Below are 51606 nucleotides of genomic sequence, written 5' to 3'. Positions count from 1 at the left end.
TTCACGTCTCCGGAAACGTGATTGAATGCTGGTGCACTCGGCCCTGTGTGCTGTATCACAGCATGCGTGGCCAGAACTCGAAGAGAAGGTCACCCCATGCGAAAGACCACCACGGCCGTTCGGAGCGCCATAGCGCTCCTCGGCATCTCTGCCCTAGCCCTCACGGGCTGCACCGGCCCGTCCGGGGGCGGTTCAGCGCAGAGCGCATCCTCCGGCGGCGGCCCGGTCACGGTCGGGACGACGGACAAGGTCACGTTCCTCGATCCCGCCGGCTCGTACGACAACGGCTCCTTCATGGTCATGAACCAGATCTATCCGTTCGTGATGAACTCCAAGCCCGGGAGCGCCGATCCTCAGCCGGATATCGCGACGTCGGCGTCGTTCTCGTCCCCCACCGACTACACGGTCAAGCTCAAGAGCGGCCTGAAGTGGGCCAACGGCGACGCCCTCGACTCGACCGACGTGAAGTTCTCCTTCGATCGCCAGCTCAAGATCAACGACCCCAACGGGCCGGCCTCGCTCCTCGACAACCTCGCGAGTGTCGACGCTCCGGATCCGACCACGGTGGTCTTCCACCTTAAGAAGGGCAACGACCAGACGTTCCCCCAGGTGCTCTCGAGCCCGGCCGGCCCGATCGTGGACCACAACGTGTTCCCCGCGGACAAGGTCATGAATGACGATGACATCGTCTCGAAGAAGGCCTTTGCCGGCCCGTACTCGATCACGACGTACCAGAAGAACCAGCTCGTCTCCTTCAAGGCCAACCCGGACTACCAGGGCCTCCTCGGCAAGCCGGCGACGGACACGGTCAACCTGAAGTACTACGCGAACTCGAACAACCTCAAGCTCGACGTCCAGCAGGGCAACATCGACGTGGCCTGGCGCTCGCTCACGGCAACCGACGTGGACAGCCTCGCCAAGGACTCGAAGGTCAAGGTCCTCAAGGGCCCGGGCGGCGAAATCCGCTACATCGTGTTCAACTTCGACACCATGCCGTACGGTGCCAAGACGCCGAACGCCGATCCCGCCAAGGCGCTCGCCGTCCGCCAGGCCATGGCCGATCTCGTTGACCGCGACGCCATCGCACAGCAGGTCTACAAGGGCACCTACACAGCGCTCTACTCCTACGTGGCGAGCGGCTTCCCCGGCGCGTCCACGCCGCTGAAGTCGATGTACGGCGACGGCAACGGCAAGCCGAGCGCTGACAAGGCGAAGCAGGTCCTCTCGGCCGCCGGCATCCAGACGCCGCTGGCCATCAACCTGCAGTACAACCCGGACCACTACGGCCCGTCGTCCGGCGACGAGTACGCCATGGTCAAGCAGCAGCTCGAGGCGTCGGGCCTGTTCAAGGTGAACCTGCAGTCCACCGAGTGGGTGACCTACTCGAAGGACCGCACGAAAGACGTCTACCCGATGTACCAGCTCGGGTGGTTCCCGGACTTCTCCGACCCGGACAACTACCTCACGCCGTTCTTCACCGCGAACACGTTCCTCAAGAACCACTACGACAACCCGACCGTGGCGGACCTCATCGCGAAGGAGGCAACCAACCCGGACAAGTCGTCGCGTGAGCAGCAGCTCGGCCAGATCCAGGACGCCGTAGCGAAGGACCTTCCCACGCTGCCGCTGCTTCAGGGCGCGCAGATTGCGGTGGCGGGGACGAGCGTCAAGGGAGTCGAGACCACCCTCGATCCCTCGTTCAAGTTCCGCCTCGGCGTGATCAGCAAGTAGCCGGCCAGTCCGGAAAGCCCCACCCTCTGTAGCAGCGGCGGGATGCCACAGCGTCCCGCCGTTGCTGTGCGGGGGCATCACCCCGCTCATGAACCATCCCGCTAAAGGAACCCCCTTCCGATGACTGCATTGACAGAGACGCCCGAGGCCGCCAGTACCCCCGCGGTCCCGGCCGCCAAGCGGGCGGGCGGCGGACTCGCCACCTACCTCGTCATCCGCTTCCTGCTGATCTTCCCGACAATCCTCATCCTTGTGACGCTCGTCTTCTTCCTGATGAGGATCACGGGCGACCCCATCACGGCTGCCCTCGGCGGCCGCCTCCCACCCGACCAGCTCGCCCAGCGCATCCACGACGCCGGCTACGACCGGCCGCTCATCGTCCAGTACTTCGAATACCTCGGGCAGATCTTCACCGGGAACTTCGGCCGGACCATCTCGGACAACAGGGCTGTCACGGAGATGCTCGCAACCTTCGGCACGGCCACCCTCGAACTCGCGATCAACGCCGTCGTCGTGGCCCTCATCGTGGGCATCCCGCTCGGGATGATCGCCGCCCACCGCCGCGACAAGACGCCGGACGCGATCCTGCGGATCTTCGCGATCCTGAGCTACGCGACACCGGTGTTCTTCGCCGGGCTCCTGCTCAAGCTCATCTTCTCGGTCTGGCTCGGGGTGCTGCCCGTCGCGGGCCGCGCATCGACCTCGACCGAGATCGCGCTCAGCGGACTCGCGGCGCCCACCGGCATCTATTGGCTCGACGCGCTCCGCAGCGGCAACCTCCCGGCCTTCTGGGACGTCGAATCGCACGCCGTCCTTCCTGCCATCGCCCTCGGACTCCTGACCGCAGGCGTGTTCCTCAGGCTTGTGCGTACCAACCTCGTAGGGACGCTCGGGCGTGACTACGTCGAAGCCGGCCGCTCTCGCGGCGTCAGCGAGTTCCGGCTCGTCACGCGCCACGCCTACAAGCCGGCCCTGATTCCGATCATCACCGTCATGGGCCTGCAGATCGCGCTCCTCCTCGGCGGCGCGGTCCTGACCGAGACGACTTTCGAGTGGAAGGGCCTCGGGTTCCAGCTCGCCCAGTACCTCACGGCACGCGACTTCGTGGCCGTGCAGGGCATCGTGGTGCTCCTTGCCGTGATCGTCGCCGTGACCAACTTCATCGTGGACGTCATCGCCGCGCTGATCGACCCGAGGGTGAGGTACTGATGACCACCCAGACACTGCCAGAGATCGAGCGCCGCGAGCCGTTGTGGACGCGGCTCCCCGTCGTCTCCCATATCCGCGCGAGCGTCGGCGTCCAGCGCGGCATGCTCATCGTTGGCCTCGTGCTGACGCTCGTGTTCCTCCTGCTCGCCCTGCTCGCGCCGCTCATCGCGCCCTTTGGCTTCTCCCAGATCTCGGACGCGAACGGCGACTTCCCCACTCAGGACCCGCCGAGCGCCCGGCACATCTGGGGCACTACCGTGGGAGGCTTCGACGTCTTCTCGCGGGTCGTATGGGGCGCTCAGACCGCGGTCCTCGTGATCGTCGTCGCGGTGGCCCTGTCGATCTTCGCCGGCGTGGCCCTCGGCCTCGCCTCCGGCTACATCGGCGGGTGGCTCGACCGCATCCTCGTGGTTGTCGCGGACGCGATCTACGCCTTCCCGTCGCTGCTCGTGGCGATTGTCATGTCGATCGTCATCAGCCATGGCCAGTCGAGTCTGTGGGGTGGCGTCCTCGCGGCTGCGATCTCAATCACCGTCGTGTTCATCCCGCAGTATTTCCGCGTGGTGCGCGCCGAGGCCATCCGCCTGAAGGCCGAGCCCTTCGTCGAGTCGGCCAAGGTCATCGGTGCTTCGAGCTGGCGGATCATGGCCCGTCACATCTTCCGCAACGCGACCCGAAGCATCCCGCTCATCTTCACGCTCAACGCGTCGGAGGCCATCCTCACCCTTGCCGGCCTCGGCTTCCTCGGCTTCGGCATCGAGCCGACGAGCGCGTCGGAGTGGGGCTTTGACCTCAACAAGGCGCTCAGCGACGTGACAGCCGGCATCTGGTGGACCGGAATCTTCCCGGGTCTCGCGATCGTGCTGACGGTCCTCGGGCTCACGCTCGTGGGCGAGAGCATGAACGACCTCGCGGACGCCCGCCTCCGCACCCGCCGTCACGGCGGGAAGAACCGCGGCAAGAACCGCCAGCAGCGCCTGGAAGGAGGCAACGCATGAGCGAGGAGCTAGACGTGCGGCCGGCAAGCCCGGCTGAAACGGTGCTCGACATCGACGACCTCGAGGTCTCGTTCGCCACCGACGCCGGGGAGGTCCACGCCGTCCGCGGCGTGAGCCTCGATGTCAAGGCGGGGGAGGTCGTCGCCGTCGTCGGCGAATCCGGCTCCGGCAAGACGGTGACGGCCAAGACCATCCTTGGCCTTCTGCCGGAGACGGCCACGAGCTCGGGCGCCGTGGTGATCAAGGGGCAGAACGTCATCTCGCTGAGCCCGGCGAAGCTCCGCGAGCTGCGCGGCCGCGATGTGGCGATGGTCTTCCAGGAGCCCTCGACGGCCCTCAACCCCGTGTTCACCGTGGGCTGGCAGATCTGCGAAGGCATCCGGGCGCACCGGGCCCGCACGGGGAACCATCGGATCAGCCGCAAGGAGGCCCGCGAGCGCGCCATCGAATCGCTCCGCAAGGTCGGCATCCCCGACCCGGAGAAGCGTGTGGACTACTACCCGCACCAGTTCTCGGGCGGGCAGAAGCAGCGCGTGGTGATCGCCGCCGCGCTCGCGCTCGATCCCGAGCTCATCGTTGCGGACGAGCCGACCACCGCGCTCGACGTCACGGTCCAGGCCGAGATCCTCGAACTCCTCCGCGATCTCCGGGACCTCTACGGGACGTCGATCGTCCTCATCACCCACAACATGGGCGTCGTTGCGGACCTCGCGGACCGCGTCGTCGTCATGTACCAGGGCGAGGTGGTCGAAGAGGCGCCCGTGCGCCGGCTCTTCGCGGAGCCGCGCGAAGACTACACACGCCGCCTTCTGGCGGCGGTTCCGCACCTCGGTCGCGACTCGGCGTCCGAGGGCGCTACGCAGCGGTTGCATCAGGGCGGGGAGGTCCTCGTCGAGGCGGAGAACCTCGAGATCGTGTACCCGGGACGCCTCGGCTCGCCGGCTTTCCGCGCGGTGGAGGGTGTCTCGTTCACGGTGTCCGCGGGCGAGGTGTTCGGCCTCGTGGGGGAGTCCGGCTCGGGCAAGACCACGATCGGCCGGGCGATCGCCGGGCTCAATCGCGCGACTGGGGGAAGCCTCAAGGTCCTCGGGCACGAGATGGTCGGCTTCCGCGAACGCGCGTTCCGTCCTCTCCGCAAGGAGATTGGGTTCGTGTTCCAGGACCCTGCGGCCTCGTTCAATCCGCAGCTGACCGTCGGGGAGTGCGTCGCGGAGCCCCTCATCGTGCACCTCGACCTCCAGACGGCTCAGGTCCGCCGCCGGGTCGGCGAGCTGCTCGAGTCCGTGCAGCTGCCGGCCTCGTACGCGTCGCGGTATCCGCACGAGCTCTCCGGTGGCCAGCGTCAGAGGGCCTCGCTCGCCCGGGCACTCGCGCTCGAGCCGCGTCTCCTGATCGCGGACGAACCCACCTCCGCCCTCGACGTCTCGGTCCAGGCGAAAGTGCTCGAGCTGTTCCGGGAGATCCAGGCGGAACTCGGCTTCGCTGCCCTGTTCATCAGCCATGACCTCGCCGTGGTAGACCAGCTGAGCCACTGGGTCGGCGTGCTCTACAAGGGCCGGCTCGTGGAGCAGGGGGTCGGAAGCCGCGTGATGGGCGATCCCCAGGACGAGTACACCAGGCGGCTCATCGCCTCGCTGCCCGTGCCGGACCCGGTCGAGCAGGCCGAACGCCGCAAGGCGCACCGGGCGCTGCTGGGCGGCTGATCCGCGTCTGCGCGTCAGGACGACGACGGCGGCACGCACCCTGCCGCCGGCGTCGTTCGTTCTCAGCTGGCTTGCTGCTCGGGTCCCACGATCCGGAAGTTGAACTGCGCTGTGCCGAGCGTGCCCATGAGCCGGAGCGACAGCGGCATGTACATCGCGAGGGCCGTTGCCGCGTCGGGACCGAGGAGGTCGCGGACTCTCTCGGAACGCCAGCCCTGCCGCCCGTCGCGTCCCCCCACTCGATCGCCTCCGGCGTGGCCGCGTCCCGCGAGCCGATGATCACTTCGTGCCCGAGCCCCCGGAATCGGGCTTCCAGAGTCCGGCCGACGGGCCCGCTTCCAATGCTGCCGACCTTCATGAGACCGACCCACAGCGCGGCCTCGGCCGGGTCAACGGGCCGCGGCGCCTAGACTGAAACCCATGACCGAGCAGCACCGTGATGACGCCCGCCCTGATGCCGAGGCGGCCCACGCCGAACAGGACTATGACCCGACAGCGAGCTCGCTCAAGGGCGAGGTGGACCCGGCGGTCATGGCGGAGCTGCTCTCCATCCGGTCGAGCATCGACAACTTCGACGCCACCCTCGTCTATCTCCTCGCCGAGCGCTTCAAGGTGACCCAGCGCGTGGGCTGGCTCAAGGCAAAGCATCATCTCCCGCCGGCCGATCCGGACCGCGAGGCAGCCCAGATTGCCCGCCTCCGTCGCCTCGCGGAGGAGGCCCAGCTCGATCCCGCGTTCGCCGAGAAGTTCCTCAACTTCATCATCAGCGAGGTCATCCGGCATCATCAGGCGATCTCCGAGGATCACCACGCGCGCCAGAACGGCGACGCGGGTCAGGGGTAAGGCGATGCCCTCCCAGGTCACCGCAACTGCCCTCGGGGAGTGGCCCGGAACCGACGCGGTCGAGGCGGAGAAGGCCATTCGGGGCGAGCTCGGCAGCCCGCATCTGCCGTTCCTCGCGGAGCTTCCGGACCGGGGCATCGGCTCGGATGCGGTAGGCCGCACCGCCGCGCTGCTCGTCGACCTTCATGCCGACGTCCAGCCCCACGGCTGGCGCATCGTGGACCGTCCGGGACGCGACGCCGCCCGTGCCGCCTCCGCCCTCTCGGCGGACCTCAACGTGCTCGCGGACGTCGTTGGCTCCGAGGAGAGGAGCGCCGAGGAGCTCCAGGTCCGCCTCCTCGGACCTCTGAGCCTCATGGCGGGCCTCTACCTGCACAACGGCGAGCGGGCGCTCGCCGACCCCGGCGCGCGCCGGGACATCGCCCAGTCCTTTGCGGCGGGGATGGGCGAAGTCCTCGCGCGGGTGCAGGTCGCGGCACCCGGCGCCCGACTTGCCGTGCAGCTGGCAGAGCCGGAGGCCGCTCGGGTGCTCGCCGGTCTCCTGCCGACGGCGAGCGGCTATCGGACGATCCGGTCCCTCCCCGCGGCCGAGGCCAGAACCGCCTGGGAAAGCGTCATCGACGCGCTGCGGGCGGCGGGGGCCGAGCAGGTCTTCGTTCATCTCGACGCCTGGGAGGCGCCGATCGACGGGGTGCTCGAGGCGGGGGCCGACGGCGTCGCCCTCCCAGCGCCGTCGCTCACGGTCCCGCAGTGGGAACGGCTTGCGGAGGCCGTGGAGTCCGGGAAGCACCTGTGGCTCGGGGTGCTGCCGCTCGCGCCGCCCCCGTCGATGCGCACCCGAGATATCGCGGAATCGCTCCTTCGGCCGTGGCGCCAGCTCGGGCTGCCGGAGCGTGAGCTCGGCGCGGTGCGCGTCACCCCCGCTGAGAGCCTCGCCTCCCTCACGCCAGAGCGGGCGACGGCGGCCCTCGCCCGGACGGTCAAGCTCGCCGATGCGGTGAATCAGCTCGCCTTCGGCTGACCGTCCAGCCCGGTCATTCCCCCCGCTGCCGAAGGTGGGCGCGTGTGAGGGCGTCCATCTCCTCGTCGCTGAGCTCGTCGAATCCGCGCGCCTCGTGCCGATCGCTCCTGCTGAAGCGCACGAACATCAGGATGATGAGCGGCAGGTCCACGATCTCCGCAATGAACCACAGGATGTCGCCGGCGAGCTGCTGGTCGCGGAGTGGCGACGGGAACCAGTCCCGCACGCCAGGGGGCCAGGCGGTGACCCCGTCGAGCACGGCCGCGTTGAGCCGCAGGGCGATCCCGGGAACGGCGTCGGCGAGCAGCTCGATGAACACGTACACGAACTCGAGCAGGATGAAGCTCGAGGTCCGCTGGAATCCCTCTGCCTCAACGACCGGAAGGGCCAGGAGAAGCCCCACGAGGGGGACCGCGATGCTCAGGACGCCGCTCACCACGGGGTTCGCGCGGTACACGGCGAGCAGGGGCGTGAGGAACGTTCCGAAGAACACGAGCCCGAGGATGGGGGCCACGAAGGCGTTCCCGAGGATCCGGACGGCCCGGCTCTCCATGACACGGTCCAGCCGCTGGCGGTGGTCGTCCCCGAGGGCTGCCCGGGCGAGGCCGAGCGGACGCCCGAGCCCCGCGAGGAGCGGGACCACGAAGAACAGGAGCGCCGTCTTGAGGGTGAAGGCCCATCTCAGCTGGTCTCCGTAGGCACCCGTGAAGCCGCAGGTGAGCACCACGTAGGGCGCGAGGCCGAGGAGGTAGAAGCAGAGGGCCCGCCAGACTGGCCAGCGCGTGCCGCGGCGGCGTGAGGCGACGAGGCCGACGGCGTACAGCACGGCCGCGGCCAGGGTCAGGGCGAGGGCTGCGGGGTCGGGGCCAAAGGTGCCCAGAAGGATGGAAAGGGGCGGCACCCGGCGCAGTCTAGGCCCATCGGCTGGGAGCAGCCCGAAAGCATGCGGCGACTAGAATGGAACAACGCACGGGCGGGCGTGCCGTGAACGCCTCGCGGCCCAACGTGCGGGAGAGTGGAAGGCATGAAGGCACGCATTCTGGTAGTGGACGACGACGAGGCTCTCGCCGAGATGATCGGCATTGTGCTGCGCAATGACGGATTCGAGCCGGTGTTCTGCGCCGACGGGGCGCAGGCCCTGGACATCTATCGTTCCCAGAAGCCCGATCTCGTCCTGCTTGACCTCATGCTGCCCGGTCTCGACGGCATCGAGGTGTGCCGACGGATCCGTTCCGAATCGGACGTCCCGATCGTGATGCTCACGGCCAAGTCGGACACCTCTGATGTGGTGAGGGGCCTCGAATCGGGGGCTGACGATTACGTTCCGAAGCCCTTCAAGCCCGCCGAGCTCGTCGCCCGCGTGCGTGCCCGGCTCCGCCCCGGCGAAACCAAGGCACCCGAGACGCTGCGCATCGGAGACGTGACGATCGATGTCGCAGGCCACACGGTCAAGCGCGGGGAGGCGCCGATCGCCCTGACGCCCCTCGAATTCGACCTCCTGGTGGCCCTCGCCCGCAAGCCGTGGCAGGTCTTCACCCGCGAGCTCCTCCTCGAACAGGTCTGGGGATACCGGCACGCCGCCGATACCCGGCTCGTGAACGTCCACGTCCAGCGGCTCAGGTCCAAGATCGAACGGGATCCCGAGGCTCCCGAGATCGTCCTGACGGTCCGCGGGGTGGGCTACAAGGCCGGGAGCTAGCCAGACCGAGGACGTGATGGATCAGCAAGAGGGCAGTACGGCGCAGCGGGTGCGGGTCGTCGCCCAGGAAACTGCCCGCCGTGGGCGGCGACTCGTCAGGCGCGCCGGCATCTTTGCGGCGAAGCTTCGCCGCGCCTCCCGTGGGGGCCTGAGGGCCGGCCTGCGAGTGCCGCGCAGGGCTCAACGTGCCTTCTCGCGGCGCTGGCGGCGCTCCCTCCAGTTCCGCACGGTCCTCGTCACGCTAGTCCTTGCATGCGTCTCGATTCTCGGCGTGGGCGTGTACCTGTCGAACCAGATGGCCAACAGCCTGTTCCAGGAGCGGCTGACCCAGGCGGAGGTCCAGACCCGCCAGAGCGTGAATCAGGTCCAGGAGACCTTCGACGGCGCCCAGGTCACCGACCAGCAGGGGGTCCTCAAGCTCGTCAACGACACCCTCGCCACGCTCGAGGCGCGGGACTCGGGTACCCCGCGCCAGTACGTGTTCCTCGCGGTCCCCAACCAGGACCAGCCTCGCAACCGGTGGGTCGACAGCCGGGCGTCCTACCTGCGCACGGAGAACGACATCCCGCAGACGCTCCGCGAGGCCGTCGAAGGATCGCAGCAGTCACAGCAGTTCTGGCAGTCCATTCCGCTGACCGTGGACAACACGACCCATCCGGCCATCGCCGTCGGCAACAAAGTCACGTTCGGCGGCACGGTCTATGAGCTGTACCTCCTCTACGACATCCAGTCCGCGCAGGAGACGCTGGACGAGATGCAGAGTGTCCTCTGGTTCGGCGGCGTCTTCCTCATCCTCCTCATCGGCGCCATCGTGTGGATCGTCACGCGCAGCGTAGTGAGCCCGGTGAGCCACGCCGCCTCAGTGTCCGAGAAGCTGGCCGCGGGCCAACTCGAGGAGCGGATGGCGGTCGAGGGGGAGGACGAGGTCGCCAGGCTCGCCAAGTCGTTCAACCACATGGCGGCGAGCCTCCAGGAGCAGATCACCCAGCTCGCCACGCTGTCCCAGATGCAGCAGCGTTTCGTCTCGGATGTCTCGCACGAGCTGCGGACACCGCTGACTACGGTACGGATGGCTGCTGAAGTCCTCTATGAGGCGCGCAGTCAGTTCGATCCCATCAACAAGCGGTCCGCCGAACTGCTCTACAACCAGGTCGAGCGCTTCCAGGCGCTGCTCAATGACCTCCTGGAGATCTCGCGCTTCGATGCGGGCGCCGCCCGGCTGGACGTCGAACCCCAGGACATGGTCGCCGTCGTCCGCAGCGTGATCGACACGGCCGCGCCCATCGCGGCCTCGTGCGGCTCGGAAGTGCGCCTGTATTCGCGCACCGGCAGCATCGTCGTGGACATGGATGCGCGCCGCATCGAGCGCGTCCTGAGGAATCTCCTGCTCAACGCCCTCGAGCACGGGGAGGGCAGGCCGGTGGAGATCTTCGTCGCTGCCAACGCCGACGCCGTCGGCGTCGCGGTACGGGATCACGGCATCGGGATGTCGCCCTCGGAGGCTGCGCGCGTGTTCGACCGCTTTTGGAGGGCCGACCCCGCGCGCGCCCGCACGACGGGGGGCTCCGGCCTGGGGCTCTCGATCGCGACCGAGGACGTCAAGCTCCACAACGGGTGGCTCCAGGCTTGGGGGCGGCGCGGCGAGGGGTCGTGCTTCCGCCTGACTCTCCCGCTCCACGCTGGCGGGGCCATCGCCGAATCCCCAGTCGCCCTCGAGCCGGGCGGCGCGGGCCTTCCGCTGGCGGAGGGCGGGACACGGGGAATCGTGGTGGGGATGTCGTCGTCCCTCCTCAAGGAGACCCCGTGAGCGGGGTCCGAGCGCGGCAACGCTGGTTCCGTCCGGCGCTGCGGCTCGCCACCGCCGCGGTCGCGATCCTGCTCGTCCTGGCGGCCTGTGCGCAGATCCCGACGGCGGGCCCCGTCGGCACGAGCAAGGACGGCGGCTCCGCGATCGGCAATGCGCCGCAATACATCCCGCCAGGGCCCCAGAACGGAGCCACTCCGCAATCGATCATCGAGGGCTTCTTCAACGCGGGCTCGGGTTATCAGAACGACTTCACCGTGGCCCGCCAGTTCCTCGCCCCAGCCAATGCCGTGTCGTGGAAGCCCAGCCAGCGGACGCTCGTCTACCGCGGCAGCCCTTCGGTGGTCTCAGCGGGGCGCCCCAATGCCTACCGCTACGAGCTCGATGTCGCGTACTCCGTGGACCAGGACGGGACCATGACCCAGTACCCGCCGGGCACGCGGCAGGCGGTCGAGGTGGAATTGACGCAGGTCGACGGCCAGTGGCGTCTCTCGAAGCTTCCCGATGGGACCGTGATCCCCGAGGAGACGTTCAAGGTCCTCTACCGACCGTTCTCGATCTACTTCTTCGATCCCGCGTTCAGCGTCCTCGTCCCGGACATGCGGTGGTTCATCGACAACTCCGGGATCGCGAAGTCGCTTGTGAGCGCCCTCATCGCGGGTCCGGCGGGGTATCTCAAGTCCGCCGTCGCGAGCGCATTTCCGCCCGGCATCAAGCTTGAGCGCGAGTCCGTTCCGATCGTGGGGAACGTCGCCCAGGTGGACCTGACTCCCGAGCTCCGCGATGCCTCCTTCACGGACCGCCAGCGGATGCACAGCCAGCTCGTGCGCACGCTGTCGGCTCTGCCATCCGTCGGCGCCGTCGCGCTGCGCACGAACCAAACAGAGGTTGCGATCGAGGACCCGTCGGCGCCGCGTCAGGCGGAGCCGCTCGTGGATCCCAAGGTGCCGTCGTGGCAGGTGGGCATCGCGAACGGCCAGATCGTGCAGTACGGCTCGAAGCAGGCCTCCAAGATCGATGGCCTGCCGTCCGTGTCGTCGCTCGGCCCGTCGTCGCCCGCCGCAGCGGCTTCCCAGCACGTCTACGCGTTCCTCGGCGACGACGGAAGGGGGCTGAACTCGATCATTCCGGGTCAGCCGGACCGGCTCCTCGACTCGGCCCCGCACTTCACTCCGCCCTCGATTGATCCGGGCGAATGGGTATGGTCGGCGGCCCAGCGGCCCTCCGGCGCGACCGAGGTGATGGCCTACAAGCCGGCGGGATCAGCGCAGAACGCTTCCGTTCCGCACGCCGTCGTGGCAGCGCCCTGGCTGGCGGGCAGGAACGTGACCTCCCTGCGGATCTCCCGCGATGGCGTGCGCGCCCTCGTCCTCTCCGAAGCCGACGGCCAGAGCCTCTTGCAGGTCGCCGGGATCGTGCGCGGGCAGGACGGCGCGCCGCAATCGCTCACGAGTCCGATCACCCTTCCCCTCACCGCGAAGAATCCCGAGCTCGCGCTCTGGGTCGACGAGTCGACGGTGGTGGTCTCCGGCACGTCCCCCACCGATGCCGTCACGCCAGAGCTCGTGAGCCTCCAAGGGGGGGAGCCGCGGCAGCTCGCCTCGCTGACGGGAATCCAGTGGATCTCCGCGGGCAATGGGGACCAGTCCATCTATGCCGTGACGCGTGATGGGATCTATCTCCTGGTCCGCACTTCGTGGACTGAGCAGGGCAAGGGGGCCGATCAGCTCGCGTTCGCCGGCTGAGCGGATCAGTCCTCCACACTCTTTCGCGGGGCGTGTCGTCCACATGGAGGAGGGAGGGAGAGCCCTACGAGGGCTCTGAGGTGCAGTCTCGAGAGCATGGATTCAGCGTCTCGTCACGTCGACAGACCTCGCGGATGGCCTCGGATTCTCTCAGAGGCCGGTGCGGCGCTCTCGGGCGTCCTCTCGCTCATCGTCCCCGTGGAGTGCGCGTCGTGCGGGCTGCCGGACGCCGCGCTGTGTCCCCGCTGCGCGCGAGCCCTTCGTGACGCGACTGCGCGGCCCGCGCGCTGCGAGCATCGCGCTCCCGCGCTCGTCGAGCACGACGGCGGCGTCCTCCTTGCCGCTGTGGCGGCAGGGAGCTATCGCGCCGAGCTTTCGCAGGTGCTGCTCGCCTACAAACGGCACGGCGCTGCACGTCTTCGCGCTGAACTGGGCCGTGCGCTAGGACGCTCGCTCCGTGCAGCCGTCGGAAGCCCCCGGATCGGGGAGCGAGAGGTCCTTCTCGTCCCAGTGCCCACGAGTGGTACGGCCTACGTGCGGCGCGGGTTCGATCCCCTCGCAGACCTCCTCCGCTGGCTCGTGCGCCACGGCCTCTGCCCCGCAGGCACCCGCGTCGTCCCTGCCCTCGCGAAGCGGCGGCGCGGATGGTCGAGGGTCCTGCGCGACGTCGCTCTTGCGGCTTCCGGGGGCAGTGGGCAGAAGGGACTCGGTCGGGGACAGCGTCGCGCCAGGCTCGCCGGGAGCCTCGTCGCACGGGAGAGGGGAAGCCCATGGGGAAGCCGGGACTGGCGCCCTCTTCGTGGTCGCCGCGTAGTCCTCGTCGACGACGTCCTCACCACCGGTTCCACACTCCGCGAGGCGGCGAGGGCGCTCGAGGAGGCGGGCGCCGTCGTCCTCGGAGCAGCGGTGATCGCAGCTGTGCCGGCACCCGCCGCCGAGCACGCCGAGGAACAAAAGGCTGACATCAAGTGAATTGAAGGCCAAGAAGGGGTGTGGATTCGATGACGATCAACTAACGTCGGTAGTGGGTTCCAGGATGAGGGGAACCTCTCGATAGCGGCTCAGGAAAGGGGCTCGACTGTCAAGCAGTAGTCCCTTTGAGTCTCAGTCGAGCTGACCGAAGTAGTCTCTGGAGGGCACCATGGAGTTCAAGATCAGCGGGCGCAACCTGACTGTGTCGGACCGGTTCCGCGAGTACGCCACCGAGAAGCTCGAGAAGATCGAGAATCTCGCTGACAAGGTGCAGCGGGTTGACGCCAAGTGCTCCAAGCAGACCAGCACCCGGTCGGGAGGCGATCAGCTCACCGTCGAACTGACGGTGACAGGGCGCGGACCCGTCATCCGCGCCGAGGCGACGGCCCCGGACAAGTTCGCGGCCTTCGACCTCGCGTATGGAAAGCTCCTTGAACGGTTGAGGAGGGCAAAGGACAGGCGGAAGGTCCATCACGGCAAGCACGCTCCGGTTGCAGTCAAGACGGCCACGGCTTCCCTCCCTGTTGTCAGTGGGGCCACACCGATCTACGCGGAGCACGCGCTCGAGGCGTCCAACCACTCCTCGGAGCCAGAAAACACATCACCCTATGAGATCGAAAACGACATTCCAGCGGGCGATTCGCCCGTGCTGATCCGCCGCAAGGTGTTCCCAGCGGCGAATCTGACGCTCGACGACGCCGTCGACAACATGGAGCTCCTCGGCCACGATTTCTATCTGTTCATCGATGCGGAGACCAACACGCCGTCTGTGGTGTACCGTCGCCGCGGATGGACCTATGGCGTCATCAGTCTTGATCAGGCCTGCGAACCAGGCAACGCAGCGGTTGAGGACCGCATCCTGGCCTACCGTTCCGACGATGAAGGGGCCGTCGTCTCCTGACGGCCTGACGGGAACCTTCCCTCAGGGGAGAAAGGGAGAGAAGCAGTGGGCGCTGCCCTGAGCCTCGCGCAGGCCCGACGCATCGCCCTCTCAGCACAAGGACTCATTGGCCAGCGGCCTGCCGCCCCCGCCACGGCGAGGGCGGTGGGCCGCGTCTTTGATCAGCTCCAGCTCGTTCAGATCGACTCGGTCAACGTGCTTGTGAGGAGCCACTACCTGCCGTTCTTCTCGCGGCTCGGCGCGTATGGTCGGGACACTCTCGACCGGATGTCATCTCGGAGTCCACGGCGAATGGTCGAGTATTGGGCGCACGAGGCGAGCTTCATCAAGCCCGAGCACTTCGAAGCCCTCCGACTGTGGCAGAAGCGGAGCTGGGTCGGCGCTGCCGGGCTTGATCCAGCGGTACGCGACGATCTGGCCGAGCGCATCCTTCAAGTCCTCGCATCGAGCCGTCCTCTCACGGCGGCGCAGCTGACCCAGCGGCTGGGCCACGTCGAAGAGCGTCGAAACGACAATTGGGGCTGGAACTGGAACGCCGTCAAGCGCGTGGTGGGCGACCTCTTCGAACAGGGCATGGTCAGTTCGGCCAGCCGCACGCCCTCCTTCGAGCGCCGCTACGCCCTCACCTCGGACGTCATGCCCCAGCACGGCGCCGCTCCAGCTGGGGATCCGCTGGATCGGGAGTCCGCCGCTCTTCTGCTGACCCGGGCGGCCCTGCAGGCGCACGGAATCGGCACCGTGCGCTGCTTCGCCGACTACTTCCGCCTCCCGATGAAGGCGACAGAGTCGGCAGTCGCCGAGCTCGTCCGGCTCGGCGAGGCAGAGCGTGTCGAGGTCCCCGATTGGTCGGGGCCGGCGTATCTGCGCGCCGAGACCCGGATCCCTCGCGCCGCACGCGGACGCGCCTTGCTGAGCCCCTTCGATTCGCTCGTGTTCGAGCGGCGGCGGCTTGAGCGCCTCTTCGGCTTCCACTATCGCCTGGAGATCTACACGCCTTCAGAGCGGCGTCGATACGGGTATTACGTGCTTCCCTTCCTCCTCGGCGACGCGATGGTCGCGCGCGTCGACCTCAAGGCCGATCGCAGCGGCGGTGCGCTGCTCGTGCATCAGATCCATGCTGAACCCGACGCGCCGCTCGGAACCGCAGTCGAGCTCGCCGACGAGCTGCGGCTGCTCGCGGACTGGCTGGAGCTCGACGAGGTGCGGATCGCCGACGGCGGCGGGCTCGCGGCCGCCGTCGCCCGCTCTCTGCGCCCTCGCCGGCTGGGGAACCCGGATACGCCGCCGCGCGTGTCTCCCGTAGACTGAAAACCGCCCGCGGCAGCACTCGCGCTGCTGCGTACGCCATTGACAAGGGAGCGAAAGCCACGTGGCAAACCTTCTCGAGAAACTCCTCCGGACCGGCGACCGCCGGATCCTGAAGCAGCTGCGCGTCTACGTCGATGCGACGAATGCGCTCGAAGAGGAGCTCAAGGGGTTCACGGATGCAGAGCTGCGCGAGGAAACCGATCGGCTGAGGGCGCGCCACGAGGACGGCGAGAAGCTGGACGATCTTCTCCCGGAAGCCTTTGCCGCGGTCCGCGAGGCAGCGGGACGCACGTTGGGCATGCGGCACTTCGACGTGCAGCTCATGGGCGGCGCGGCCCTTCACCTCGGCAATATCGCTGAGATGAAGACCGGCGAGGGCAAGACGCTCGTCGCCACTGCGCCCGCATACCTGAACGCGTTGGGCGGCAAGGGCGTGCACGTGGTGACGGTCAACGACTACCTCGCCGAGTATCAGTCCGAGCTCATGGGCCGTGTCTTCCGTTTCCTCGGCGTCTCGAGCGGCTGCATCCTCTCGAGTATGGATCCCGCGGCGCGCAAGAAGCAGTACGACGCCGACATCACCTACGGGACTAACAACGAGTTCGGCTTCGACTACCTCCGCGACAACATGGCGTGGGACAAGAACGAGCTGGTCCAGCGAGGCCACCATTTCGCGATCGTGGACGAGGTCGACTCGATTCTGATCGACGAGGCCCGCACGCCGCTCATCATCTCCGGACCTGCCCAAGGCGATGCCAACCGCTGGTACTCCGAGTTCGCCAAGATCGCCTTGCGGCTCGGCGAGGGCGACTACGAGGTGGACGAGAAGAAGCGCACCGTCGGCGTCCTCGAGCCTGGCATCGAGAAGGTCGAGGACTACCTCGGCATCCACAATCTCTACGAGTCCGCGAACACGCCGCTCATCGGCTTTCTCAACAACGCCATCAAGGCGAAGGAGCTGTTCAAGCGGGACAAGGACTACGTCGTCCTCGACGGCGAGGTGCTGATCGTCGACGAGCACACCGGGCGCATCCTTCCCGGGCGCCGGTACAACGAGGGCATGCACCAGGCGATCGAGGCCAAGGAAGGCGTCGAGATCAAGGCCGAGAATCAGACTCTCGCCACCATCACGCTCCAGAACTACTTCCGCCTTTACGAGAAGCTTTCCGGCATGACCGGCACGGCTGAGACGGAAGCGGCCGAGTTCATGAGCACCTACAAGCTCGGTGTCGTTCCGATCCCGACCAACAAGCCCATGGCCCGCGAGGATCAGTCGGACCTCGTCTACAAGAACGAGGTGGTGAAGTTCCAGGCGGTCGTGAAGGACATTTCACGCCGCCACGCCAAGGGCCAGCCGGTGCTCGTGGGCACTACGAGCGTCGAGAAGAGCGAATACCTCTCCCAGGCACTGGCGAAGGCGGGCGTCCGGCACGAGGTGCTCAACGCGAAGAACCACGCGCGCGAGGCTGCGATCGTGGCCCAGGCTGGTCGCAAGGGCGCCGTCACTGTGGCCACCAACATGGCTGGCCGCGGTACCGACATCATGCTTGGTGGGAACGCGGAGTTCATGGCCGTTGCCGATCTCGCTGCGCGGGGCCTTGACCCCGAGGAGGATTCGGACGCCTACGAGACTGCGTGGCCCGCCGCGCTCGAGGCCGCGCAGGAGGCGGTCAAGGCCGAGCACGACGAGGTGCTCGAACTCGGCGGCCTCTACGTCCTTGGAACGGAGCGGCACGAATCGCGGCGCATCGACAACCAGCTCCGCGGTCGTTCCGGCCGCCAGGGCGATCCTGGCGAGTCCCGCTTTTACCTCTCGCTGACCGACGATTTGATGCGGCTCTTCGGCACGGGAGGCGCCGAGCGCCTCATGGCGAGCAGCCTTCCCGACGAGACCCCGCTCGAATCGAAGCTTGTTTCCCGCGCGATCCAGTCTGCACAGGCGCAGGTCGAGGGACGCAACGCCGAGCAGCGTAAGAACGTGCTCAAGTACGACGACGTCCTCAACCGCCAGCGCGAGGCAATCTATGGCGATCGGCGGCGGATTCTTGAGGGCGACGATCTCCACGAGAAGGTCCAGTTCTTCATCGAGGACACTCTCACCGCAATGATCGAGTCCGCCACGGCGGAGGGGAACGGCGACGATTGGGACTTCCACGCCCTGTGGAACAACCTTCGCACGCTGTACCCCACCACGATCACCGCGCAGGACATCATCGAAGAGGCCGGCGGCAAGTCGCGCGTCACGGTAGAGATGCTCAAGGAGGAGATCCTCTCCGACGCGAAGCTCGTATATCAGCGGCGCGAGGAGCAGATCGGTTCGGAGACGATGCGCGAACTCGAACGGCGGGTCGTTCTCTCGGTGATCGGCCGCAAGTGGCAGGAGCACCTCTACGAGATGGACTATCTCAAGGAGGGCATCGGCCTTCGGGCGATGGCCCAGCGCGACCCTCTTGTCGAATACCAGCGTGAGGGCTTCGGCATGTTCCAGACGATGATGGAGGGCATCCGGGAGGAGTCCGTCTCGTTCCTGTACAACCTTGAGGTGCAGCCTGCTGAGGCGACCGTCGAGCCGGGCCAACCGCCGGCCCCCGGCCTCGAAGCCCCGGCGCAGCCCACCCAGCTCCAGTACACCGCGCCCGCGGAGGACGGGAGCACCGAGACTCACATCGAACAGGCGAGGTCCGCCAAGTCCGCTCAGAATGGTTCGCGCGGGACGCGCAAGGACACAACGGGTCCGGCCGGAAACGGGCAGCAGCAGGCGCCTCGTCGGGCGAAGAACCGCCGTCGCTGAGCGAAAGGTCTCAGCCGATTTCGAGTGCCGTCACGCGCCAGCCGGAGTCGCGGACCTGCTCGAGGCGGAGCGCTACGGCCCGGCAGCGCACCCGGTCGGAGACCACGGCCGACGCCTCGTAGACACCGGGCCGAACCATCATGGCTCGTGATGAGACGAGACTGGCTCCCCGATGAACGAGAGCCAGCTTCCCGGGTGGGGCGGCCCCTTCGCCGCGACTGAGCCGAGCGCGCAGCTGGAGCGTCGCAAGGAGATCTCTGTCGAGCCAGCGGGCGAGCTGTTGGACTGGGCGGCGGCCTGCCAGGACCTCGATCGCGGCGCTCGTGATGCGTCCTGCGAGCTGGGCGACCCACTGCAGCTCCGCCGCAGATCCGATGCTGTGCAGCTGTGGCGGTTCGGCGGCTTCGACGGGGAGCGCGAGAGCTGACGAGCCATCGACGGTCGCGGCGCCGGACTCGGACAGCGATCCGCGGTGAAGGACGAGGCGTGGATTTCCGTTCATGGTGTTCCTTCCGTTTCGGGGGCGAATTGAGCCGCAAGGTCCGGCGGTGAATCAGCGGTGGGGTACGACGAGGAGCTGACCCGGCCGGATCACATCCGGGTTGTCGCCGATCACGGATCGGTTGGCTTCGAACCAGTCGGGCCAGGCCTCTGCGATATCGCCCGCGCTCGCCCCCGGACCGAGATAGCGCGCGGCAACGCTCCAGAGGGAGTCGCCGGGCCGCACTTCGACCACGCGCGGCGGTGCCACTGAATCCCTGGTTGCCGGTCGTGTGAGGGGACCGCCCGGGGATTGGTCAGCCTGCGGCGTCCATGCCTCAGGCCGTGCAGCCCCCGCCGAACGAGGGAGCGCCGTCTCTGGCGCTGCGATCTGAGGGGAATCGGCCTGTTCCTGCAGGGGCTCGGCCACGATCTCCGGGCGTTCGGCCTCTGCCGGTGAGGGTCCGGCCTGTTTCTGCGGAGGCACGGTGTTGTCGTTTTGCAGGGTGTTCTCGCCCTTCTCGGTGGGCGGGGCCGGGGTTTCGGCCGCACTCACCCGCCATGCGGGATCCAAGGGCTCCGACACCGCGTGGGCCGATGGCGCTGCGATGAGACTGAGCCCAAGCACGCCGAGTGCGAGACGGCGCATGAAAGCCGGAGTGAGGGCGCCCGTCCAACGGGCCCAGCGGTGGTTGCCGGCGGCCGCGAGGAGGGCGGAAACGATCGCGAGGCACGAGGAGACCAACCACCACCCCACGAGTCCCACCCCGGCTGTGCTGGCGCAAAGCCCGAGAAGCGCATCAAGGCCGTGATCCGGGCCGCTTGAAAGAAGGCTGCCCGTGCCGGCGAGCGCGACCGCCAGCACGACAACGAGAAGGGCCAGCAGGCCGTCCGCGCTGAGTTGGTGTTTGTTCATGCATCCCCCAGGTGTTCATGTTCCATGGACAAGTTCTTGGTGCGGTTTGATGCCGTTTGATGATGTTTGCTCAAAGTCTGAATGGGTTTTACAACCAATGTCCAGCGGATGTGCACCTTCGCGTTGCCTGCACGGCAAGTGATGCCTAGGGTGAGGGGATGCGCTGGGGGGCTCTTTTCGACGACCTTGAATCACAACTGATCGCTGCCGAACGCGCTTTGGTCGAGGATCAGGTGGGAGAGCTGGCGCGTGCGGAGCAGGCGCTGCTCACGCTTGCAGATCGGCTGCGGCCGCATCGAGGAGTGGTCGAGATGATCCTGAGATGCGGAGTTCGGTTCAAGGGGCGGCCCGCGGAGGTGGCCAAGGACTGGCTTGTCCTCGACGCGGCGCCGAGGAGCTTCCTCGTCCCCCTGCGGAGCGTTGTCACGGTCGCGGGACTGAATCGCGACGCTCGGCCCGAGGTCTCAAGGGTGCGAAGGGAACTGACCTTGGGGTCGGCCCTCCGGGCACTGGCGCGAGGCCGGGTGACGGTCGCTTGTCACGTGGACGCGGGACGGGCGGAGGCTCTGCTGGTATCCGGTGTAATCGATGTCGTCGGGCGAGACTACATCGAGATCGCCCACGGGGGCGATGACTGGGGCCGATGGCAGACCGGGGGAAGTAGCGTGCTTCCGCTGCCCGCGCTCATCGCCATCAGCTCCGTGGGGTGAGCGCCCCTCAGCGAGGATTCTGGAGAGAACGGTTTTCTGCGACCATCCGTTCGGTCCTGGCATAGCTGGCTTGGATGTACTCCTCGAGCTTGACGTCCTCTACGCGCCACTGCCCGCGCCCGCCCACTTGGATCGCCTTCAGCTCGCCGTTGCGGACCAGGGCATACGCCTGGGCGGTGCTGATCTGGAGCTGTTCGCACACGTCCGCGAGCGTCAGGAAGCGAGGCATGCTCCCCATTCTGCCACTCTGAGGGGCTATGTAGCCTTCATGCACATCGTTTGACGCGTTTTGCCCCCTCTAGTTCGTTTAAGGCGAGGTCTGATCCAGACTGGCGGCGGAGCTGCTCGACCAGTGAGCGGACCGAGGTGGGGGAGTGGTCATGGCTTCGCTGAGTCGCGCTGAGGGCGGACGATTGAGGCGGCCGTCGTGGAAGGATCCGCGATTGCTCGTCGGAGTTCTGTTGGTTCTGCTCTCCATCGCGGGCGTTGTGGCTTTGGTCCGCTCAGCCGAGACCAGGACGATGGTTTATGCGGCACGAGAGGACATCGGCGTCGGAGAGACCGTGGGCAGTGATGACCTCATCGGCGTCGAGGTGCAATTGGGAGATGTCGAGCGTCGCTATGTCAGCGAAGCCTCGGAAGCTGCGGGGCGGGTCGCCGTGCAGCGCATACCCAAAGGAGACCTCGTCCCCATGTCCAGCTTGGGCTCTGCTGATCGACTCGGCCGTCGACCCGTCTCGGTCAACGTCACAGACGTGCTTCCGACAGCGATTGTCGCGGGCGCGCGGGTGGATGTGTGGGTCGGCCTCCCTGACGGGCGCAATGGCTACGCAGAGCCGAAACTGCTCGTGCCGGCCGCCGAAGTCGCGCACGTGGAGACTTCTTCATCGGCCCTCGGGGGACAGCGCGAGACGGTGGTCCATGTCCTCGTTGATCCCCAGCAGCTCCCGGCGCTCCTAGGGGCGCAGGCGAACAAGGCGAAGGTCAGTGTGGTCTGGAATCCGTCAGGAGGCGGGTCATGAGGATCCCTATCGTCGCGATCGGGTCTCACGAGGATGATCCCCTCCTCGCCCTCGAATCGCGGAGCGGCGTCGTGGCGGTGGTGCGCCGGTGCAAGGAATTCGCGGAGCTGATCGCGGCATGCCAGAGCGGTCTCGCTCGGGTGGCCGTCGTCGTGGGTGCCACTGCCGACGTGACCCTGACGCTCGCCGACCGGCTTGCCACATCAGGGGTTGGCTTGGTTTGTCTCACGGACGACGACGGCGAACGGCGTCGCCTTGAGGGTCTCGGACTGGTGACGGCGTCCGAAACAGCAGACGCTCAGCATATTGGTGCCGTCATCGCCGACGCTGCACGGGCCGCAGGGCAGCAAGCTGCCAACTCGCCGTCGTCGTCCTTCTCTCTCCCCGGAGCCCGGCCAGCTGTGTTCGGGGAGCCTGTCGCGCGTGAGCGAGCCCCACACGAGGACGAGAGGAAAGCCCGCGGCCACGTCATTGCGTTCTGGGGGCCGATCGGGTCGTCCGGACGGACAACCCTCGCGCTCAACGTCGCGGCCGAGATGGCAGCGTCGGGCAGAGGGGTCGTGGTCATCGATGCAGATACCTATGGCCCCTCTGTCGCAGCCCATCTTGGTCTGCTTGACGAGTCTGCGGGCCTGGCTCAGGCGTGTCGTCTTGCGGATCAGGGAATGCTCATGGCCGAGAACTTGGAACGGCTGGCCCCAGCCGTGGTGGCAGGAACGGGCGAGCTACGCGTCCTGACGGGAATTACTCGCTCAGACAGGTGGGGGGAACTGCGCGCCGCAGCGTTCGGCGCCGTGCTCGACGGGTGCCGCGCCCTGAGCGACGTCGTGGTCGTCGATACGGGATTCTCGGTGGAGGCGGACGAGGAGCTGGCGTTCGACGCCGTCGCTCCACGGCGGAACGCTACGACGCTCCTGACACTCGAGCAGGCGGATCGCGTCGTTGCTGTGGGGGCCGCGGACGCCGTTGGCATGCCGCGCCTCGTCCGCGCCTTGGACGACCTCGAGAGAAGCCTGCCCCGGGTCACTCCAGAGGTGGTGTTCAACAAGGTTCGACGTGCCTCCCTGGGACGCTTTCCCGAACGGTCACTGCGGGAAGCGTGGGAGCGGTTCGGGCCTTCGCAGCCGATTGCCGCCCTCGTTCCTTTTGAGCCGGAAACGGCGGACGCAGCGCTGTTCAGCGGCCAGATGCTGCTCGAATCAGCCCCCGGGAGCCGCCTGAGAAGCGCGATCAGGGAAATCGTTTGGCCATCACGACAGCGAAATCGAAGAAGCGCTGTATCAAGTGACAGGGCAGGAGCGATCCTGCCGCGCTAGGCTCGTTGCAACGCTGCAACGCTGCAGTGTGGACAGTCCGCTCCCTGGAGGCGATTTTCACCGTGTCGACCGGAACTGCGCAGCAGACCCCGTTCCCTACAGCCGAGCAGGAAGCCCGCTTCCTCGCCGACTACTACGAACATCTCGCAGAAGAGGACCGGCAGTCCTACCCGGCCGACGCCTTGGCCGAGCGCGCGCGGCACCATCGGGTTCTGGCGGATGAACGCCTCGCCGGTACCTCGAAGATCGATGTCGTCGACGAAGGCAGCAGGAGCATCGTCTACATCGTCACCGACGACATGCCGTTCCTCGTCGACTCCGTGAGTGCCGAACTCATCCGCCAGCGCTCCGCGATCCATCTTGTCGTGCACCCGATGTTCGTGGTGACACGACGCCGTTCCGACGACGTCCTCGTCGAGGTGGAGCGGGTACCAGCCCAATGGGGTCTCACGAGCGGCGACACCGCAGCGTTGCCAAAGCTCGGCCGGCTCGTGGCCGACGGAGATCTGACCACGCACATGGAATCCTGGATCGCCATCGAGATCGATCGCGCGTCCTCGAGCCGGAAGCCCGAGCTCGTCGAAGGAATCCGCCGAGTCCTCGGAGACGTGCGCTCGGCCGTCGACGACTGGCAGGCCATGCGTGCCAAGGCAGTCCAGATCGCGAATGATCTTGACGGAGTCGTGGGCGCCCGTGACATCCCCGACCTGAGGCCGACCCAGGAACTCCTCCGCTGGGTCGAGGATGGGAACTTCACCTTCCTCGGCTACCGCGAGTACGACCTCAAGACAGAGAACGGCGAGGACGTGCTCGAACTCGTCGAGGGGAGCGGTCTGGGGCTCCTTCGCGGAGACGGAGCGCATGCTCTCCAGCACCTCACTGCCGAGGGACAGGCCCACGCCCGCGAACGCCGCGCACTGGTCATTACCAAGGCCAACTCGCGCAGCACGGTCCATCGGCCTGCCTACTTGGACTACATCGGCATCAAGAGATTCGATGCGCAGGGCCAGGTCGACGGCGAGCGCCGCTTCATCGGCCTGTTCGCCTCGTCCGCCTACACGCAGTCGGCACGAAGCGTGCCGATCGTGAAGGACAAGATCGAGGCCGTCATGCGTCGTTCTGGCTTCCCCGCCGATTCGCATTCGGGCAAAGACCTCCTGGCGATCCTCGAGACCTATCCTCGCGACGAGCTCTTTCAGATCGATGCCGATCTCCTGTTCGAGACGGTCACCCGAATCCAGCTCTTGCAGGAACGCCGCCGGACGCGGCTCTTTCTCCGGCCGGACGTGTACGGCCGATTCATGAACGCGGTGGTCTACCTGCCGAAGGACCGCTACAACACGGCAGTTCGGAGACGTATCGAGGTCGAGCTCGAGAAGGAGTTCCACTCCGATCAGATCGACTACGATGCGCACCTGAGCGACTCGGCGCTCGCCCGACTCTACTTCCGGATCCGTCTTCCCAAGGACGCGGATATCAAGTCAGCGGACGGTGCGGCCCTCGAGCAGCGGCTCGTGACCGCCACGAGGTCGTGGGCAGAAGGGATCGCCGAAGTCCTGCACGAGAACCGGCCGCTCGAGGAAGCCGAACACCTCGCCGCCGTCTGGCAGGACGCCTTCCCCGCGTCCTATCGGGTCGACTACAGCATCGAGGACGCGCTCGAGGACATCGAGCGGTTCGAGGAGTACGCAGCCGAGCGCGCGGAGGCCGAGAAGGCTGAGGGCGAAGAGCTGCCCGAGCGGCCATCCGTCCGCGTCTACGTCCCCGTCGGGGTCGGGGACGAGCTCGAGGAGGATGCGCGGGTCAAGCTCTACCTGCTTGAGCCCAAGAGCCTCAGCCAGATTCTCCCGTACTTCCATAATCTCGGGCTCGAGGTCTTGGACGAGAAGCCCTTCGAGATTGAGACCGCGGATGCGCGCGACTTCTTCCTCTACGACCTCGGTCTCAAGTACCCCGCCGGCGTAGAACCGCTGGCCACTGGCGAACTTCTGGCGGACGCCTTCGGCGCGGCGCTCTCGGGGATGACGGAGTCCGATGCCCTCGATCGGCTCGTGCTCCGAGAGGGGATGACCTCTCGGCAGGTGGTCATCCTCAGGAGCTACGCCAAATACATGCGTCAGACGGGGAACACCAACTCGCTCGGCTTCATCGCAGACACGCTTCTCGCGAACTCGGCCGTCACGCGCAGGCTGGTGGCACTCTTCGAAGCCCGCTTCGACCCGAGCCTTGATCCCGAGCGGCGCGCGCAGGCCATGGAGCGACTGCGTTCTGAGCTTGCGGATGAGCTCGAGCAGGTGCCGACTCTCGATGCGGACCGTCTCCTCCGCGCGTTCATCAACCTCATCGAGGCCTCGCTGCGCACCAACTACTACCTCGACAAGTCCTATCTCAGCATCAAGCTCCGGCCTTCGGAGATCGAAGGACTGCCTTCGCCCAAGCCGATGTTCGAGATCTGGGTCTACTCGCCTCGGGTCGAGGGAGTTCACCTCCGTTTCGGCAAGGTGGCCCGCGGCGGTCTTCGCTGGTCCGACCGCCGCGAGGACTTCCGGACGGAGATCCTCGGCCTGGTCAAGGCTCAGGTCGTGAAGAACGCCGTCATCGTCCCGACCGGCGCCAAGGGAGGGTTCTTCGCCAAGCGGCTGCCGAGCCCTTCCGTGGACCGCGCAGCGTGGCTTGCTGAAGGCATCGAGAGCTACAAGACGTTCATTCGGGGACTTCTCGATCTCACCGACAATCGCGTCTCGACCGCGGAAGAAGGTGAAAAGGTCGTTCCACCGGCGGGCATCGTGAGGCACGACGACGACGATCCGTATCTGGTGGTCGCGGCCGACAAGGGGACCGCGAGCTTCTCCGATATCGCGAACGGCCTCTCCGCGGAATACGGCTTCTGGCTCGGGGACGCGTTCGCGTCGGGCGGTTCCGTGGGCTATGACCACAAGGCGATGGGCATCACAGCCCGCGGGGCATGGGAGTCCGTCAAGCGGCATTTCAGCGAACTCGACGTCGATACCCAGACGGAGGACTTCACGGTCGTCGGCGTTGGCGACATGTCTGGCGACGTCTTCGGCAACGGGATGCTGCTCTCGGAGCACATCAAGTTGGTTGCGGCGTTCGACCACCGCCATCTGTTCCTCGATCCAAACCCCGACCCCGAAACGTCATTCGCCGAACGCCGCCGGCTCTTCCAGCTTCCGCGTTCGTCCTGGGACGACTACGACAAGGAGCTCATCAGCGCCGGAGGCGGCGTCTACCCCCGCACTGCCAAATGGATCCCGGTATCCGAGGAAGTGCGAGCGGCGTTGGGCCTGCCCGCCGGGACCACCCAGCTCAGTGTGAACGAGATGCTGCGGTCGATCCTGCTCGCCCCCGTGGACCTGCTCTACAACGGCGGTATCGGCACATACGTCAAGGCCAGCACGGAGACTCAGGCCCAAGTCGGCGACAAGGCGAATGACGCGATCCGTGTAGACGGACGGGACCTGCGGGTCAAGGTCGTGGGCGAGGGCGGAAACCTCGGCTTCACCCAGCGAGGCCGCATCGAGGCCGCGCTCCAGGGCGTCATCTTGAACACGGACGCGATCGACAATTCGGCTGGGGTGGACTGCTCCGACCACGAGGTCAACATCAAGATCTTCGTGGATCGCATGGTTGCCGCTGGGAAGCTCTCCGCCGATGAACGAGCGGCATTCCTCGCGTCGATGACCGACGAGGTGGGGCGCCTCGTTCTGGAGGACAACATCGACCAGAACATCCTTCTGGTGAATGATCGGGCGCGGGTTGCGGAATGGAGCCCGAGCTTCGAGCGCATGATGGATTGGCTTGAGCAGCACGCGGACCTCAACCGCGACCTCGAAGCCCTCCCGACGACCGAGCAACTGCACCGTCGCCTCGAGCAAGGACAGGGCCTCACATCTCCTGAGCTCTCGGTGCTGGCCGCCTACGCCAAGATCGAGCTTGCCGAATCGCTCGGCCAGAGTGATCTCGCCGACGATCCCTGGTTCAAGGACACACTGCAGCGGTACTTCCCGAAGCAGCTTCGCGAACGGTTCGGCGAAGAGCTGGACACTCATCCGCTGCGGCGCGAGATCATCGCGACGGTCGTAGCTAATGACATGGTCAACATGGGCGGGATTGCCTTCGCCTTCCGGGCCATCGAGGAGACGAGCGCAACGGATTCCGCCGTCGCGAAGGCCTTCGTCGCGCTCCGCGAGCTGTACCAGCTCGATGAGATGATCGCGGTCGTCAACTCGCTCCCGGCCTCGTTCCCCACCGAACACTGGACCACGGTCCACCACGACATCCGCCGTCTGCTCGACCGTGCCCTGCGGTGGCTCATCCATCAGGGGACCGGGAGCCGGACGATCGGAGAGGTCGTCGACCTCTACTCCAAGCCGATGTCTGCCCTGCGATCACGCCTTCTGCAGTACCTGCGAGGTCAGGACGCAGAGCGCGTCCGCGGGTGGCTCGAACGGGGCAGGGCATGGGGCCTCCCGGAGGAGTTCGCGCAGCGGTGGGCAGAACTGTTCGAGAGCTTCGCCCTGCTCGACATCGCTCGCATCGCGCAGACCTCCTCCGAGGGCGTCGACGAGATTGCGGGGGTCTACTACACCGTATTCGACCGCTTCAATGTCGACGCCCTCCTGGAGCGCATCACAGCACTTCCGCGCAACGACAGGTGGCAGGCCCTGGCACGTGCGGCGCTCAGGGACGATCTCTACAGCACGGTGGCAGACATCACCCGTTCGGTCATGGAGGTTGCTCCTGCTGGGACGAAGCCCGAGGAACGGCTCGCCGTCTGGGAATCCCAGAACGCGGAGTCGCTGAGCCGGGCAGCAACGATGTTCAAGGAGGTCAATGCGCTCGAGAGCGACGACATGGCCTCGCTGTCGGTAGCATTGAGGCTGCTCCGGTCGATCGTCCGGCATTAGGTCTTCGTTCTTGTAGGGCTTTCTCCTTCAGGAGCTGGTTCCACGAGGTGCGTCGGCTGGAGGCCGCGGGGGCTGTGCCCCCGCGGCCAAGTGCTTTCTATCGACAAGCAAGTGCTTTCTATCGACAAGGCGGTGCGGTGGCCCTCTTCACGGACACCATCAGGGAACAGGCTGACTTCGGACCAGGCGATGCCGAGTGGCTCCATCTGCTCGTCGGCGATTGGCAGCTCGTTGCGGATCTGGCGTTCGCCGACTTGGCCCTGTGGTTCCCAGACCTCGAGGGCGGTTACACCGCGCTCGCGCATGTGCGGCCGTCTACGACTCACACGGTGTTCCATGAGGACATCGTGGGCGAGAAGGTGCGGGGTGATCTGCGGCCCCTCGTCGACAGGGCTTGGGTGAGCCAGAGCATCGAGCGGAGTCATGAGACGAGCTTCAACGCAGAAATGGCTCTGAGGGTCGAGGCCGTTCCCTTTGTCCGAAATGGCCGGACACTCGCGGTCGTCACGTCTCACATGGACCTTTCGAGTTCGCGGATGCCGTCGCGTCTCGAACTGACCTATCGTCAGTGTGCCTACGACCTCCTCAGAATGGGCACCTTGGGACTCTGGCCCGACTTCGCTTCGCCAACTGGATCGCGGCGCGGCGCCCCACGCGTGGGCGACGGGCTGATCCGGCTCGACGCTGAGGGCATCGTCCAATACGCGAGCCCGAACGGCGTCTCCGCCTTCCGAAGGCTCGGGGGCTTTGATTCGCTCGAGGGTCGCTCACTTGCCGAGCTGACGACGAACCTCCTGAAGGATCGGCGCCTGGTCGACGAGACGCTTCCACTCGTGGTCACGGGGCGGATGCCGTGGCGCAGCGAGATCGAATCCCGGGGCGTGAGTCTTTCGCTGCGCGCCATCCCGCTCCGCGACGAGCGCGAACGGTTTGGTGCGCTGGTGCTGTGCCGCGACGTTTCAGAACTCCGGCGACGGGAAATGGAGCTCGTGACCAAAGACGCCACGATCCGCGAGATCCATCACCGGGTCAAGAACAATCTCCAGACCGTGGCTGCGCTCCTGCGGATGCAATCGCGCCGCATGAAGAGCGAGGAGGGCAGGCAGGGACTTGAACAAGCGATGCGACGAGTCGCCACCATTGCCCTAGTCCATGAGACGCTCTCCCAAGGACTCACCCAGAACGTCGACTTCGACGAGCTCATTGAGCGGCAGTTCCGTCTCTCCGCCGAGGTTGCTGCGGGCAACCAGCACGTCACCACGGAGCGCGAAGGCGAGTTCGGTGGACTTCCGAGCGACCTCGCGACCCCGCTGGCGCTCGTCATCAACGAGCTGGTGACAAATGCCGTCGAACATGGCCTCGAGGACCGTTCGGGGACGGTTTGGCTTATCGCGCGCCGTGGCCGGGAGGAATCGGGCGAGGAGACGCTTGAGGTCACCGTGGCGGACGACGGCGTGGGCATGCCTGAGCACGGAAACCGCCATGAGGGTCTTGGGCTCCAGATTGTGCGGACTCTGGTCACGAGCGAACTCGGGGGGTCCATCCAGTGGGGTCCGCGATCCGGAGGCGGAACCGAGGTGACGATCCATCTTCGTCCGGGCCGCAGCTGAATCCCCTTAGACGCGACACCGCCCGCTGTGCGAAGCGCAGCGGGCGGATGGTTCCTTCTAATGAAGGGATTGCGAATTCGGTGAAGAGATTGCCTGCCCGGAGGCTCGCGAATATTTCGACGTGGTTCAGGATGCGCGACGCGCGCGGGCGGCGCGGCGCTTGAGAGCGCGGCGCTCGTCTTCGCTCATTCCGCCCCACACCCCGGCGTCCTGACCGCTTTCAAGCGCCCATTGGAGACAGGTGTCGATGACGGGGCAGCGACGGCAGACGCTCTTCGCTTCCTCGATCTGGAGCAGCGCCGGGCCGGTGTTCCCCACGGGGAAGAAGAGCTCGGGATCCTTGTCCAGGCAGGCAGCACGATCACGCCAGTCCATAGTTCTTGAAGTACTCCGTTTCCGGGGGATGCGCTTGTGAAGATTTTCACGAGGCGTCCCAAAGCAAAGGGGCCTGCTTGGGGCCCCGCGGTCAACTTCATTAAGGTTGTCACGTTAACTGGGTGTAAACAAGGGGGAAGGCCGAGGATTTGAGCCGCTGAGGGGAGGGATGCGTCACATCTGAGCCACTCGCCTCTCAAGCATTCGGGGAGACCCGGAGCCTTGGGTAATCTCAGCCTGTGCAGTCTTCCACGCCGTCCTCCCGGGGACAGGCTAGACCCGTCCAACTTGTCGTCCTCGTCGCCATTGTGTGGCTCGAGGCCCTTGTGCTTCTGGCGCTTGCCGTCCTGTATGGAGTTGAGCTCGCCAACGGCCAAGCGCAGGTCTCGCCGGGTGGCGCGATCTTCACCATGGTGCTGCTGGCTCTCTTCGGCGTGGGCATCGCCTTCGCGGGGCTTCTCCTCGCTCGGGGATATCGCTGGACGCGGTCAGCGGTTCTTGTGGTGCAGCTCTTTGCCGCGACGATCGGCCTTCCGACCATGACCGGCGGCTATGTTCTCTACGGCCTGCTGATCCTGATCCCGGCGGCGGCCGCTCTGGTTCTGCTCTTCACCAAACCGGTGTTCGCCGCAACCCAGCGCGCGGTGCGTAGTTCTTCGGACTGACCCTCACCGCAGCGTCCCGAGCTGAACCTCGGCGGGCTCGCCCGCCACAATTGCCACAGCGCGGCCGGGTGGAACTCGCCCAAGCGGCTCGAGGCGGACCCCGAATGCATCGCCGTCAGAGGGTGATTGTGGAGCGAGGACGATTCCCGAGCGAACCGAAGTTCCCTGGATTACGAAGGGATAGCGCGTGAACAGGCCGGAACGGAGGCCCGCGGTGGCGACGACGGCCGCGCCGGCCTGCACCGCCGAGGCCAACGCTTGACTCTCGGCCGCGCTCAGTCGGTCCGCGTCATCGACGAGCAGAATGGGCGTCTCTGCCGGCCGCTCCCGCCTCATGTCCGCCTCGGCTGGGGCGGCGCACCCAGCCAGCCATTCGCTGGTCACGTGGTGCCAAGGCCCCAGGTGCGGGTTCATTGCGGGCAGGGCAGCAAGGAGCGACGACCTTCCCGTTCTCCGTCTGCCCAGGGCCATCAGCGCTTCCCCAGGCTGAAGCGGAAGGACCACCGGATTGCGATCGCAGTCCAGACCTACGGCGAGCCCGCGTGCCGGTGGCCGACGGAATCGCCGGTGCGGCTGATTGCGACGGCCTACGTCTTCGGCCACAACGACCGTCGGCAACGGCTGGACTCGGATTGGCGGCGGCCCCGCTGAACAGCGCTCGTCGGGCGGTTCGAGCGCCTCGGCGTCAGGCGGGAGGAAGCACTGGGCTGCGATGGGCCCTCCCGGGCTCAGGGGCCCTGTGGCAATGGCTCTGAGCGGAGCTGCCGTCCCGGAGGGAAGGGTGGGCCAGCCGAGCTGGGCCTCGGCGGTCACTCCGAGCGGGAAGAACAGGCGGCACGGCAAGGCCCCAAAAGCGCGGGAGGCTGAGAGCTCTCGTTCGCCCGAGAGCACGAGGGTGATGTCGCGTGGAGCGGCGGCGCCGCGCAGGAGATCCAGAAGGCGGTCCTCAGCCGAGGCCTGAGGGCTCTGGCGAAAGGCCGCGATCCAGTTGCCCCAGGCCGAGACGACGAGGATGAGAGGGACTCCCGTGCTCGCTGCTGCCTCGGCAACCCGCTCGATGACCCTTGCCGCGAGCCGAAGGTCGGAGGGCTCTGCGTAGGCGCCGACTCTTCTGTGCGTCGCGAGGCGGGTCAGCGAGCCGTCGCCGTCGAGGAGATACAGGTGCCGCTCCGTCTCCGCGGCCGCAATCTGGCCGATGACCGCCGCTGTGGCGAGGTCGACGCCTCCGGCCCGTGTGCCCAGCAGAGCAAGGTGCCCCTGTTCCGCAGGAGCCCAAGAAAGCACGGAGGTCTCCTGGCGGTCTGGATAGTCCCCGATGGCCAAAGGGATCTGGGGAGCTCCTGTTGGCGCCGGTCCCGCTGCGAGGGGCAGCGGAGGCGCGACAGGTTTTCGGAGTGGTCCGCCTCCAGCACGCTGCCACGCCTCCCTTGTGATGCGGACAAAGTGTTCGGCCGCAGCAGCGGTTGTCATGCCGGATTCACTGCGGGGTCGTCGAGAGTCGCCGAGCCAGTCCTCGACGGTAACGAGCTCTACGCACTCGGGGCCTGCCGTGGTTGGCGCGGAGGTCAAGGACGCTGTCTGGAACTCGAAGGACTCACGGCCGTTCACCGCCAACACTGCCCGTCCGGGGATATCCGCCGAGATCCTCATGGCGTCCGGAGAGCCGAGAACGTCGCGGGATTCCTCTTCCGAGGCGACGCGCAGGGCGATCACGGATCCGATGTTGGCCCGAATATCGGCCGTGACAGCTCCTCGGGGCCGTTGTGTGGCGAGGATCAGGTGAACTCCGAGAGACCGCCCGATCGTCGCCACGCGAAGGAGTTCGGCTAGCGACTCGGGAGCGTCTTCGACCAGCATGCGGAACTCATCCACAACGATCGCGAGATGAGGGAGGGCCTCCCCGGACGACTGCCGCGCATAGTCGTCGACGTCGCCGCAGCGAAGGTCCGCAAGCAGCCTCTCCCGACGCTTCAGTTCGGCGCGAAGAGATGCGAGAGCGCGATTCATGCCGTCTTCGAGATCCGTCAGGAGGCCAACGCAGTGTGGGAGCCCGGCAAGCGGCTCCAGGCCCGCGCCTCCCTTGAAGTCGAGGAGGAGGAACGTGAGGCGGGCAGGGGAGTGGGCAGCAGCTCCACTGACGACGAGGGTGCGGAGCAGCTCGGACTTTCCAGACCCCGTGGTGCCGGCGATCAGGATATGGGGCCCGTCCGAGACGAGGTTGATCTCGGCAGGTCCGTGAAGGGCCCACCCCAGAGGAACACGGAGACCGCCGTCAATGCCTGCGTTCTTGCTCCAGGCCGCGCGGAGGCCTCCGACGGTATTGGGGATGATATCGGCAAGCCCGAGGCGCTCGGGAAGGCCTGTTGACTCCACGGGGCGGGCCCGGCCCCCAAGCGCGCGGGCAGCGGCTTCGAAAGGTCGGGCCGGCACCAGATCCGGTTGGAACGGCTGCTGTGACGTTCCGCTGAGGACCGTTCCCTGAACCTCGTCAACGTCGACCACGATATTCGGCGCCCGGACCGCTCGTGTTGCATCCACAACGCAGTAGCCGCGTGCAGCCATCGCTTCGGCGCAGGCGCGAACGGCGTTCTCCTCAGTCCCCATGCGGGCGTCAGGCAAAGCGATGACGACGGTGCGGTCAGCCGAGAGACGTGCGAGCGTGCGCGCGTGATCAGCGAGCTCTGCCTCGGATAGCACCGCGATCCGGGGTGCGAAGCGGGCGCCGGTACGGAGAGACCGGCTTCCGCCCGCGAGGACGACGGTCACCTGGGAGCAGCTCGGGAAGGCCGCCAGTTGAAGCAGCAGGAACCGTGCGAGGCCTTCGATTGCGCGAGGATTGCCGCGGAGGGAGACGACTCCTCCGAGAGGCACAGTCAGCGGCACCGCCGTGTGGGCTGGCTTGGACGGCGGCTCGGGGTCGATCTGAACGTCGGCAGGGAGAGGTGCGCGGCCGAGGCGGACCACGAGATCGCGAGGGCAGGCAGGAGGTGTCTGCACGGTCGCCTCGCCCGCCAGGCCCAGCTCCGCCGCGTCAGGGGCTGCCGCGAAGCGTCTTGCACGATCTTCGGCGAGCGCTTCGCTGATCCGACGCCCAAACGCCCGCCGGCCGCGGATGGCCTCGGCGAGTGGAAAGAGCAGGGTGAGGGCCGAGACACCGGAAAAGGCGAGGAACATCCACTGACCGGTGAAGATCGCCATGCCGAGCCCGAACAGAAGCGGCAGGGCCGCGGCGGCGAGCATCGCCGTCGTCCTCTGAAAAGGAGCATGCCGGGCGACCCGCAGCGGTTGGCCATAACCCAGGCCGGCCCTCGGATCGAGAAGGACGTCGTCTGGGAACTCCAGGCTCAGTTCGGACGAACCCATCCGTACCCTCTGCCCGGCGACGAGGTGGGCGGTGCCGACCCTGCGCCCCGCCACCCAGATTCCGTTCGTGCTGTCGCGGTCAACGATCTCCACGCTTGTATCGCTCACGCGGAGTTCTGCGTGGACACGGGACAGCTGGGGATCGGACACCGCGATCACGCCCGGCAGGGGCGCCTGATCGCCGTCGCCCCTGCCGATCCTGTGGACGCCGCGGGCCAGGGGGCGGAGCAACCCCGCACTCGGGCCCGAACGGACGGCGAGACAGAGACGCGACCAGCTCGTGTCGTCGCGCAGTTCTCCCGCCTGGCCTGCCGTGAGCACTGCGCCATCGCAGAGCGGAGGCTCGCCCATCGTCAGGGAGTTCAGCGCTCGACCGTCCAAGGTGATTCCGCTCACGCCCGTGGCGCCTTCGATGGCCATTTCGAGCTCGCTTCCGGCAGTGCCGGGCCGCGCGTATGCCACCAGCTCATGACGCACCGGTGCTCGCACGGCTTCGGCGCCGGCCACAAGAGTGAAGTGCAGTTCCACAGGTCCCCCCAACCTTTCTTCATGCGAGGCTACGCAAGCCGAGCGATGCGTGGAGGCCGTGAGGGCCGCTATGTGGATAACCTCAGGGCTGGAAAGGCGCTTCAGCGTCGTCCGGTAGTCTTGGACCGCAGGAAGGCCAGTGCCCAAGGCACTGGCGTGCCCCGAATACAGGAGAATTTGTGGACGCTGATCTCGTCGTCGTCGGATCCGGCTTCTTTGGCCTCACGGTGGCCGAGCGGGCAGCCAAGGAGCTCGGACTCAAGGTCACGGTGATCGACCGCCGCCATCACATCGGGGGCAATGCCTACAGCGAGGATGATGCCCAGACGGGCATCGAGGTGCACCGCTACGGAGCTCATCTCTTCCACACGTCCAACAAGCGCGTGTGGGACTACGTGAACCAATTCACGACCTTCACCAACTACGTCCACCGTGTGTATGGAGTGCACAAGGGGGAAGTTTTCCCCCTGCCGATCAATCTCGGCACGATCAACCAGTTCTTCCGCGCGAACTACTCGCCGACAGAGGCCCGCGCCCTGATCGAAGAGCAGGCCGGAGAACTCGCGGGCACGGATCCGCAGAACCTCAATGACAAGGGCATTCAGCTCATCGGGCGGCCGCTCTACGAGGCCTTCATCAAGCACTACACGGGCAAGCAGTGGCAGACAGACCCCAAGGACCTGCCTGCCGGGATCATCTCCCGCCTCCCCGTGCGCTACACCTACGACAACCGCTACTTCAACGACACCTACGAGGGCCTCCCGACCAACGGGTACACGGCGTGGATCGAGCGGATGGCCGATCACCCGAACATCTCGGTGCAGCTCAACACTGACTTCTTCGACGAGTCCCAGCCCATCAGCAAGGGCAATGTCGTGGGCAATGTGCCTGTCGTCTACACCGGTGCCGTGGACCGCTACTTCGAGTACAAAGAGGGCGACCTCTCGTGGCGGACCATCGATTTCGAGGAGGAAGTCCTCGACGTCGGAGACTTCCAGGGCACTTCGGTCGTCAACTACAACGACGACGACGTGCCGTTCACGCGCATCATCGAACCGCGTCATTTCCATCCGGAGCGCAACTACCAGACCGAGAAGACGCTGATCATGCGCGAATTCTCCCGGTTCGCGGAGAAGGGCGATGAGCCCTACTACCCGGTGAACACGGAAGCGGACCGCGCCAAGCTTCTTGCCTACCGCGACCTCGCGAAGGATGAGAAGTCAGTCCTCTTCGGGGGGCGCCTCGGGACGTACAAGTACCTCGACATGCACATGGCCATCGGCTCGGCCCTCAGCATGTTCGACAACAAGATCAAGCCTCATTTCGCGGGCGGCGAGGCGCTCGTGAGCGGAGGGGTGGACGAGTGACGGCGGTTGACATGACGCAGACCCTCGACGACCAGTCAGAGAACGCATGGCAGACTCTTCAGCGCGTCATCCTCCCGCCCCAGGCGCAGATGGATACCGTGCCACTGTACGTGGACATGGGAACGGCTGCGGGCGTGCAGATTCCGACGACGGGCGAGTCGACCGAGCGTGACAAGCGGCCTCGGACGATCAGCAGTCAGGCCCGAGAGGCACACGCTGAGGATTTCCTGTCGCGGGTCTCGATGATGGTCCGCCCAGGCGAGCGCGTCTCCTTCGGCACCTACTTCAACGCGTTTCCGGCGAGCTATTGGCGGCGCTGGACCACGGTGGAGTCCGTTCGGCTAAGCGTCACGACTTCCGGCCCGGGCGCCGTCGTCGTCTACAAGTCCAATGCACGCGGCTCACTGCAGCGAGTGGATTCGCAGCGAGTCGAGGGAGACGTGACCACCGCTTTCGATCTCTCGCTCAAGCCCTTCGGCGACGGCGGCTGGTACTGGTTTGACGTCGTGGCGGCCGCAGAGCCGGTCGCGATCCGGCGCGCGGAGTGGCAGGCCTCGGGCGAAGCTCCGAAGCGGGGCAGCGTCACCCTCCAGATCACCACCCTGAACAAGACGGACTTCTGCCTCGACAATCTTCGCCTGCTCGCGCAGGACACCGAGGCGCTCGATGTCGTCCAAGAGATCCTCATTGTGGATCAGGGCACCCAGAAGGTGTCGGAGGCGGACGGCTTCGCTGAGGTCAAGGCTCAGCTGGGCAGCCGACTCCGTGTCATCGAGCAGGCGAATCTGGGCGGTTCCGGCGGGTTCTCGCGAGGAATGTACGAGGCCGTCGCGAACGGCAGTGACTACGTCCTTCTGATGGACGACGACATCGTCGTCGAGACTGAGAGCATCCTTCGCCTCGTCACGTTCGCCGATCGCTGCAAGACGCCGACCATCGTGGGCGGCCACATGTTCGACCTCTACAACCGGACAGTGCTCCACACGTTCGGTGAAGTGGTCAACCCGTACCGTATCCAGCCCGCGTTGCCGAGCGAGGATATGGAACTCGGCCACGATTTCCTGGTGTCCAACCTGCGCCAGACTCCGTGGCTCCATCGCCGCTGCGACGTCGACTACAACGGTTGGTGGATGTGCCTCATCCCGACGTCGGTGATCCGCGAGATCGGCCTCTCGCTGCCGATCTTCATCAAGTGGGACGACTCGGAGTATGGCCTGAGGGCGAAGTCGCGTGGCTTCCCCACCGTCTCGATGCCCGGGGCAGCAGTGTGGCACGTGTCATGGATCGACAAGGACGACCTTGTCGGTTGGCAGGCCTACTTCCACACCCGGAACCGTGCCATCACGGCGCTTCTGCACAGCCCCTATGAGCTCGGTGGGCGCGTGATCCGCGAACTCCAGCAAGACGACGTCAAGCACCTTCTATCGATGCAGTACGCCACCGTTCAGGGGCGGACGTGGGCGGTGCAGGATCTCCTCAAGGGACCCGGATCGTTGCGTGGACTCCTGGAGAAGAAGCTTCCCGAAATTCGCAAAATGCTCTCCGAGCACACGGACTCGTTGTTCAAGCCTGATCCTGACGAATTCCCGGCTCCTCGTATGGCGAAACCGCCGCGGCATGGTCAGGGGTTCAGCCGGCCCAAGAAGATGCTCCTCGTTCCATGGGCAGTCAAGACCATGGCCCGTCAGCTCGTGAAGCCGGTCGTTGATTCGACCAGGGAGCGCCCTCAAGCCAACATCCCCCACATCGACAACAAGTGGTGGCGCATGTCCCAGTACGATTCCGCAATTGTGTCGAATGCTGAAGGAACCGGTGCTTCCTGGTATAAGCGGGACCCTGAGGTTCTGCGCCGGATGCTTTCTGAGAGCGCGAAGCTGCACGGGGAACTGCTCCTACGGTGGCGCTCTCTCAGTGCGGAGTACAAGGCTGCCTTGGACGAGCTCACCTCGATCGAGGCCTGGAAGAACACCTTCGACGAGCACACGGTGAGCGATTCTCGGTGAGTGCAACACAGCAGTTGGTCAGGCCCGGCGTTGGCTCGGGCCTGGCCGACACCTACCGTGCGAGGTTTCTCCTCAAGCTGCTCGTCCGCAAGGAACTCAAGGTCCGATACAGGGGATCCGTATTGGGCCTCCTGTGGTCATACGTCAAGCCCGGCGTCCAGTTCATCGTGTTCTACTTGGCGTTGGGTGTATTCCTCGGGCTGAACAAGGGGACAGAGAACTACGCCGTCTACCTCTTCTCGGGCATCATCCTGATCAACTTCTTCACTGAGGCTCTTGGCAACGCCGCACGCTCGATCGTCGGCAATGGAAGCCTGATCAAGAAGATCTACCTTCCACGCGAACTCTTCCCGGTGGCATCAGTCTGGGTCTCGGGAGTTCACTTCTTCCCGCAGCTGCTCGTCCTGATCGTCGCCTGCGTGTTCTCAGGCTGGCACCCATCACTGCTCCAGCTGGCCGCCGCCGTCGCAGGCTTCGTCGTCGTCGCGCTCTTGGCGACCGGGCTCGGACTGTTCTTCGGTGCAGTCAATGTCTACTTCCGGGATTTCGAGAACATCGTCGACCTGCTGCTGATGGTGGTCACGTGGGCTTCGCCGGTGCTCTACGTGTGGACAATGGTCAGGAACACCTTGGGCGCCGGCTTCTTTGCGGTCTATCAGGCCAATCCGATCACCATTGCGGTAGAGATCTTCCATTACGCCTTCTGGTATCCGACCACGAGTGGGACCGCCGAGCTTCCGCCTCAGCTGATGACCCTGTGGCTTCCCGTCGGCCTCGTTGTGTCCATGGTCGTCACGGTGATCGGCCAATTCACCTTCCGGCGGCTTGAGGGCCGCTTTGCCCAGGAGCTCTAACGGTGGCCACGGCAATCGAAGTCAGCAATATCAGCAAGCAGTTCGTTCTGCGCCATACGCGATCGCTCAAAGAGGCCCTGGTCTGGCTTCTGAGGGGACGCAAAGGGGATCTCAGCCAGAAGTTCTATGCGCTCAATGACGTCTCGCTGACCGTCGAGCAGGGCGAGAGCGTGGCCCTTCTCGGCTTCAACGGTTCCGGCAAATCGACCTTGCTCAAGCACATCTCCGGGGTCATGACGCCCGATAGCGGATCAGTCCTGACGCGTGGCCGAGTCGCTGGACTCATCGAAGTCGGTGCGGGCTTCCATCACGACCTCACGGGCCGCGACAACGTCTATCTCAACGGCGCCATCCTGGGGATGAGCGAGCAGCAGATCAAGGAACGGTTCGACTCGATCGTCGAGTTCTCGGAGATCGGTGAGTTCATCGACACCGAAGTGAAGTTCTATTCCTCGGGAATGTATCTGCGTCTCGCGTTCTCAGTGGCAGTGCACACCGATCCCGAGGTGTTCCTCGTCGACGAGATCCTCGCGGTCGGAGACGAGCCTTTCCAGCGCAAGTGCATCGCGAAGATCAAGGAGCTCGCGGCCGAGGGCAAGACCCTTGTGGTGGTGAGCCACGATTTGAACCTCATTCCTCAGATCTGCGAGCGAGGGGTGCTGCTTGAGAAGGGACGGGTCGTCCTGGATGGACCTGTAGACGAGGCTGTCAGACGGCTACGGCAGACCTGACGAGCTGACCCCGCTGGTCAAACTGGAATTCATTCAGGGCGCCGTCAGGAGGCGAATCTTTCTGACGGCGCCTCCCTGTTTGGCCGCGCCCGAACGCGGACCGGGACAAACCGCGCTACCTCACCCGGGACAAGACCTGTCGGCATCACCCACTCGCCGGCGGCCTCAGTCAGCCTCTCAAGTCGGGGCACGAGTCTATGCGGTAGAGAGCAGCATCGGTCCCCTGCGAATCGACGAGCGTCAGACCAGGGGTGCCTCCCACATCCGTGACTCCCGGATAGTCCCCCGTGGACGGGAGGTTCAGCATGTAGTAGTGGCCGAAGTCCAAGACATAATCCACATTCTCGTCTTTCAGCGCCTTGCACATCGCAGGCGACGACGGTTCGAACTTCAGGCGCTGTGAGATGAAGGCCGCCTCGGGGTCGGGAGCGGCGAACAAGTGAGGGGTAAGCGTGCTCGTGCTGCCGAAAGCGAAGGCGAGTGAACTTCCGTTCCACGGATTGTCGGCCACTTTGACGCCAGCTGGCACGTGGCTGGGCAGTCGTTCAATCAGGGACAGTTCGCCCGTTCCGAGAATCGGTGAGTCACCCTGCAGGCTATAGACGGACTTGGAAGCTGCCACGTAGCCTCTGACGGGTCCGAGGTATGCCAGTGCGGTGGCCATCGCGCCGAGCAGAACGCACAAGGTGATCAGAACGGGTCGGCTGAGCTGCCACCGCGTCTGAGCTTGGCGGAACCATCTGCGCAACCCAGAGAAGGTGATGGCGCATCCATAGGCAGCAAGGGGGGTGGCCACGACCGGAAGCAGGGCAGCCAGACGGTACGTGTCCTGATACCACGTCCCAGTAGCCAAGTCTCTCCAGAACCCCTTGGCGCCAGCAGCATCAGTGACGTAAAGGGCACCGATGAGGGCATAGCTCGCGACGAGCCATCGGTGCTCTTTCCTGAGAAAGGCGCAAACCACCCCCGTTATGCAGAATACCGAGACGACAAGGGCGATTCCGGTCTGCATAGGACTGTTGGTGATGACTTCACCTACGGCAGCTCCCGCAGTCACAGTCGGGCCCCAGTTGTCATACGGGACGGGACGCACCTTGGTCCACGACACCACTGCGCCCACCACGAAGATCAGCCCGAACAGCAGCAGAGGCCAGGGGACGGTTCGGCGCTCGCCCCGCGGGGTGGAACTCCAGCGGTTCAAGCGGCGGAACCAGACCGCGATGATCAGTGGCGTGGCCATTGCCAGAATCGTGTTGATAGCACTCATGTGGGCCGTAACGCAGCCGGCGAGCGATACGAGAAGGGCGGCCCACCAGCGCCCCGTGCCCTTCATCGACACTTTCATTCTGCGCGCAAGGTGAACGATGACCGCGAGGACCGCGGGCAGCAAGGAGATCGAGAGGAGGTTGGGGAACAGAGGACCCCAGACGAGCAGGAGGTACGGAAACGCTACCTGCACAACAGAGAAAACACCCGCAGCAAGAACGGCGACTGGTCTCCGTCGGAACAGCACGAAGCTGAAGAAGATCGATGAGAGCGGCCAGACCACGGCTGCGGCAATCACATTCACCGAGTTCTCGGCAACCTGAGGCCCGCAGCCAGTGAGCTCCATGACGAGTGCTGCCGCCGAGTGCCAAGTGGCAGGATACAAGGCCTGAAGGCCGGAGAATCCTTGAAAGGACGCGAGCGTCAGCGAAGACGCATTGCCGGACTCAACGATGAAGCGGATCGCGTTCAGATGGAAGACATTGTCGAAGACCTGGGCGATGTTTGTTGGGGAGCCAAGCAAGGAAGTCAGCCGTCTGCCCGCCAACCCCAAGGCCAGGAGTAGCGCGAGAAGAGGGACGACAGCATTGAGACGAGTGGCGGGTTCCCTGTCTGGTCGGAATCTCCGGCTGAGAAGAGCGGCCGCCGCCGTGGTCAGGGCGGTGGAACCAAGGTAGGACCAGAGGCTCCAAGGCACGTGAATCCAGTTGAGGACGATGCCGAAGACGCCAATGATCCCGCACGAGAAAGCCGGAGCCAACGCCACGGCCGAGAGGTTCCTGAACCGCAAACAGGCCGCCACCGCAAGACCTGGGACCATCAGAAGTGCCAGAGCCGTTGCGAGAGGAGCCCACGCCTGAACCCAGCTCACGCCTGAATCCTCCCTTCCGAGTCGGAGTAGGAGGCGGAGGCGGCGAGCGCTGATCGTCGCGGAGGCAATTGTGCGTGATCAAGGGACCATTTCTCCCGCCGACGAAGGGCCTTGCTCGCTCGTCGTCGGCACACGTGAATTGCTCCAATCGATCTGATGGCTGCCCCCAACTTGAGAGTGTCTTGGTTCGTGGGCACTCCGCGGGGCTCAAAGCAGTCTATCGAACCGCCTTGCTCGGTCCGGTCTTCTCGGATCGGGCGCCGAGGCATCTGGATACAGACGTGCCATCATCTCTCGGCTTCTGGCCGGTCGTTTTTTGGGTGCCTTGGTTCAGTTTGGGACAGCACTCAAGGAACGGGCGACGTCTTCGGGCATGGGGCCCGTGCGTCCGGCTGCGAAGTCAGCGGCTCCCCGAAGGATGGCAGCAGCGCTCAGGCCTCGTCGAGGTCCGAAGACGAGTCGCACAGCGTTGCTCTCGACTTCCATCAGCAGCCGGCGCGCCACCCACGAGGGTTGCGTGAACGAATAGCGTTTCGCGATCGTCAAGATGTTTCTCGTGATGTAGTACACGCGGAACGGCTGGTGTTCGTAGACAAAAAGCGGCTTTGACCCGATATGTGCATGCCAGCCTAGAAGCAGCATAGGGCGAGACCGGCCCAAACTGTGGGTCAAGTCGGCCCCTCTGCCGATAGCGATGTGGTATCCGGCGTTGCGAATCCGGGCATTGTAATCAGAATCAACGCAATCGATGAAGAGTCCTTCGTCGAAATACCCCACTCTCTCAAAGATTTCGCTCCGATACAGAGTGCCCGACTGCATGGGATCCAGGACCTCTCGCCTGCCCCGTATGATCACCGTCGGGAGCGACCTGGTGTTGTGGCTCTCAGCGGAGACAGCCCCGATCGAGCCGGGCTGCTCTGAGGTGCTCGAGGCACACGCCAAGGCCTTGCGAACATATCCAGGGGTCAACTCCGAGTCTTGGTCCATCGTCATGATCCACGCAGGATCCCACTCTTTTCGGACATGACGGATTCCCGCGTTGAGTGCTGCCGCAATGCCTGAGTTCCGCGCCTGGCGTAGGACCGTCGCCCCCTTCTGCTCGGCTTGCGCCAAGATCTCGCTCACGTCGTTCGATGAACCGTCGTCCACCACCACGACGTGCTCGATCTGCGTGAGGAGGGACTCGATTCGCTTCGGGAACTCGAATCCGGGGTTATAAGAGGACACCACGGCGGCGGTCGACGACCGATGCGTGACTGGGCCGATGGAGATACTGTGGGCAGCCCTGTTTCGCCGTGACCTCTGGGTCCGAACGACGGCGGTAGCGAGTTCGGCGAGGAACTCGCCGCGGGCACGGAGGACCTTCCCCAGCGACCGTGGCTTCTTGGGCGTGAGGTTTTCATCATGAAGCCGGTGTCGAACAGTGTCGTCAGGCAGGTAACGAATGCTCCTGCGAACATTCGCAACCATCGCCAGCCACTGGTCGTGAGATTCGGTCATCACCCTCGGGAACGGGAGGGCATCGTTGAGAAGACTCCGCGAAACGGCCATCGCCGAGCCCCAGTGCAGTCGGTAGCCGACGAGGATTCCCAACAGATTCCGTCGATACGTCGTAGAGTATTCCGCCCTGACCCGGAGCTTCTGAAACGCTCCAGGAGTGCCTCCGAAGTGTTGGCAGTTGCCTACTGCCGCATCGACGTCCGAGAGCGCAGCAATCAGCTTCTTCACGCGACCGGGAATCCACACGTCGTCCTGATCCGAGAGCATGACGACTTCGCCAGTACTGAGGCCGAGGGCCTTTTCGAAGTTCCGCACGTAGCCGAGGTTCACTTGATTGAAGACAACGCGAACCCGTGGGTCAGCGACTTTGGACAGGATCTCCCGCGTGCCGTCCGTCGAACCGTCGTCGACGATGATCACCTCGTCAGTCGGCGCGAGCTCGGCAAGGATGGAATCGAGCTGTTCCGTGATGTGCAGAGCGCCGTTGTAGGCGGCCATGCAGACGCTGACGCTCGGCCGAGATGTCATGGGGAGGATCTTCCTTCGCGAGTCCGGGCAACTCGGCCATCATACCGGGGGCAGGTCCCGGGGCAGGTCGAGCTGGGACAGCAAGCCCTCGTGAGGGCAGGCCTATATAGTGGGGGAGGCGGCGGCACGCCCACGGCCGCCCATTCGCCCTTGTTGTGCACCGAAAGGCCCACGCCCACGATGACTTCAGTCGATGTGATGCTGCCCTACTACGGCGACGTCGAGCAGATGAAGCTCGCTGCCCGCAGCGTGATGAGCCAGCACTACGAAGACTGGAATCTTCACGTCTTCGACGACGGGTACCCGAGCGATGAGCCTGCTGCCTTCTTTGCGGGTATCGAAGATCCCCGCGTCTCGTATGAAAAGAATGACGTCAATCTTGGCGCGAACGGAAACTACCGCAAGGCACTCGCCCGTGCGACGGCTCCCATCGTCGTCATCATGGGTGCCGACGATGTGATGCTTCCCAATTACCTCGACGTCGTGGTGCGCAATTTCGAGGCCCACCGAGAAGCCGATGTCGTTCAGCCCGGAGTCCAGGTTATTGACGAGCTGGGTATTGCAAGGCTTCCTCTCGTAGACGCGGTCAAGCGGATGTACGCGCCGAAGACTCGGGTTCCGCTTGTTTTGGCAGGCGAGCGAATGGCGACGAGTCTTGTTCGAGCTGACTGGGCGTACTTCCCATCTCTCGCCTGGAGGACCGAGAAGATTCAGCGGATTGGGTTCACCGAAGGACTCGACGTAGTCCAAGACCTTGCACTCCTCTTGGACATCGCCGCCGAAGGCGGGGCAATGGTCGTTGATCCCGAGCTCGCTTTTCTCTATCGCCGGCATTCCGCATCCGATTCGTCCGTCCGGGCTCTGGATGGGCGGCGCTTCGACGAGGAGCGCCGCTTCTTCGAAAGCCAGGCGGAGCGCTTTCGCGCTCTCGGGTGGACGCATGCGGCGCGGGCAGCGTCAAATCACCTCACAAGTCGCCTGAATGCTGGAAGCCTGGTGCTCAAGGCTTTGGCGAAGCGAAGGACCGACTCTCTTCCTCGTCTTGTCAAGCACATCCTTGGCTAGAAGCGATTCTGTCCCGAAAACGACGGCGGCTGCGCAAAGAGCGAGCCGCCGTCGTTGGTTTGGACGAGAGCTATGGGCGGGCCTCCGGGCCCGTTGGGAGCTGGCCCTGCACATCGCGGAGGTCCGCCCGGAGGATGGCCACCTCTTCGGCCAGCGAGCGGATCTCGTCCTCAGCGGATGACACTTCGCGCGAGAGATGGAGAGTCACGCCGAGCAGCAGGATCACCGCGATCGCGAAGAGCAGATTGGAGGGTACCTGTACGCCGACGAGGTGAGCGGCCCACGTGAGGAGATCGGGGAATGCGGCGAGAATCAATGTAGCGATGCCGATAATGATCCACAGGACGGCATACTTTTCGCGGATCTTCTGACGGCGCAGCATTTCGACGATGAACAGCAGAACGACGACGACAAACAGGACTGCGACGATGGTCAAGGGGTCCTCCTAGTCGCCGACCGGCGACGTCTTCTTGCGGGTGAGGGCGAAGACCAGAGCCAGCCCGGAGCGGACGAGGTAGACGGCTGCCTTCACTGGGTGGTGGCTAGGAGTTCCGCCTTGGCGGGGCCGCATGTTGACGGGAACCTGAGCGACCGTGCAGCCCGAGCGGACGGCGACGACGAGCGAATCGATCGTGTCTCCAAGATACTCGGCAGGATAGTGGGCGACGTACTGGCGGATGGCCCGCCGGTTCGCGGCACGGAAGCCGGAAGTCACATCTGTGAGGCGGGTGCCGCTGATCTTGGAGAGCACACTTCCGAGGACCACCATGGCCCATTTCCGCGGACCGGTGACCTCGTATTCCTTCCGGTCCTCGAACCGGGAGCCGATCACGATGTCCGCCTTGGCCAGCCCGTCGAGCACCCGCTGGATTTCCCGCGGATCATGCTGGCCATCGGCGTCAACTTGGATTGCCTGTTCGTAGCCGTGAAGGAGGGCGTACTTGAATCCTGTACGCATCGCTCCGCCAACCCCCATGTTGAAGGGAAGGCGGATGACACGCGCACCTGCGTCGGCGGCAAGCCGCGCCGTGGCGTCGGCTGAACCGTCGTCGACGACGAGCACATCGCAATCGGGGCCGTGTTCCAGCACTTCTTGAACGGTGGAGAAGACAGACTCGGCCTCGTTCCAAGCAGGCATGATGACCAAGGTCTTCGAGCGGGGAGCAGTGGTCACGGAGTGGATACCTCTTGTCGTACGTACCCCTCAAGGCGCTGCACACCAGCCGGGGCGGTGAACCCCGTTGACTTCAGCTTCGAAAGGTCGAGCATGCTGTGGGTTGGGCGAGGCGCCGCGTCCTTGCCCTTGAAGTATTCCTCCGAGGAGACTCCGGTCACATCGTCGCCATCATGCCCGGTGAGGGCGTAGACCGACGACGCGATGTCGGCCCAGGACTGACGCTCGCCCTCGTTGGTGAGGTTGTAGACGCCAAACGGCGCCTCGGTCTCCAAGAGGTGGCGGATTCCCGCGGCGATGTCCTCGGTGAAGGACAGCCGTCCAAACTGGTCGTTCACGACGGACGGCTTGATGCCTCGCTCAGCGAGGTTCGACATCGTGCGGACGAAGTTGCTGCCCTCGCCGATGACCCACGACGTCCGCACGATGTAGTGGCGTGGAACCACTGAGACGATGGCATCACCCGCCGCCTTCGTCTGACCATAGACCCCGAGTGGAGAAAACGGCTCGTCCTCGGAATGAACCTCGGCGCTGCCATCGAAGACATAGTCGCTTGAGACATGGACCAGAGTGAGTCGATGCTCGACGGCGACGCGGGCGAGGTGCGCGACGGCGCTCACGTTGATCGACCACGCCGCTCTCCGGCCCTCCGGCGACTCGGCCTTGTCCACGGCGGTGTAAGCCGCCGCATTGATGATGGCCGAATAGTTCTTCCAGTTGCGGGCGGAGTAGGAGGCCGGATCGGCGAGGTCAAACTCTCGGCGACCTGCGAACTCAACGCGCGGGTCGCCGTCGTACGTGGCCTTGAGCGCCCTGCCGAGCTGGCCTTCGGCTCCGAGCACCAGGATCTTCCGGGGCGACATCGGCACCACGTCAGCAAGGCGCGGGTGAGCCCGATCCTTGTCGGAAAGCTCGGCCTGCTCGAGCGGGATGGGCCACTGAATCGATACGGTCTCGTCGGCGAGGTTGAGGAAGGTGTACTGGCTCTGGGCATCCGCCGACCAGTGATCGTTCACCAGGTACGTGTAGGCGGTCCCGTCTTCGAGCGTCTGGAACGCATTCCCCACCCCGCGAGGGATGAAGATCGCCTTCGACGGGTCGAGTTCGGCGGTGAAGACCGTGCCGAAGGACGGGCCTTCGCGGAGGTCCACCCATGCCCCGAAGATTCGCCCTGTAGCAACGGAGATGTATTTGTCCCACGGCTCGGCGTGGATACCCCGCGTCGTCCCGGCCTTCTCATTGAAGGAGATGTTGTTCTGCACCGGACCGAAGTCAGGCAGGCCGAGGGCGAGCATCTTCTCGCGCTGCCAGTTCTCCTTGAACCACCCGCGGTTGTCGCCGTGAACCGGCAGGTCGTAGACGACAACGCCGGGGATCGGCGTCCGATGGGCTGCGAGCGGTTTGGAGAATTCGATGCTGTGGCTCTCGTTCGATGCGCTCACTGGCCCTGCTCCTTGTACTTTGCTTCCGTCTCGGCCTTCTGGGGGCGCCACCATGCCTCGTTGTCGCGGTACCACTGCACTGTTGCCTCAAGACCAGCCTCGAAATCCTGATACTGAGGCTTCCAGCCGAGCTCGGTGCGAAGCTTTGTGGAGTCGATCGCGTAGCGCAGATCGTGGCCGGGGCGGTCGACGACGTGGTCGTAGGCGTCCGCCGACTGGCCCATCGCCTTCAGGATGAGCTCGACGACGGACTTGTTGTCCTTCTCGCCGTCGGCACCAATGAGGTAGGTCTCTCCAATCCGGCCCTTGTCCAGAAACGTGAGGACCGCCGAGGAGTGGTCGTCCGCGTGGATCCAGTCACGCACATTCTCGCCCTTGCCGTAGAGCTTCGGGCGAATTCCATCGATCACGTTCGTGATCTGGCGGGGGATGAACTTCTCCACGTGCTGGTAGGGGCCGTAGTTGTTGGAGCAGTTGCTGATCGTGGCCTGAAGGCCGAAGGAGCGAACCCACGCGCGGACCAGAAGGTCCGATCCCGCCTTGGTCGATGAGTATGGGCTCGAGGGGTTGTACGGAGTCTGTTCGGTGAAGCGAGCCGGATCGTCGAGTTCGAGGTCGCCGTAGACCTCGTCCGTGGAGATGTGGTGAAAACGGGTGCCGTGCCGTCGCGCCGCTTCAATCAGGGTGTAGGTGCCGATGATGTTCGTGTCGAGGAACGGGCGGGGGTTGTGCAGCGAGTTGTCATTGTGGCTCTCCGCTGCGTAATGCACGACGGCGTCGGCCGCGCCGACGAGCTCATCGACCAGCGCGGTGTCCGCGATGTCGCCCTTGACGAAGCGGAATCGCTGTCCCGGGAGCCCTTTGAGCGACTCGAGGTTGCCCGCGTAGGTCAGCTTGTCGAGCACCGTGACGTGATGGTCCGTGTGGCTCAGGACATAGCGGACGAAGTTCGAGCCGATGAACCCGGCGCCGCCGGTGACGAGGAGTCGCTGCATGCGTTCTAAAATACCGGATTTGGCATGGGTGCTCGGGCCTAGCGATTATGGACACCATGCGTGGAATCATCTTGGCAGGCGGCACAGGCTCCCGGCTTCATCCCATCACCCTGGGGGTGAGCAAGCAGCTGGTTCCGGTGTACGACAAGCCGATGATCTACTATCCGCTCTCCACCCTGATCCTCGCGGGCGTCCGCGACGTCCTCGTGATTACGACTCCGCATGACGCGGATTCGTTCGAGAGGCTTCTTGGAGACGGATCCCGATTCGGGATCAACATCACCTACGTCCAGCAGCCCTCCCCGGACGGTCTCGCCCAAGCGTTCATCCTCGGCCAAGAGCACATCGGCACTGAGACTGTGGCGCTCGTCCTAGGGGACAACATCTTCTACGGTCCCGGTATGGGCACTCAGCTCCGGCGTCACCAGAACATCGATGGCGCGGCAGTCTTCGGCTACTGGGTCAAAGATCCGACGGCGTACGGCGTCGTGGAGTTCGACGCCGACGGCCGCGCGATCTCTCTTGAGGAGAAGCCGGCCAAGCCCAAGAGCAACTACGCCGTTCCGGGGCTCTACTTCTACGACAACGATGTCGTAGAAATCGCCAAGGGCCTCAAGCCTTCACCCCGCGGTGAACTTGAGATCACTGATGTGAATCGGACGTATCTCGAAACCGGGAAGCTTCAAGTCGAGGTTCTTCCGCGCGGGACCGCGTGGCTGGACACCGGAACGTTCAGCGATCTCAACGACGCCTCGAACTTCATCCGCACCGTCGAGAACCGGCAGGGACTCAAGATCGGTGCGCCCGAGGAGATCGCGTGGAGACTCGGTTTCCTCAGTGACGACGAGCTGCGGGAACGTGCCGAGCCCCTTGTCAAGAGCGGATATGGGCGTTATCTGCTGGAGCTTCTGGACTGACGGTCTATCAATGTGAGGAGGCCCTCCACCGATCTCGGCGGAGGGCCTCCTTGCTTCTCAGTCGGTACCTGGCCTAGCCAGTGATTCCCGAAGTGCTGTTCCAGGAGATGGTGCCGCCTTGGAACGACTGCGAGCAGCTGGTCTTCGCGCTGTTGCAGGTTTGACCCCCGGTCGGATATCCGTATCTGCCCCGCTCAGCGCCCGAGTTGAGCCAATAGGTACGGATCGGACCAACCGGCGATAGTTGGGCGCCGGTCGCCGGGGACCACATGATGGAGCCGTTCTGGAAGTTCTGGAACGCTCCGCCGTTCGCCAGGCCTGTGATCACGCCGCTGACCGGATAGCCGAGGGAGCCCCGTTCGTAGCCCGAGGCTGCCCAGGCGTCGCGGATCGGGCCCACGGGGGAGATCTGGGCGCCGGTGGTGGGGGACCACATGATGGAGCCGTTCTGGAAGTTCTGGAACGCCCCTCCGCTGCTGAGCCCGGTGATCACGCCGGTGGTTTGGGCGCCGAGGTTCGCGCCGGCCGCAACCAGTCCTATCGCTGCGCTCGGGTTCGTATCCCCGTAGGTCGCAAAGCGTTGGAGGCTGGGGTAGTCGCCATTCCAAGCGTTGGAGTCGCCGACGAAGGGACCGCCCGAGCTGTACTGCCAGATGCTGAATGTCTGCCAGCCGGCGGGAAGGGGAGGCCCTGACTGGTTGTAGGCAGCAATCCAGAGTGGGTTGTTTCCGAAGCCGCCGTAGTTCCCAGTGCAGCGGCTCCACCAGTCTGCGGTCGTGTAGATGACCGGTCGCCGTCCCGTCAAGGAGAACATGGAGTTGCTGAAGTCTGCCACCCAGTTGACCATTGCGCTGCCGGCCATGCTGTAGCAGATGTCGCCCATATAGACGCCATTGATCGTTTGCCCGGCGTAGGGGTTGTACTCGATGTCAAGAACGGGAGGCATCGTGGTCCCGTCGGAGGACCAGCCGCCGCCGTTCTGGACGAAATAGTTGGCCTGATCGTTCCCGCTCGACCAGTTGGGGATGGCGAAGTGATACGCCCCGCGGATCATGCCCGCATTCCGCGAATTGGAGTATTGCTGCGAAAAGGCCTGATTCGTGTAGTAGTTGCCCTCGCTCGCCTTGACGTAGGCGAATCGAACCCCTTGATTGAATTGTCCGACCCAGTCCGTTGTGTCGACCCATTGGCCTCCGGAGTACGCTGCTTGGTAGGCGCTCACATCGACGCCCGCGATTCCCCAGCCTGGCTGCCACGTAGCCGCCAGGATATTGAGCGCGCTTCCCTTGGCCGGGGACCCCAGCTTTTTGGGGTTCTCGGGATTGACCTGCCCCATCTTTGCGCCGAGCCCTACCGCCTGGCGCATGAAATCGCGAAGCCTTGCACTGGCTCCAGGATCGGAGGTCGCCGCCGCGATCGCCCCTGGTGGGGGCGAGGGCTGAGATGCCCCCGGCGATGCTGCAGGGGAGGTCGACGGCGTTGGGGAGCTGGGGTTGCCAGGAGTCGCCGTGGCCGTGGGGGTTGATGCGGTGGGTGCTGGGGCTGGTGCCGTAGCGGCGAGAGCGGCGGGCATAGACAAGCCGCCTACCAACCCCACAGCCAGAAGAGACAGTCCCACCGTGTGTGTCATAGATGTGAGTTTCATAGCCTTGCCCGCATAGACGATCCGATCCTCAGGACATGAGGGAGCGGAACCACCATAGCAACAGTGTTAAAGATGTGAACAGTGTGATTCACGTGAATTTCTGTTCTTGTGGAAAATCTGTGTTGTTCCTGCGTTATCGGCCGCTCAGCGCCTCCCGTAAGCTACCCGCATGCCTGACACAGCTCCCATTACGAAAGCGGTCATTCCGGCCGCGGGCCTCGGCACACGCTTCCTCCCGGCCACCAAGGCGATGCCGAAGGAGATGCTTCCTGTGGTCGATCGACCAGCCATTCAATACGTGGTGGCCGAGGCGGCGCGCGCCGGCCTGGACAACGTTCTCGTCATCACGGGCCGGAGCAAGCGCGCTCTCGAGGACCACTTCGACCGGGTGCCGACGCTTGAGTCTGCCCTCGAGCAGAAGGGCGACGAGAAGAAGCTCGCCGCAGTGCGGGAAGCCAGCGGCTTGGGCGATATCCACTACGTGCGCCAGGGCGATCCCAACGGCCTCGGGCATGCTGTGCTGTGCGCGGAGCGGCATGTGGGCGATGAGCCGTTCGCGGTGCTGCTGGGCGATGACCTGATCGATGAGCGCGATGAGCTGCTGGGGGAG

The 51606-nt window shown here is 65.3% G+C and carries 40 protein-coding genes; 26 read left to right on the top strand and 14 right to left on the bottom strand.

The window, feature by feature from the left end:
* Positions 1-96 precede the first annotated feature (96 nt).
* The 4 genes from ACTHL9_RS00385 (at position 97) to ACTHL9_RS00370 (ending at position 5641) form a co-directional block, all read left to right on the top strand.
* Complete coding sequence (locus tag ACTHL9_RS00385) at positions 97-1731, top strand: ABC transporter substrate-binding protein (protein ID WP_440516646.1); 1635 nt, start codon at positions 97-99, stop codon at positions 1729-1731.
* A gap of 120 nt (positions 1732-1851) precedes the next feature.
* Positions 1852-2940, top strand: coding sequence for an ABC transporter permease (locus ACTHL9_RS00380; RefSeq protein WP_440516645.1), 1089 nt, complete (start codon positions 1852-1854; stop codon positions 2938-2940).
* Positions 2940-3938: an ABC transporter permease gene (locus ACTHL9_RS00375; protein ID WP_440516644.1), complete on the top strand. Its 999-nt coding sequence runs from the start codon at positions 2940-2942 to the stop codon at positions 3936-3938. The genes ACTHL9_RS00380 and ACTHL9_RS00375 overlap by 1 nt, the downstream gene beginning before the upstream one ends.
* Positions 3935-5641 (top strand): dipeptide ABC transporter ATP-binding protein, encoded by a 1707-nt coding sequence (locus tag ACTHL9_RS00370; RefSeq protein WP_440516643.1) that lies wholly within the window; start codon positions 3935-3937, stop codon positions 5639-5641. Before ACTHL9_RS00375 ends, ACTHL9_RS00370 begins: the two co-directional genes overlap by 4 nt.
* A gap of 62 nt (positions 5642-5703) precedes the next feature.
* Here ACTHL9_RS00370 and ACTHL9_RS00365 read toward each other — a convergent pair whose 3' ends face one another.
* On the bottom strand, positions 5704-5880 hold the full coding sequence (locus ACTHL9_RS00365) for a hypothetical protein (protein WP_440516642.1): 177 nt from the start codon (positions 5878-5880) through the stop codon (positions 5704-5706).
* 181 nt (positions 5881-6061) lie between these two features.
* On the opposite strand from ACTHL9_RS00365, the gene ACTHL9_RS00360 reads away from it, so the two are divergent.
* Together ACTHL9_RS00360 and ACTHL9_RS00355 are read left to right on the top strand one after the other, a co-directional pair.
* Positions 6062-6484, top strand: a complete 423-nt coding sequence (locus ACTHL9_RS00360) for a chorismate mutase (protein ID WP_440516641.1) — start codon at positions 6062-6064, stop codon at positions 6482-6484.
* Between the two features lie 4 nt (positions 6485-6488).
* Positions 6489-7505, top strand: a complete 1017-nt coding sequence (locus ACTHL9_RS00355; protein WP_440516640.1) for a hypothetical protein — start codon at positions 6489-6491, stop codon at positions 7503-7505.
* 13 nt (positions 7506-7518) lie between these two features.
* Here ACTHL9_RS00355 and ACTHL9_RS00350 read toward each other — a convergent pair whose 3' ends face one another.
* Positions 7519-8406 (bottom strand): cytochrome c oxidase assembly protein, encoded by an 888-nt coding sequence (locus ACTHL9_RS00350; RefSeq protein WP_440516639.1) that lies wholly within the window; start codon positions 8404-8406, stop codon positions 7519-7521.
* 123 nt (positions 8407-8529) lie between these two features.
* Here ACTHL9_RS00350 and mtrA point away from each other — a divergent pair, with 123 nt between their 5' ends.
* From mtrA to secA, 7 genes are all read left to right on the top strand, one after another.
* Positions 8530-9204: an MtrAB system response regulator MtrA gene (gene mtrA / locus ACTHL9_RS00345; protein WP_440516638.1), complete on the top strand. Its 675-nt coding sequence runs from the start codon at positions 8530-8532 to the stop codon at positions 9202-9204.
* A gap of 16 nt (positions 9205-9220) precedes the next feature.
* A complete protein-coding gene (gene mtrB / locus ACTHL9_RS00340) occupies positions 9221-11011 on the top strand; it encodes an MtrAB system histidine kinase MtrB (protein WP_440516637.1) in 1791 nt (596 codons plus the stop codon).
* Entirely contained in the window at positions 11008-12753 is a 1746-nt protein-coding gene (locus ACTHL9_RS00335) for an LpqB family beta-propeller domain-containing protein (protein WP_440516636.1), read from the top strand. Before mtrB ends, ACTHL9_RS00335 begins: the two co-directional genes overlap by 4 nt.
* Before the next feature lie 96 nt (positions 12754-12849).
* Entirely contained in the window at positions 12850-13725 is an 876-nt protein-coding gene (locus tag ACTHL9_RS00330) for a ComF family protein (RefSeq protein ID WP_440516635.1), read from the top strand.
* A gap of 169 nt (positions 13726-13894) precedes the next feature.
* A complete protein-coding gene (hpf, locus tag ACTHL9_RS00325; RefSeq protein WP_440516634.1) occupies positions 13895-14626 on the top strand; it encodes a ribosome hibernation-promoting factor, HPF/YfiA family in 732 nt (243 codons plus the stop codon).
* Positions 14627-14671: 45 nt separating this feature from the next.
* Entirely contained in the window at positions 14672-15934 is a 1263-nt protein-coding gene (locus tag ACTHL9_RS00320; protein WP_440516633.1) for a winged helix-turn-helix domain-containing protein, read from the top strand.
* A gap of 61 nt (positions 15935-15995) precedes the next feature.
* A complete protein-coding gene (gene secA / locus ACTHL9_RS00315) occupies positions 15996-18725 on the top strand; it encodes a preprotein translocase subunit SecA (RefSeq protein ID WP_440516632.1) in 2730 nt (909 codons plus the stop codon).
* 10 nt (positions 18726-18735) lie between these two features.
* On the opposite strand, the gene ACTHL9_RS00310 is transcribed toward secA, so the two are convergent.
* Positions 18736-19227 (bottom strand): Rv3235 family protein, encoded by a 492-nt coding sequence (locus tag ACTHL9_RS00310; protein WP_440516631.1) that lies wholly within the window; start codon positions 19225-19227, stop codon positions 18736-18738.
* A gap of 51 nt (positions 19228-19278) precedes the next feature.
* Entirely contained in the window at positions 19279-20121 is an 843-nt protein-coding gene (locus ACTHL9_RS00305; RefSeq protein WP_440516630.1) for a LysM peptidoglycan-binding domain-containing protein, read from the bottom strand.
* 158 nt (positions 20122-20279) lie between these two features.
* On the opposite strand from ACTHL9_RS00305, the gene ACTHL9_RS00300 reads away from it, so the two are divergent.
* The gene (locus ACTHL9_RS00300) at positions 20280-20831 is read left to right on the top strand and encodes a hypothetical protein (RefSeq protein WP_440516629.1); all 552 of its coding nucleotides are present in this window, start codon (positions 20280-20282) and stop codon (positions 20829-20831) included.
* 7 nt (positions 20832-20838) lie between these two features.
* Here the strand turns inward: ACTHL9_RS00300 and ACTHL9_RS00295 are convergent, their stop codons facing one another.
* Complete coding sequence (locus tag ACTHL9_RS00295) at positions 20839-21060, bottom strand: helix-turn-helix domain-containing protein (protein ID WP_440516628.1); 222 nt, start codon at positions 21058-21060, stop codon at positions 20839-20841.
* A gap of 214 nt (positions 21061-21274) precedes the next feature.
* Here ACTHL9_RS00295 and ACTHL9_RS00290 point away from each other — a divergent pair, with 214 nt between their 5' ends.
* The 4 genes from ACTHL9_RS00290 (at position 21275) to ACTHL9_RS00275 (ending at position 29707) form a co-directional block, all read left to right on the top strand.
* Positions 21275-21853 carry an SAF domain-containing protein gene (locus tag ACTHL9_RS00290; protein ID WP_440516627.1) on the top strand — a complete coding sequence of 193 codons (579 nt, stop codon included), beginning with the start codon at positions 21275-21277 and terminating at the stop codon, positions 21851-21853.
* Complete coding sequence (locus ACTHL9_RS00285; RefSeq protein ID WP_440516626.1) at positions 21850-23169, top strand: AAA family ATPase; 1320 nt, start codon at positions 21850-21852, stop codon at positions 23167-23169. Before ACTHL9_RS00290 ends, ACTHL9_RS00285 begins: the two co-directional genes overlap by 4 nt.
* 62 nt (positions 23170-23231) lie before the next feature.
* Positions 23232-28097: an NAD-glutamate dehydrogenase gene (locus tag ACTHL9_RS00280; RefSeq protein WP_440516625.1), complete on the top strand. Its 4866-nt coding sequence runs from the start codon at positions 23232-23234 to the stop codon at positions 28095-28097.
* 137 nt (positions 28098-28234) lie between these two features.
* A complete protein-coding gene (locus ACTHL9_RS00275) occupies positions 28235-29707 on the top strand; it encodes a sensor histidine kinase (protein WP_440516624.1) in 1473 nt (490 codons plus the stop codon).
* A 126-nt stretch (positions 29708-29833) separates the two neighbouring features.
* On the opposite strand, the gene ACTHL9_RS00270 is transcribed toward ACTHL9_RS00275, so the two are convergent.
* Positions 29834-30082: a WhiB family transcriptional regulator gene (locus ACTHL9_RS00270; protein ID WP_043127419.1), complete on the bottom strand. Its 249-nt coding sequence runs from the start codon at positions 30080-30082 to the stop codon at positions 29834-29836.
* Positions 30083-30321: 239 nt separating this feature from the next.
* On the opposite strand from ACTHL9_RS00270, the gene ACTHL9_RS00265 reads away from it, so the two are divergent.
* Positions 30322-30747, top strand: coding sequence for a hypothetical protein (locus ACTHL9_RS00265; RefSeq protein ID WP_440516623.1), 426 nt, complete (start codon positions 30322-30324; stop codon positions 30745-30747).
* Between the two features lie 3 nt (positions 30748-30750).
* On the opposite strand, the gene ACTHL9_RS00260 is transcribed toward ACTHL9_RS00265, so the two are convergent.
* Positions 30751-34638, bottom strand: a complete 3888-nt coding sequence (locus tag ACTHL9_RS00260) for an FtsK/SpoIIIE domain-containing protein (RefSeq protein WP_440516622.1) — start codon at positions 34636-34638, stop codon at positions 30751-30753.
* 179 nt (positions 34639-34817) lie between these two features.
* Here ACTHL9_RS00260 and glf point away from each other — a divergent pair, with 179 nt between their 5' ends.
* From glf to ACTHL9_RS00240, 4 genes are read left to right on the top strand one after another with little or no spacing between them, the layout of a single operon-like run.
* Positions 34818-36005: a UDP-galactopyranose mutase gene (gene glf, locus ACTHL9_RS00255; RefSeq protein WP_440516621.1), complete on the top strand. Its 1188-nt coding sequence runs from the start codon at positions 34818-34820 to the stop codon at positions 36003-36005.
* Between the two features lie 11 nt (positions 36006-36016).
* Entirely contained in the window at positions 36017-38008 is a 1992-nt protein-coding gene (locus ACTHL9_RS00250; protein WP_440516620.1) for a glycosyltransferase, read from the top strand.
* Entirely contained in the window at positions 38005-38862 is an 858-nt protein-coding gene (locus ACTHL9_RS00245) for an ABC transporter permease (RefSeq protein ID WP_440516619.1), read from the top strand. Before ACTHL9_RS00250 ends, ACTHL9_RS00245 begins: the two co-directional genes overlap by 4 nt.
* A 2-nt stretch (positions 38863-38864) precedes the next feature.
* Complete coding sequence (locus tag ACTHL9_RS00240) at positions 38865-39593, top strand: ABC transporter ATP-binding protein (protein WP_440516618.1); 729 nt, start codon at positions 38865-38867, stop codon at positions 39591-39593.
* 169 nt (positions 39594-39762) lie between these two features.
* Here the strand turns inward: ACTHL9_RS00240 and ACTHL9_RS00235 are convergent, their stop codons facing one another.
* Both ACTHL9_RS00235 and ACTHL9_RS00230 read right to left on the bottom strand, forming a co-directional pair.
* Positions 39763-41730, bottom strand: coding sequence for a DUF6541 family protein (locus tag ACTHL9_RS00235; RefSeq protein ID WP_440516617.1), 1968 nt, complete (start codon positions 41728-41730; stop codon positions 39763-39765).
* Positions 41731-42060: 330 nt separating this feature from the next.
* Positions 42061-43758: a glycosyltransferase gene (locus ACTHL9_RS00230; protein WP_440516616.1), complete on the bottom strand. Its 1698-nt coding sequence runs from the start codon at positions 43756-43758 to the stop codon at positions 42061-42063.
* Between the two features lie 180 nt (positions 43759-43938).
* Between ACTHL9_RS00230 and ACTHL9_RS00225 the strand changes: the two genes are divergently transcribed.
* The gene (locus ACTHL9_RS00225; RefSeq protein WP_440516615.1) at positions 43939-44823 is read left to right on the top strand and encodes a glycosyltransferase family 2 protein; all 885 of its coding nucleotides are present in this window, start codon (positions 43939-43941) and stop codon (positions 44821-44823) included.
* 70 nt (positions 44824-44893) lie between these two features.
* Here the strand turns inward: ACTHL9_RS00225 and ACTHL9_RS00220 are convergent, their stop codons facing one another.
* Genes ACTHL9_RS00220 through rfbB form a run of 4 tightly spaced genes read right to left on the bottom strand, consistent with a single transcriptional unit; the run spans position 44894 to position 48434 of the window.
* Entirely contained in the window at positions 44894-45259 is a 366-nt protein-coding gene (locus ACTHL9_RS00220; protein ID WP_440516614.1) for a DUF2304 domain-containing protein, read from the bottom strand.
* 9 nt (positions 45260-45268) lie between these two features.
* Positions 45269-45961, bottom strand: a complete 693-nt coding sequence (locus ACTHL9_RS00215) for a glycosyltransferase family 2 protein (protein ID WP_440516647.1) — start codon at positions 45959-45961, stop codon at positions 45269-45271.
* 32 nt (positions 45962-45993) lie between these two features.
* Complete coding sequence (locus ACTHL9_RS00210) at positions 45994-47439, bottom strand: sugar nucleotide-binding protein (RefSeq protein WP_440516613.1); 1446 nt, start codon at positions 47437-47439, stop codon at positions 45994-45996.
* Positions 47436-48434 carry a dTDP-glucose 4,6-dehydratase gene (rfbB, locus tag ACTHL9_RS00205; protein WP_440516612.1) on the bottom strand — a complete coding sequence of 333 codons (999 nt, stop codon included), beginning with the start codon at positions 48432-48434 and terminating at the stop codon, positions 47436-47438. Before rfbB ends, ACTHL9_RS00210 begins: the two co-directional genes overlap by 4 nt.
* Positions 48435-48490: 56 nt before the next feature.
* Between rfbB and rfbA the strand changes: the two genes are divergently transcribed.
* Complete coding sequence (gene rfbA, locus ACTHL9_RS00200; protein WP_440516611.1) at positions 48491-49351, top strand: glucose-1-phosphate thymidylyltransferase RfbA; 861 nt, start codon at positions 48491-48493, stop codon at positions 49349-49351.
* Between the two features lie 73 nt (positions 49352-49424).
* Here the strand turns inward: rfbA and ACTHL9_RS00195 are convergent, their stop codons facing one another.
* Complete coding sequence (locus ACTHL9_RS00195) at positions 49425-50717, bottom strand: GH25 family lysozyme (protein WP_440516610.1); 1293 nt, start codon at positions 50715-50717, stop codon at positions 49425-49427.
* Positions 50718-51165: 448 nt separating this feature from the next.
* Between ACTHL9_RS00195 and ACTHL9_RS00190 the strand changes: the two genes are divergently transcribed.
* On the top strand, positions 51166-51606 hold a 441-nt coding region (locus ACTHL9_RS00190), incomplete at its 3' end, for a UTP--glucose-1-phosphate uridylyltransferase (protein ID WP_440516609.1).

The sequence above is a fragment of the Sinomonas sp. genome (genome assembly GCF_051955515.1).
GTDB lineage: Bacteria > Actinomycetota > Actinomycetes > Actinomycetales > Micrococcaceae > Sinomonas.
This window is presented reverse-complemented; position numbering and strand designations above follow the sequence as displayed.

Bases quoted from the DNA above. Each gene is read 5' to 3' on its own strand.
- ACTHL9_RS00385 (WP_440516646.1), top strand. From the start codon at position 97: ATGCGAAAGACCACCACGGCCGTTCGGAGCGCCATAGCGCTCCTCGGC.
- ACTHL9_RS00380 (WP_440516645.1), top strand. From the start codon at position 1,852: ATGACTGCATTGACAGAGACGCCCGAGGCCGCCAGTACCCCCGCGGTC.
- ACTHL9_RS00375 (WP_440516644.1), top strand. From the start codon at position 2,940: ATGACCACCCAGACACTGCCAGAGATCGAGCGCCGCGAGCCGTTGTGG.
- ACTHL9_RS00370 (WP_440516643.1), top strand. From the start codon at position 3,935: ATGAGCGAGGAGCTAGACGTGCGGCCGGCAAGCCCGGCTGAAACGGTG.
- ACTHL9_RS00360 (WP_440516641.1), top strand. From the start codon at position 6,062: ATGACCGAGCAGCACCGTGATGACGCCCGCCCTGATGCCGAGGCGGCC.
- ACTHL9_RS00355 (WP_440516640.1), top strand. From the start codon at position 6,489: ATGCCCTCCCAGGTCACCGCAACTGCCCTCGGGGAGTGGCCCGGAACC.
- mtrA (WP_440516638.1), top strand. From the start codon at position 8,530: ATGAAGGCACGCATTCTGGTAGTGGACGACGACGAGGCTCTCGCCGAG.
- mtrB (WP_440516637.1), top strand. From the start codon at position 9,221: ATGGATCAGCAAGAGGGCAGTACGGCGCAGCGGGTGCGGGTCGTCGCC.
- ACTHL9_RS00330 (WP_440516635.1), top strand. From the start codon at position 12,850: ATGGATTCAGCGTCTCGTCACGTCGACAGACCTCGCGGATGGCCTCGG.
- hpf (WP_440516634.1), top strand. From the start codon at position 13,895: ATGGAGTTCAAGATCAGCGGGCGCAACCTGACTGTGTCGGACCGGTTC.
- ACTHL9_RS00310 (WP_440516631.1), bottom strand. From the start codon at position 19,227: ATGAACGGAAATCCACGCCTCGTCCTTCACCGCGGATCGCTGTCCGAG.
- ACTHL9_RS00305 (WP_440516630.1), bottom strand. From the start codon at position 20,121: ATGAACAAACACCAACTCAGCGCGGACGGCCTGCTGGCCCTTCTCGTT.
- ACTHL9_RS00300 (WP_440516629.1), top strand. From the start codon at position 20,280: ATGCGCTGGGGGGCTCTTTTCGACGACCTTGAATCACAACTGATCGCT.
- ACTHL9_RS00295 (WP_440516628.1), bottom strand. From the start codon at position 21,060: ATGCCTCGCTTCCTGACGCTCGCGGACGTGTGCGAACAGCTCCAGATC.
- ACTHL9_RS00285 (WP_440516626.1), top strand. From the start codon at position 21,850: ATGAGGATCCCTATCGTCGCGATCGGGTCTCACGAGGATGATCCCCTC.
- ACTHL9_RS00270 (WP_043127419.1), bottom strand. From the start codon at position 30,082: ATGGACTGGCGTGATCGTGCTGCCTGCCTGGACAAGGATCCCGAGCTC.
- ACTHL9_RS00250 (WP_440516620.1), top strand. From the start codon at position 36,017: ATGACGCAGACCCTCGACGACCAGTCAGAGAACGCATGGCAGACTCTT.
- ACTHL9_RS00230 (WP_440516616.1), bottom strand. From the start codon at position 43,758: ATGACATCTCGGCCGAGCGTCAGCGTCTGCATGGCCGCCTACAACGGC.
- ACTHL9_RS00225 (WP_440516615.1), top strand. From the start codon at position 43,939: ATGACTTCAGTCGATGTGATGCTGCCCTACTACGGCGACGTCGAGCAG.
- ACTHL9_RS00215 (WP_440516647.1), bottom strand. From the start codon at position 45,961: ATGCCTGCTTGGAACGAGGCCGAGTCTGTCTTCTCCACCGTTCAAGAA.
- rfbB (WP_440516612.1), bottom strand. From the start codon at position 48,434: ATGCAGCGACTCCTCGTCACCGGCGGCGCCGGGTTCATCGGCTCGAAC.
- rfbA (WP_440516611.1), top strand. From the start codon at position 48,491: ATGCGTGGAATCATCTTGGCAGGCGGCACAGGCTCCCGGCTTCATCCC.
- ACTHL9_RS00195 (WP_440516610.1), bottom strand. From the start codon at position 50,717: ATGCGCCAGGCGGTAGGGCTCGGCGCAAAGATGGGGCAGGTCAATCCC.